The sequence below is a fragment of the Streptomyces sp. NPDC053432 genome, assembly GCF_055585365.1.
In genome coordinates, this window is record NZ_JBVJKF010000017.1 from 1 (window position 1) to 55,017 (window position 55,017).

Consider the following 55,017-nt stretch of genomic DNA (forward strand, 5'->3'; position numbering starts at 1 on the left):
GCGTTTCAGACTCTATCAGAGTCTTTCTCGCTCGCTTTCCGGGTCTTCGCTTTCGCGTTTTCCCTTCCGGCGTTTCCGACTCTATCAGACTCTTTCGGGCCTGACTCCCAGTCAGAGGGGCTTGCCTTCGGGGCTGTTGGGCCCTTCCGGCGAGTGAGACAGTAGCGGATTCCCCGCCCCCGAACCTAATCGGCGGCGGCGTCCTCGGACGCGGATTCCTCATTCGCAAATACGCATGAAAACGAGACGACGAAGTGCGTCGTTTCGTTCGAGTGTGTAGTGCGGGATGGCTGTCCGGGGACCGACCGGGGTCGGCGCTCACGTCGGACAACTCGAAGAACCTTACGGACCTGGGACACCTGTGTCAACCCCCGGCTGGGCGGGTCACACGGGCCGGTGAAACCTCACGACGAACTGACCTCCCGCCGTCTACCCTCGACGCATGACTACGCATGCGCTCACGCTCAGCCTTCGCTGGTGGGCCGCCTGACGGCGGCCGACCTTCCACGCGAGCACGCATGCGCTCACGGCCGCCGCCTCGGCGGCCGTTTCTGTTTCTCCCCTCCCGGGAGTGGCTCGGTCGCCCGGCGCGACGGCTTCGGCGTCACCACTCACACACGACAGGGAGAGCAGGACATGACGAGGATCTTCAGCGGGATCACGCCGTCGGGGCATCTGACGCTGGGCAACTACCTGGGGGCCATCCGGCAGTGGGTCGCCGCCGAGCAGCCCGCCGGGGGCGCGCTGTTCTGCGTGGTGGACCTGCACGCGCTGACCACCGAGCACGATCCGGCGCGCGTGGGGCGGCTGAGCAGGCAGGCCGCGACGCTGTTCCTCGCCGCCGGGCTGGATCCGCGGCGGTGCACCCTCTTCGTACAGAGCCATGTCGACGAGCACACCCGGCTCTCGTACCTGCTGGAGTGCACCGCAACCGACGGGGAGCTGCGGCGGATGATCCAGTACCGGGAGAAGGCGGCGAAGGCCGAGGCCGCCGGGCAGGGGGTACGGCTGTCCCTGCTGACGTATCCGGTGCTGATGGCCGCCGACATCCTGGCCTACGGGGCGGACGAGGTGCCGGTCGGCGAGGACCAGCGACAGCACGTGGAGCTGACGCGGGACCTGGCCGTCCGGTTCAACCAGCGGTACGGACACACCTTCACCGTGCCGAAGGCGACGGTCCCGATGGTCGCCGCGCGGGTCATGGACCTCCAGCAGCCCACCGCGAAGATGGGGAAGTCCGCCGAGAGCGGCGCCGGGATCGTCTACCTGCTCGACGAGCCGGCGGTGATCACCAAGAAGGTGATGCGGGCCGTGACGGACAGCGGGGACGACGGGGTGGTCTACGACCGGGCCACCCGGCCCGGGGTGGCGAACCTGCTGGACGTGCTGGCCGCCTGCACGGGTGGGGAACCGGAGAAGCTCGCCGCGCAGTACGGCCAGTACGGGCCGCTGAAGCGGGACGTCGCCGAGGCGGTGGTGGAGCTGCTGCGTCCACTGCAGGAGCGGCACGCGGAGCTGGCGGCCGATCCGGGCGAGGTGGAGCGGGTGCTGCGGGAGGGGGCCGGGCGGGCCCGGGCCATCGCGCGGCCGGTGGTGGACCGGGCCTACCGGGCCATCGGGCTGCTGGCGCCCTGACGGCGGGACGGGAATGCGGCAGGGCCCGGCATCGCCGGGCCCTGCCGCAAGGTCGCCGTAGGGTCCCCTTCGGGTGCCCCTCGGGTGGCCTTCGGGTCAGTTGCTGCCGCCGGCGAGTTCGCGGCTGCGGTCGCGGGCGGCTTCGAGGGCGGCGATCAGGGCGGCTCGTACGCCGTGCTTCTCCAGCTCGACGATGGCGTTGATGGTCGTGCCGGCCGGGGAGGTGACGGCCTCGCGGAGCTTGACCGGGTGCTCGCCGCTGTCGCGGAGCATCACGGCGGCGCCGATCGCGGCCTGGACGATCAGGTCGTGGGCCTGGGCGCGGGGCAGGCCGAGGAGGATGCCGGCATCGGTCATCGCCTCGACGAGGTAGTAGAAGTACGCGGGTCCGGAGCCGGAGAGGGCGGTGGCCGCGTCCTGCTGGGACTCGGGGACGCGCAGGGTCTTGCCGACGCCGCCGAAGATCTCCTCGGTGTGGGCGAGGTGCTCCGCGGTGGCGTGGCTGCCGGCCGAGATGACGGACATGGCCTCGTCGACGAGGGCGGGGGTGTTCGTCATGACGCGGACGACGGGGGTGCCGGGGGCGAGCCGTTCCTCGAAGAAGGAGGTGGGGATGCCCGCGGCGCCGCTGATGACCAGGCGGTCGGCGGGGACGTGCGGGGCGAGCTCTTCGAGGAGCTTGCCCATGTCCTGCGGCTTGACGGTGAGGATGAGGGTGTCGGCGCGCTTGGCGGCCTCGGCGTTGGAGACCGCCTCGACGCCGTAGCGGCGGCTGAGTTCCTCGGCGCGTTCGGCGCGGCGGGCAGTGACGAGGAGTTTCGAGGCGGGCCGCCCGCCGCGGATCATTCCGCTGAGCAGGGCCTCGCCGATCTTGCCGGTACCGAGGACTGCCACTGTCTGGGTCATGCCCGATTCACCTCGCCGAACTGTTCTGGCTGCTCTGACTGTTCCGACTGCTCTGACTCTCGTCCACATCCTTGCACCCGGGCCGGGCAGCGGGCGGGAGTGTCCGGAGTGCGGTCAGCCCCTCCGGGTGGTCACGGGGTGCGGCGGCGGAGGGTGGCCGCGCCGAGGGCGAGTACGAGCAGGGCGCAGGCGGCGACGATCACGGCGTCGCGGACGAAGTCGGCGGTCATGTCGGTGTGGGTGAGGACCTGGGTCATGCCGTCGACGGCGTAGGACATGGGCAGAACGTCCGAGATGCCCTCGAGGACCGGGTGCATGGTGCTGCGGGCCGCGAAGAGGCCGCAGAGGAGCAGCTGGGGGAAGATCACGGCCGGCATGAACTGGACGGCCTGGAACTCGGAGGCGGCGAAGGCGGAGACGAAGAGGCCGAGGGCCGTGCCGAGGAGGGCGTCGAGCAGGGCGACGAGCAGGAGCAGCCAGGGCGAGCCGATGACGTCGAGACCGAGCAGCCAGAGGGCGAGGGCGGTGGCGAGGAGGGACTGGACGACGGCGACGGCCCCGAAGGCGAGGGCGTAGCCGGCGATGAGGTCGCCCTTGCCCAGCGGCATGGCGAGGAGCCGTTCGAGGGTGCCGGAGGTCCGCTCGCGGAGGGTCGCGATGGAGGTCACCAGGAACATGGTGATGAGGGGGAAGATCCCGAGGAGTGACGCGCCGATGCTGTCGAAGGTGCGGGGGCTGCCGTCGAAGACGAAGCGCAGCAGGGTCAGCATCAGGACGGGGACCAGCAGCATCAGCGCGATGGAACGCGGGTCGTGGCGGAGCTGGCGCAGGACGCGGCCGGCGGTGGCGAGGGTACGGGCGCCGTTCATCGCTGGTTCTCCCTTGCGAGGGCGTTGGCTTCGTCGACCAGGCGGAGGAAGCCCTCTTCGACGGTGGCGGAGGCGGTACGGGTGCGCAGTGCGTCGGGGGTGTCCTGCGCGAGGATGCGGCCCTCGCGCATGAGGAGCAGGTCGTGGCAGCGCTCGGCCTCGTCCATGACGTGGGAGGAGACAAGGATCGTGGCGCCGCGGGCGGCGGCGATGTCGTGGAAGAGGTTCCACAGGTCGCGGCGCAGGACGGGGTCGAGGCCGACGGTGGGTTCGTCGAGGACGAGCAGCTCGGGGGTGCCGAGCAGGGCGACGGCGAGGGAGACGCGGCTGCGCTGGCCGCCTGAGAGGTTGCCGGCGAGGGCTCCGGCGCGGGTGGTGAGGTCGACGTCTTCGATCGCGCGGGCCACGGCGTCGGCGCGGCGGTCCGCCGCCGGCCGGCCGGGGTCGAGGATCGCGGCGAAGTAGTCGAGGTTCTGCCGGACGGTGAGGTCGTCGTAGACGGAGGGGGCCTGGGTGACGTAGCCGATGCGGGAGCGGAGCTCGGGGTGGCCGGCGGGGCGGCCGAGGACGTCGAGGGTGCCGGTGACGTGGGCCTGGGTGCCGACGACGGCGCGCATGAGGGTGGACTTCCCGCAGCCGGAGGGGCCGAGGAGGCCGGTGATGCGGCCGCGGGGGACGTCGAAGGCGATGCCGTCGAGGACGGTGCGCGGGGTGCGGCCGGTGCCGCGGCGGACGGTGAGGTCTTCGGCGTGGACGGCGGGGGCGGCGAGTGCGGCGGCCGGGGCCGCCGGGACGGCGGGATCCGGGTCCGCGGCGGCCCGGTCGCGCGGGTTATTCATCATGTGATGAATAATGCTCCTGGGGGTGCCAGGGCGTCAATCGGCCGGGGGTGGACGCTCGGACGCGCTACTTCTTGCGCTTGGGGCGGCGCGCTGCGGGGTTGCCCGTACGGGCACTGCGGCGGCGCTCGAACTCGGTCCTGGCCCGCTCGTACTCGGTGCGGCGGAGCTTCTCGCCGGGGGCCTCGGTGAGGGAGCGCAGGAAGTACGCGACGAGGGAGCCGATGAAACCGATCGTCTTGAGGCCCTTGAGGGCGGCCTCGTCGGAGGACGGGGCGGGGCGGCGGCCGAAGGACTCCCAGGTCTTGGCGAAGGCGATGGCGCTGGCGATCGCGAAGAGGACGACGACGGAGATGCTGAGGAACGGGCCGACGTCGCCGATCTCCAGACCCTCGTAGGCGAGGCGGAGCAGGTACGCGGCGACGACGGCGGCGAGGAGCGAGCCGACGGCCAGGCCGACGCGGCGCAGCGCGTAGCCGCCGTCGTGGTTCACCCAGGTGGTGCCGAAGAACCGGATCGCCTCGGGCTCGGGGCCGGTGGGCGCGGTGGGCGCCGAGGCCGAGGCCGGGGCCGGGGCCTGCGCGGCCGGCTCGGCGGGGGTGCTCTGGTCTCGCTGGTCGTCGCTCACACCAGCGATTATCCCTCGCCGTGCCGGTCCGGCCGGGTGCGTCTCACGTGTCAGACGGGACGGGGCGGGGCCGGGGCCCCGGGTCCGTCAGCCGCAGCGGCCCGCGACGTAGCCGTCACTGCCCGTCTTCACATAGGCGTCCGAGACGAACCGGCCGTTGCCGATGCAGTCCCAGAGATCGGTGGTGCCGTACGGGCCGGTCACCGTCGTGCCGGGACCCTGGCAGCGGATCGTGACGTAGCCGCCGGCCGGCAGCACGTCGACGATCGAGTAGTTGGTCCCGGGACCGCTGCGGACGTTGACCCGGTAGCCGGGCGCCAGCGGGTACGTCGTCAGCCCCGCGTCGGCGGTCTGTATCTGGCTTGAATCGTTCTCGGTGGACATGCGAAATCTCCCCCCTCAGGTGTTGCACTGCGCAACGCGCGCAGGGTAGCAAGCCCTTGGGTGCTCGCACGGGCCATCGACTAGGCTCCGGCAGGGGTGGTGAGCGGTGCAGTCGCTGTGCGCGGACTACGCGGGGTTTCCGGAATACGCCGGGCAGTACCGGCTCGAGTCCGTGCTCGGCTCCGGCGGCATGGGGGTCGTCCACCTGGCCACCTCCAGTTCGGGGCTGAAACTCGCCGTCAAGGTGGTGCACGCCCAGCACGCGGTGGATCCCGAGTTCCGGGCGCGGTTCCGGCAGGAGGTCGCGGCCGCCCGGCAGGTGAGCGGGGCCTTCACCGCGCCCGTGGTGGATGCCGACCCCGACGCCGAACGGCCGTGGATGGCCACCCTGTTCATCGACGCCCCGACGCTTTCCGAGCGGGTACGGGAGCGGGTGCTGGACCCCGTCGAACTGACCCGGCTCGCGGCCGGGCTGGCGGAAGCCCTGCGGGACATCCACCGCGCCGGGGTCGTGCACCGGGACCTCAAGCCCAGCAACGTGCTCATGGCCCCGGACGGGGTGCGCGTCATCGACTTCGGCATCTCGCGCCCGGCCGACAGCGACCTGCGGACCGAGACGGGGAAGCTGATCGGCACACCGCCGTTCATGGCGCCGGAGCAGTTCCAGCGGCCCCGGGAGGTGGGGACGGCCGCCGACGTGTTCGCGCTGGGCGCGGTGCTCGTGCACGCGGCGACGGGGCGCGGGCCGTTCGACTCCGACAGCCACTACCTCGTGGCGTACCAGGTCGTGCACGCCGAACCCGACCTGACGGGGCTGCCCGCGCGGCTCGTCCCGATCGTGGCCCGCTGCCTGGCGAAGGACCCCGCCGAGCGGCCGACCGCCGCCGCGCTGATCTCGGAGATGCGCGCCATCGCGTATCCGACGGGCGAGGACACCCAGGCCTTCATACCCCGGCCGCGCCGGCCCGTGGTGGAAGAGGAGATCACGCACCTGCGGGATGAGCGGATCACCCCGGATACGGAGGGCGCCGGAAAGCGACGCAGGCCGGCACTGCTGGCGGCGGGACTGGCACTGCTGCTCACGGCCGGAGCCGTCGGGGGCTGTCTGCGGTTCGGGCCGGACGCCGGGGAATCGGGCCGGGGCGCGGGCCCGCGTTCCGGGGCGTCCGCGGTTCCGGGAAAGAGCTTCGCGCCGTGGGCCGTGTCCCTGGTCGGCCGCCCCGTGGCGTGCTCGGCCGAGGCCGGATCGCTGTACTGCTCCGGGCAGGGGCTGGCCGCCGCGCGGCTCGACCCGGCGGACGGCTCGCTGCTGTGGTCCGTACGCACGACCGCACCGGATCCCGGCACGGCGACGACGGCCGGCGTCCCCCTGCACGCGGGCGGGGTGGTCCTGGTCCCGGCGCCGGGCAGCGAGCTGCTGCAGGCGCTGGACCCGGGGACGGGTGCCGAGCGCTGGCGGCGGAAGCTGCCCGGCGGCACCGGCGTGGTGACCGCGGGCCCGCACGTCCTCACGGTGTCGGCCGGCGGAAGCGTCACCGCCCTCGATCCGGCGACCGGCGCCCAGCGCTGGACCAAGCAGATCGGCGGCTCGGGTTCCGTCTGGTGGGGCGGTCAGGGGCAGGCCGGACCGCCCGTGCTCCACGTGTCGACGCCGGAGGCCGACGGCAGGTCGTCCCGGGTCGCCGAGGTGGACCCGGCGACCGGGGCCACCCGCTGGCAGGTCCGGACCGCCGGACGACTGCGCCCCGTCGGCACGGCGAACGGCGCCCTCTGCCTGCTGGAGAACGACGCCGGTACCAGGACGGACGGCGTCGTACGGGTGGAGACCGGCGGGGCCCACGCGGTCCACCGGGTGCGGCTGCCGGCCCCGCTGGACGAGGTGGACGCCTCGGTGGGCCCGGACGGCACCCTGTACGTCTTCGAGGCGCGGGGCGCCCTCGTCGCGATGGGAGCGGACAAGGAGCTGTGGCGCCTGGAGACCGGCGTCGCCGCCGCCTCCCGGCCGGTGTTCGCGAACGGGCTGCTGTACCTGACCGCGTCGGACGGAAGGCTGCTGGCCGTCGACGCGAAGGCCGGTCGGCTGGTGGGGCAGACCAAGCCCCGGATGGGCTCCGGCGCGGGTGTCGTCAGCGCGACCCTCCCCGCCCCCGTCGTCGCCGGCGGCCGGGTGTACGGGTCGGCGCCCGATGGGACCGTGTTCGCCGTGGACGCGGCGAACCCCGCCGGCTGGTGATGCGGCCGGCGGGGTTCGCAAGGGGTGGGCGGGTCAGCCCAGGCGGCTGACGTCGCGGACCGCGCCCTTGTCGGCGCTGGTGGCCATCGCGGCGTACGCGCGCAGGGCCGCCGAGACCGTACGGTCGCGGTCCTTCGGGGCGTAGACGCCGCCCAGGGCCTCGTGGCGGGCCGCCAGCGTGGCCTCGTCCACCAGGAGCTCGATCGAGCGGTTCGGGATGTCGATGCGGATCCGGTCGCCGTCCTCCACGACCGCGATGTTGCCGCCCGAGGCCGCCTCCGGGGAGGCGTGGCCGATGGAGAGGCCCGAGGTGCCGCCGGAGAAGCGGCCGTCCGTCACCAGGGCGCAGACCTTGCCGAGGCCGCGGCCCTTGAGGAAGGAGGTCGGGTAGAGCATCTCCTGCATGCCGGGGCCGCCGCGCGGGCCCTCGTAGCGGATGACGACGACGTCGCCCGCCTTGATCTCCTTGCGGAGGATCTTGTCGACGGCTTCGTCCTGCGACTCGCAGACGACCGCCGGACCCTCGAAGGTCCAGATCGACTCGTCGACACCGGCCGTCTTGACGACGCAGCCGTCGACGGCGAGGTTGCCCTTGAGGACGGCCAGGCCGCCGTCCTTGGAGTACGCGTGCTGGACGGAGCGGATGCAGCCGCCCTCTGCGTCGAGGTCGAGGCTCTCCCAGCGCTCGGACTGGGAGAACGCGGTGGCGGAGCGGACGCAGCCGGGGGCCGCGTGCCACAGCTCCATGGCCTCCTCGGAGGCGGTGCCGGAGCGGGCGTCCCACTTCGCCAGCCAGTCCTCCAGGTTGGCGGAGTGGACCGAGGTGACGTCCTTGTTCAGGAGGCCGCCGCGGTGCAGCTCGCCGAGGATGGCGGGGATGCCGCCGGCCCGGTGGATGTCCTCCATGTAGTACGTGCCGCCGGGCGCCACGTTGGGCGCGACCTTCGCCAGGCAGGGGACGCGGCGCGAGACGGCGTCGATGTCCTTGAGGTCGTAGTCCAGACCGGCTTCCTGGGCCGCGGCCAGCAGGTGCAGGATCGTGTTCGTGGAGCCGCCCATGGCGATGTCGAGCGCCATGGCGTTCTCGAAGGCCTCGCGGGAGGCGATGTTGCGGGGCAGGACGGAGGCGTCGTCCTGCTCGTAGTACCGCTTGGTGATCTCGACGACCGTACGGCCGGCCTCCTCGTACAGGGCGCGGCGGGCGGTGTGCGTGGCGAGCGTCGAGCCGTTGCCGGGCAGGGCCAGGCCGATGGCCTCGGCGAGGCAGTTCATCGAGTTGGCGGTGAACATGCCGGAACAGCTGCCGCAGGTGGGACAGGCGTTCTCCTCGATGCGCAGCACGTCCTCGTCGGAGACGTTCTCGTTCGCCGCGTCGACCATGGCGTCGATCAGGTCGAGCTTGCGGACGGTGCCGTCCACCAGCGTCGCCTGGCCGGCCTCCATCGGGCCGCCGGAGACGAAGACGACCGGGATGTTGAGGCGCATGGCGGCCATCAGCATGCCGGGGGTGATCTTGTCGCAGTTCGAGATGCAGATCAGGGCGTCGGCGCAGTGCGCCTCGACCATGTACTCCACGCTGTCCGCGATCAGGTCGCGCGAGGGCAGGGAGTAGAGCATGCCGGCGTGGCCCATGGCGATGCCGTCGTCGACCGCGATCGTGTTGAACTCGCGCGGGATGGCACCGGCGGCACGGATCGCGTCGGAGACGATGCGGCCGACCGGCGCGAGGTGCGTGTGCCCGGGGACGAACTCGGTGAACGAGTTGGCGACCGCGATGATCGGCTTGCCGATGTCCTCGCTCGCTACGCCCGAGGCACGCATTAGGGCGCGTGCGCCCGCCATGTTGCGGCCGTGGGTGACGGTGCGGGACCTCAGCTCGGGCATGGTTCACTCCCCATGAGTGCGGCTGTACGGTCAGCCGCGACTGCGGATATGGCTCAGCTACGAGGCTACGCCCATGGCCCGGGATACGGACAGCTCGTCCGGATCCCGGGACGAGAGGGTCACTCTTCGGGCAGGTCGCGGCGTGGAAGCGGGTCGGCTTCGGGCCCGGGGTCAGGCCGCGGTCAGGCCGCGGTCACACCTCCGCCGTGCCTCCGTCGGGCCTCCGTCACGCCTCGGTCAGGTACCGCTGCAGGGTGGGCGCCACGAGGGTCACGATGGCCTCCGGATCCGCCGAGGCCATCGGCTCGACCCGGACCACGTACCGCAGGATCGCGATACCGACCATGTGCGAGGCGGCCAGCTCCGCCCGGAACGTCGGATCGGGCACGTCGAGCTCGACGGCGACCCGCTCCAGCACCCGGCGCAGCACCAGCCCGCGCAACACCTTCGCGGCGGCTTCGTGGGTCAGCGCGGAGCGGATGACGGCGAGCAGCGGGACCCGGGTGACCGGGTTCTCCCACACCCCCAGGAAGTAGCGGGCGAGCCGCTCCCCGATCCCGTCCGGACCCTCGCCGAGGATCGCCGGGACCACCAGGGCGGGCTCCATGCTCACCTCGATGGCGGCGGCGAAGAGATCCTCCTTGCTGCCGAAATAGTGGTGCACCAGGGCCGGGTCCACCCCGGCCACCTTCGCGATGCCGCGCACGGACGTCTTGTCGTACCCGCGTTCCGCGAACACCTCCCGGGCGGCGAGCCGGATGCGCTCCTGGGTGCCGGGACCGTCCTCGGCCTCGTCCTGCCGCGGCCGGCCCGGACCGCGCCGCCGCTTCACGGGCTCGCTCACGGGCGCCGGGCCTCGTGCGGGCGGGGCGTCCGGGCCGCCGGGGTGGCTGCGAGGTGCAGCCTCGTGAACGCCAGCGCCTCGGCGAGATCGGCCTCCCGCTCCGCCGAGGACATGGCCCGCCGCGTGTTCACCTCGATCACGACGTGCCCGTCGAACGACGTCCCGGCCAGCCGTTCGAGCAGCTCGGCGCAGGGCTGCGTACCGCGCCCCGGGACCAGGTGCTCGTCCTTCGCCGAACCGTTTCCGTCGGCCAGGTGCACGTGGGCCAGCCGGTCGCCCATCCGGTCGATCATCGCGGTGGCGTCGGTCCGCGCCGTCGCCGTGTGGGAGAGATCGACGGTGAAATGCCGGTAGTCGTCCTTGGTCACGTCCCACTCGGGCGCGTAGGCGAGCATCTCGCGGTCCCGGTACCGCCACGGGTACATGTTCTCGACGGCGAACCGCACGTCCGTCTCGTCGGCCATCCGCCAGATCCCGGCCACGAACTCCCGCGCGTACTGCCGCTGCCACCGGAACGGCGGATGCACGACCACGGTGCTCGCCCCCAGCCGCTCGGCGGCGGCCTGCGCGCGCTGCAGCTTCGTCCACGGATCCGTCGACCACACGCGCTGGGTGATCAGCAGGCAGGGCGCGTGCACGGCCAGGATCGGAACCTGGTGCTGCTCCGACAGCCGCCGCAGGGCGTCCACGTCCTGGCTGACCGGGTCCGTCCAGACCATGACCTCGACGCCGTCGTAGCCGAGGCGCGCGGCGATCTCGAAGGCCGTCGCCGTGGACTCCGGATAGACGGAGGCCGTGGAGAGGGCGACTTTCGCGGTCGGGACACGGACTGGTTCTGCCACGGAGACAGCGTACGGGGCTCAGCGGGCCCGGGCGGGATGGCTTTGCTCACCCGAGGCCGGCCGCTTGCCGCGCGCGTACGGTGGAAATGCGGCCGAACGGGCAAGCCTCGGCGGGCTTGCTCCCGCACAGGAGGGAAAGGCCATGCCCGAGCACAGGGTCGGCACACCGGAGGAATTCGAGGCAGCCCGCCGGGAACTGCTCGTGGAGGAGAAGGAACTCACCCGCCGCGGCGACGAGCTCGCCCGCAAGCGCCGCGAGCTCCCCTGGGTGGAAGTCCCGGAGGACTACCTCTTCGAAACCGAGCGGGGCACCGAACCCCTGGCGGCCCTCTTCGACGGCCGGTCCCAACTCCTCGTCTACCACTTCATGTTCGGGCCGCCGTACGAGGCCGGCTGCCCGGTCTGCTCCTCGATCGCGGACACCCTGGACCCCAACGCGGTCCACCTCAGGGCCCGCGACGTCACACTGATCTGCTCCTCGCGTGCCCCCCTCGGCAAACTCCTCGCCTACCGCGCCCGGATGGGCTGGAGCTTCGACTGGGTCTCCTCGGGCGGCAGCGACTTCCACCGCGACCTCGGGTTCCAGTACACGGAGGAGGAACTGGCCCCCTTCCTCGGGGGCGAGATCCCCCCGACGGTGATCCAGATGGCGAACGCGACCGGCACGGACGTCCTCGGCTACGTCACCGAGGGCCCCGGGATGAGCTGCTACGCCCTCTCGGAGGGCACCGTCTACCGCACGTACGTCACCACGGCCCGCGGCCTCGAACCGGCCATGGCCTACTACGGCCTCCTGGACCGCACCCCACGGGGCCGCCACGAGGAGGCCGACCAGCCCCACTGGCTGCGCCGCCACGACGAGTACGGCGGGGGCGGCGGGGGCGGAGACGGCGGGGGTGGTGCAAGCGCCGAGTAGCGGCGGAGGGCTGAGGGGGTGATGGCCCGATCGCGCGTGGACCCGTACGTGCGCCCGCCCGCGCCCGTGCGTACGCCCCTAGCCCACCGGCTCCCCCGGTGTGGGCAGGTGGTCCAGGCGGCGCAGGATGACGCCCTCCCGGAGGGCCCACGGGCAGATTTCCAGGACGTCCACGCCGAAAAGGTCCATCGCGCCCTCCGCGACCAGCGCGCCCGCAAGGAGCTGGTGCGCGCGGCCCTCCGAGACTCCCGGGAGGGCCGAGCGCTGGGCCGTGGTCATCGCGGCGAGGCGGGGGACCCACTCCTCCAGGGACTTGCGGGTCAGGTCGCGCTGGACGTACAGGCCCTCCGCCGAGCGGGCCGCGCCCGTGATCCGCGCCAGCTGCTTGAAGGTCTTCGAGGTCGCCACGACGTGGTCCGGCACGCCGAAGCGGTTGAACTCGCCGACCGTGCGGGCGATCTCCGCCCGTACGTGCCTGCGCAGGGAGCGGATGTCCAGCGGGTCGGGCGGGTCGCCGGGGAGCCAGCCCGCCGTGAGGCGGCCGGCGCCCAGCGGGAGGGAGACGGCCGCGTCCGGGTCCTCGTCGATACCGAACGCGATCTCCAGGGAGCCGCCGCCGATGTCGAGGACCAGCAGCTTCCCCGCCGACCAGCCGAACCACCGCCGCGCCGCCAGGAAGGTCAGCCGGGCCTCGTCGTCGCCGCTGAGCACGGGCAGGTCGATACCGACCTCGGCCTTGACCCGCGACAGGACCTCGTCCGCGTTCGTCGCCTCGCGCACGGCGCTCGTCGCGAACGGGAGGACGTCCTCGCAGCCCTTGTCCTCGGCGGCCTGCACCGCGTCCGCGAGTACGGAGATCAGCCGCTCTATGCCCTCGGGGGTGACGGCGCCGCCCTCGTCGAGCAGCTCCGCCAGCCGCATCTCCACCTTGTGCGAATGTGCGGGCTGCGGGCGCGCACCGGGGTGCGCATCCACCACCAGCAGGTGGACCGTATTCGAACCCACATCCAGGACACCGAGTCTCATAGGGGGAAACGCTACTGCGGCGAACACGCGGGGGTCGCGTAAGGGGCGTTTACGCTTGGGTTTGTGCCACATATGAAGAAGGCCGACAAGACCCGGTCGAAGAAGGACTCGGGCAAGGGCAAGGCCAAGAGCAGCCCCAGCAGCACGCAGAAGCCGGCGGACTCCGACGAGAAGGGCCTGGACTTCCCCCGGGCCTGGGTGGAGTTCCCCGACCCCGCCGACGCCGAACAGGTCTTCCGCTGCGACCTGACCTGGCTCACCTCCCGCTGGACCTGCATCTTCGGCAGCGGCTGCCAGGGCATCCAGGCGGGCCGGGCCGCCGACGGCTGCTGCACGCTGGGCGCGCACTTCTCCGACGAGGACGACGAGAAGCGCGTCGCCGAGCACGTGGCACGGCTGACGCCGGAGCTGTGGCAGTTCCACGACGTCGGCAGCGAGACCGGCTGGACGCAGTTCGACGACGACGGGGAGAAGCAGACCCGCCGCTGGGACGGCGCCTGCATCTTCCTGAACCGGCCCGGTTTCGCGGCCGGGGCCGGCTGCTCGCTGCACATCCTCGCCCTGCGGGAGGGCAAGGAGCCGCTGGAGACGAAGCCGGACGTGTGCTGGCAGCTGCCGATCCGCCGGACGTACGACTGGATCGACCGGCCGGACGACACCCGCGTGCTGCAGGTGTCCATCGGGGAGTACGACCGCCGCGGCTGGGGCCCCGGCGGGCACGACCTGCACTGGTGGTGCACGTCGGCCACGTCCGCGCACGGCGCGGGCAAGCCGGTGTACGAGTCGTACAAGGCGGAGCTCACCGAGCTGATGGGCAAGGAGGGCTACGCGGCCCTCGTGGAGCTGTGCGAGGCGCGGCTGGCGTCGCTGCTGCCGATGGCTCCGCACCCGGCGGACCCGGTCTAGTGCTGTGACCGGCAAGGTGCACCGGGTCACGGCGCAGCACTAGGCGGCACCCGGGGCCCGGCGGCAGCGCCCCGGGCCCGGCGGCCACGCCGCCGCTCACGGCCACGCCGCCCCACGGCCCCACCGCCGCTCACGGCCCCGGCGTGCCCCCCGGCCCCGGGGAAGCCGATCCGCCCGGCTCCGGGCCCGGGCCCGGCTCGCTCGCCGCGGGTGTCGGCGTCGGGGACCCGGGCGGGGTCTCGGACGGCGTCGGGGCGGGGGTCTGCGCCGGGGTCGCGGTGGGGGTCGGCTGCGGGTTCTCGGACTGGCCGGGGGTCGGGGTCGGAGCCGGGGTCGGCGTCGAGGGCGGCTGCGGTGCCGGGCGTCCCCGGCCCTGGATGGAGACCACGGTGCCGCCCGGGTCCACGCCCACCCGGGCCCTCCAGGCGCCCACGGGCTGGGCCTCGGGGTCGACGGCGACGGTCAGGGTGACCGATTCTCCTGGGGCCAGGGTCCCCGCCGTACGGCTCGTCCGCAGCCAGGGGGCGTCGGACCACAGCCGCCAGTCCACCGGGGCGCCGCCGGAGGCGGTGAGGGTGAGCACGGTGGTGCTGCCGTACGAGGACGCGGCCACCGTGAGCCGGCCGGCGGCCCCGGCGCGGTCCGTCACCGGGGGGCCGCTGCTGATCACCTCGACGGAGACGTCGGGTTCCCCGCTGTCCGGGGCGAAGCCGGGGGTGCCGGTGGTGGCGGTTGTGTTCCCGGTGTTCTCGTACGCGGCCAGCGGGTGGCCGTCGGTACGGGCCGTCGGGAGCTCCGACTCGCTGGCGGAGATACGGGCGGACGCGCCGCCGGCGGGCTCGGCCGTGCTGGGGGCGCCGCGGTACGCCGCCCACAGCGCCAGGACCGGGGCCGCGACGACGGTGGCGACGACGGTGGTGGTCACGGCGCGGGCGCGCAGCCGGTCGCGGCGGGCGACGCGGTCCTTGGGGTCCATCGGGAAGCCGGTGCGGTCGAAGCGCGGGCCCGGGCCGCGTCCCCGGCCGGCGCGGCCGGAGCGGAGCATCGCGGCGTGGACGGCGGTACGGGGTGCCGGGACGAGCGGGAGGCCGACCGGGTCGATGCCGCCGGAGCCTGGCCACGGGGCCGCGGCGCCCACGCGTTCGGCGACGCGGCGGCAGCGCGGGCAGTCGTCGACGTGGCGGACGAGCTCGGCGCGCAGGCTGCTGGAGAGGAGGACGCCCCCGCCCGCGAACCCGCCCGCGCCGCCGGGTGTTCCGCCCGTCCCGTCGTCCCCGGTGAGCCGGGAGACCGCCGGGCAATTGCCGGTCTCGACGACGGCGAGGGCGGCGCGGGTGCGTTCCACCTCGCAGGCGGCGCCGGTCAGCAGTTCGCGGGCGGCGGCGGCGGACGTGCCGAGGACGGCGGCGAGTTCGCCGACGCCGAGGCGGTGGCGGACGGCGAGTTCGAGGGCCTCGCGCTGTTCGGGCGTGGTGCCGGCGGCCTCGGGCCACGCGAGGCGGGCAAGCTCGGTGCGGCGGTAGGCGCTGACGTCAAGCGGGCGGTGCGCGGGCGACGCGGGTCTCGTGGGCGTCCCGGTGGGGTCCGGGGTTCCGTCACCACCCGGCGCACGACCGTGGCCGGTGTGCTCCGGCGCACGCCGGGCGGAATGCGCGCCCTGTCTCGCGCGCCGCTGCTCCGCGAGCCTGCGCAGGCAGCCCCAGCGGGCCAGGGCGTACAGCCAGGCCCGCCGCTCCCCCTCGTGCGGGCAGCGGCCGGGGTACCGCTCGGCCACGGCGAGGACGTCGCCGAGCACGTCGGTGGCGGTGTCGTGGTCGCACAGGACCGACAGGCAGTACGTGAACAGGCCGTCCAGGTAGGGCTCGTGCCGGAAGGCGGGCGGCTGCTCCGCGTCGAGGGGGCCGCGCCCGTGCGCCCGGTGTGCGCCGGTGCGCGGTGAGGGGTGTGCCTGGTGGCTGCTGTTCACCTGGCGACCGTAGGCGGCTCGCCGGTGACGCCTCGGAAGCCTTCAGCACATTTAGCCCTTACGGGTGAACAGATCGGTACAGCACTGACAGCGGCCCTGACGGCTTCCGGCGCACCCCCGTGCCCGGACGGAATCCTTCGCTGTCGGTGGCGGCGGCTACCGTTGCGGCATGGCTGCCCGTACATCTCGCTCATCCGCCAAGGACCGGCCGTCCTACCGCTGCTCCGAGTGCGGCTGGACGACCGCGAAATGGCTCGGCCGGTGCCCCGAATGCCAGGCGTGGGGCACCGTCGAGGAGATGGGCGCGCCCGCCGTGCGGACCACCGCCGCCGGGCGGGTGTCGGCGGCCGCGCTGCCGATCGCGCAGGTCGACGGGCGGACGGCGACCGCGCGCAGTACCGGCGTGGACGAGCTGGACCGGGTCCTCGGCGGCGGGCTCGTGCCCGGCGCCGTCGTGCTGCTCGCCGGGGAACCGGGCGTCGGGAAGTCGACGCTGCTGCTGGACGTCGCGGCGAAGGCGGCGAGCGACGAGCACCGCACGCTGTACGTCACGGGTGAGGAGTCGGCGAGCCAGGTGCGGCTGCGCGCCGACCGGATCAACGCGCTGAGCGACCACCTCTACCTGGCCGCCGAGACCGATCTGTCCGCCGTGCTGGGACACCTGGACGCGGTGAAGCCCTCCCTCCTGATCCTGGACTCCGTACAGACCGTCGCCTCGCCCGAGATCGACGGCGCGCCCGGCGGGATGGCGCAGGTCCGCGAGGTGGCCGGCGCGCTGATCCGGGCGTCGAAGGAGCGCGGCATGTCCACGCTCCTCGTCGGTCACGTGACGAAGGAGGGGGCCATCGCCGGTCCCCGGCTGCTGGAGCACCTGGTGGACGTGGTGCTGAGCTTCGAGGGCGACCGGCACGCCCGGCTGCGGCTCGTGCGGGGGGTCAAGAACCGGTACGGCGCGACCGACGAGGTCGGCTGCTTCGAGCTGCACGACGAGGGGATCACCGGGCTCGCCGACCCCAGCGGGCTGTTCCTGACCCGCCGCGCCGAGGCCGTTCCCGGCACCTGCCTGACCGTGACCCTGGAGGGCAAGCGCCCGCTGGTCGCCGAGGTGCAGGCGCTGACGGTGGATTCGCAGATCCCCTCCCCGCGGCGCACCACCTCGGGTCTGGAGACCTCGCGCGTCTCGATGATGCTGGCGGTGCTGGAGCAGCGCGGCCGGATCACGGCGCTGGGCAAGCGCGACATCTACAGCGCGACGGTGGGCGGGGTGAAGCTCACCGAGCCCGCCGCCGACCTGGCGATCGCGCTCGCCCTGGCCTCCGCCGCCAGTGACGTGCCGCTCCCGAAGAACCTGGTGGCCATCGGGGAGGTCGGGCTGGCGGGCGAGGTGCGGCGCGTGACGGGCGTACAGCGGCGGCTCGCGGAGGCGCACCGGCTCGGGTTCACGCACGCGCTGGTGCCGTCCGACCCCGGGAAGGTGCCGGCCGGGATGAAGGTCATCGAGGTCGCGGACATGGGTGACGCGCTGCGGGTCCTGCCGCGCGGCCGGTCCCGTACGCCGGCGAGGGAGCGGGCCGCGGACTGAGGCTCGGCGCCCCGGCCGGGGCGCCCGTGCGGGGCCCTGCCGGGCCCCTCCTGGCCGAGCCACGGTGGGCCCGCAGCGCGCGCCGGTAGACTTCTGGGTGGTCCGCCCGGCCGGAGGCAGGCGGCGCAACCCGCGACCGGAGGAGTGCAGTGGCAGCCAAGGACGGGGCAGCAGCATCCGGGAAGTCCGGCGCGAGCTCCAAGCACGAGGCGTTGATGCGCGCCTCGCTGAGCGCGGTCGCCCCTGGTCAGCCGCTGCGTGACGGTCTCGAACGGATCGTTCGCGGCAACACCGGCGGGCTCATCGTCCTCGGCATGGACAAGACCGTCGACGCGATGTGCACCGGCGGTTTCGTGCTGGACGTGGAGTTCACCGCGACCCGGCTGCGCGAGCTGTGCAAGCTCGACGGCGCGCTCATCCTCGACAAGGACCTCACCAAGATCCTGCGGGCCGGCGTGCAGCTGGTGCCGGACGCCTCGATCCCGACGGAGGAGACGGGCACCCGTCACCGGACCGCGGACCGCGTCTCGAAGCAGTGCGGCTTCCCGGTGGTGTCGGTCTCCCAGTCCATGCGTCTGATCGCGCTGTACGTGGACGGTGAACGGCGCGTCCTGGAGGAGTCCGGGGCGATCCTGTCCCGCGCGAACCAGGCGCTGGCCACGCTGGAGCGGTACAAGCTGCGCCTCGACGAGGTCGCGGGCACGCTGTCGGCGCTGGAGATCGAGGACCTGGTCACGGTGCGCGACGTGACGGCGGTCGCGCAGCGGCTGGAAATGGTCCGCCGGATCGCGACCGAGATCGCCGAGTACGTGGTCGAACTGGGCACGGACGGGCGACTGCTGTCGCTCCAGCTGGACGAGCTGACGGTCGGGATCGAGCAGGAGCGGGAGCTGGTCATCCGGGACTACGTGCCGGAGCCGACGGCGAAGCGTTCCCGCACGGTGGACGAGGCGCTGGCCGAGCTGGACGCGCTGACCCACGCGGAGCTGCTGGAACTGCCGATCGTGGCCCGGGCGCTGGGGTACACCGGCTCGCCGGAGACCCTGGACTCGGCGGTGTCCCCGCGGGGCTACCGGCTGCTTGCGAAGATCCCCCGGCTGCCGGGGGCCATCATCGAGCGGCTGGTCGAGCACTTCGGCGGGCTGCAGAAGCTGCTGGCGGCCTCGGTGGACGACCTGCAGGCGGTGGACGGGGTCGGCGAGGCCCGGGCGCGCAGCGTCCGCGAGGGACTGTCCCGCCTGGCGGAGTCGTCCATCCTGGAACGCTACGTCTAGGGCGCGCCGTTGCCGGGGGCTCCGCCCCCGAACCCCCGCTCGGGCGGAGACCCGGGGTCAGTCCTGTTTCAGGACGAAGGAGGTCCGGGCCACCGGCATGCCCGGGGCCTTCACCTCGACCACGTACGTGTCCGGCCCCGCGGACCCCGCCGGGGGCGACTGGCACTGGTCGGGGGCGCTGAACCGCCGGTCCCAGTCCAGCGGCTGCCTCGTCTCGCCGCCCGCCGGGATGCGGAAGAAGGCGTTGCCCGGGCCCGTCGGGCAGTCCGCCGAGGACCAGACGGCCTTGCTGGTGGTCGCCTGGAGGATCGTCAGGACCGCCTGTTTCGGGCCGAGGTCGACCTTGCAGGTGCTGCCGGAGGTGTTGCGGGCGACAAGTTCGAGGCGGGGCTTCTCGTTCGCCTCGTACTCGTTCTTCACGCTCTTGATCTCCCACTGCAGCGCACCGGGCGCGCACGTGATCAGCGGTGAGTCCGCCGGGACCGCAGCCGAGCCGCCGGAGCTGCCCGAACCGCCGGAACCGGAGCCTCCGGACGCGCCCTTGCCGGCACCCGTGTCCCCGTTCTTGCCGCCGTCGCCCGAGCCGCCGCCGGAGCCCGTGGAGCCGCCGCCCGAGGACTCCGCGCGGCCGCCCGGGGCGGTGCCGATCGCGGGTCCCGTGCCGGAGGGGCCGGGGGTGATGGCGGTGACGGTGTCGGGGCCCTTCTGGCCCTTGCCGTTCGTACTCGTCCGGCCCCCACCGGAACTGACGGTCCATACGGCGAGGAGCGCGAGGAGCGCGACGACGGACGCCAGCACGGCCCTCCGTCGCCAGTAGATGGAGGAGGGGAGCGGCCCGACCGGATTGCGCAGAGATCCCACGAACGGAACCTTACGAGAATTCGCGGCGTGATCAGTGCCCCACATGCCGCGCAGCGGGCTCGATTTGCCGATGATCGGCTTGCGGGCGCGATCGGGCGCACGCCTGACGGATCGAATCCGGCCACGCACCTGACGTCCCGCTCACCTGCCCGTCAGTACCGTCGGTCACCATGGACAGCTCGGCTCTCTACCGCGACATCACCGGCTTCGCCCACTCCACCCCCGCCTGGACGCGGTCGGCGTTCGAGCTCTGGACCGAGTACGGGCTCCTTCTCTTCGGCCTGCTCTTCACAGCCGTCTGGTGGCGCTCGCGCGGGCGGGCCCCGGGGGCCGTGGGCGGCGCCCGCCCGGTGGCGCTCGCCGTCCTCGCGCCGCTCGCCACCGCGGCCGCCTACGTCGTGTCCGAGATCCTGAAGTCGGCCGTGGACGAGGAGCGGCCCTGCCGCGCCGTCGCCGGGGCCCCGGCCTCCCTCATCGCCTGCCCCGCGCCCGGGGACTGGTCCTTCCCGAGCAACCACGCCGCCATAGCGGGCGCCGCCGCCGTCGCGCTGGCCCTCGCCGTGCCCCGCCTGGCGCTCCTGACCGTGCCGCTCGCGCTGCTGATGGCCTTCTCCCGCGTCTACGTCGGCGTGCACTACCCGTACGACGTGGCGGCCGGCCTGCTGCTGGGCGGCTCCCTGGCCGCCGTCCTCGTCCTCGCTCTCACCCGCCCGGCCTGCGCGGTCATCACCGCCATGCGGGCGAGCGGCCTCCGCCCCGCCGTCTGGTTCACCGGCCCGGGCCCGACGACCTGACCCGAAACGTGCCAGGATGCCGTCTGCCATGACTGCTTCCGCTTCCGCATCCGCCGCCGCGTCCCCCGCCGCCCCGCACGCGCTGCACTCCCCCGTCATCGCGTGGTTCGACGAGCACGCCCGCGACCTGCCCTGGCGCCGCCCCGAGGCCGGCCCCTGGGGGGTCATGGTCAGCGAGTTCATGCTCCAGCAGACCCCCGTCAGCCGGGTCCTGCCGGTCTACGAGCAGTGGATCGCCCGCTGGCCGCGCCCCGCCGACCTGGCCGCCGAGGCCCCCGGGGAGGCCGTACGGGCCTGGGGGCGGCTCGGCTACCCGCGCCGGGCCCTGCGTCTGCACGGCGCGGCCGCGGCGATAACGGAGCGGCACGGGGGCGACGTACCGAGCGAGCACGCGCAGCTCCTCGCGCTGCCCGGGATCGGCGAGTACACGGCGGCCGCCGTGGCCTCCTTCGCCTACGGCCAACGGCACGCCGTGCTCGACACGAACGTGCGACGGGTCTTCGCCCGGGCCGCCACCGGGATCGAGTACCCGCCGAACGCCACCACGGCCGCCGAGCGGCGCCTGGCGAGGGAGCTGCTCCCGGAGGACGAGGAGACCGCAGCCCGCTGGGCGGCGGCCTCGATGGAGCTCGGCGCGCTCGTGTGCACGGCCAAGAACCCGGACTGCGCCCGCTGCCCGGTGGCCCGGCTGTGCGCCTGGCGGCTCGCCGGGAAGCCGGCCCACGAGGGACCGCCGCGGCGCGGGCAGACCTACGCGGGCACGGACCGGCAGGTGCGCGGCAGGCTGCTGGCCGTGCTCCGGGAGGCGGTGGGGCCCGTACCGCAGTCCGTGCTCGACACCGTCTGGGACGAGCCGGTGCAGCGGGCCCGGGCGCTGGACGGGCTGGTCTCGGACGGACTGGTGGAGCCGCTCGCGGGGTCCCTGTACCGGCTTCCGATGACGTGAGGGCGGTGCGTGGATGACCACCGGATGACTGCCGGGTGACCGCCGGGTGACGCGACGACGGGATCCGAAGGGGCGTCAGCAGCCTTGGCTGACGCAGTAGTAGTCGACTCAACCATTCCGCTTCCGCCGGGAAACCCCAGCTCACAGCCGCTGTTACACAACCTATGGGTGTCCGTGCGCCCACCGAGGTCTGGACCGCACAGTGCCGTGACAACCCCTCCGTACCTTCGGATCCGTAAGACAGCGGAGGAGCGGGCGGATGACAGCGGAGGCGGTTGAGATGGCGCACGGCGAGGTGCTCGGATTCGAGGAGTACGTACGCACCCGGCAGGACGCCCTCCTGCGCAGTGCCCGGCGCCTCGTCCCGGACCCCACGGACGCGCAGGACCTCCTGCAGACCGCACTCGTGCGCACCTACGGCCGCTGGGACGGCATCGCGGACAAGTCCCTCGCCGACGCCTACCTCCGCCGCGTCATGATCAACACCCGTACCGAGTGGTGGCGCGCCCGCAAGCTCGAAGAGGTCCCCACCGAGCAGCTGCCCGACGCCTCCGTCGAGGACGGCTCCGACCAGCGCGCCGACCGCGCGCTGCTGATGGACATCCTCAAGGTGCTGGCGCCCAAGCAGCGCAGTGTGGTCGTGCTGCGACACTGGGAGCAGATGAGCACCGAGGAGACCGCTGCCGCGCTCGGGATGTCTGCGGGTACGGTGAAGAGCACACTGCATCGCGCACTGGCCCGCCTCCGGCAGGAACTGGAGAGCCGGGACCTGGACATGCGCGCGCTGGAACGCGGTGACCACACCATCCGGTACGAGGGGCGTGAGCGGTGCGCGGCCTGAACGGCCACAACAGGGGTTCGACGGGCTTGCCCGGCAGTTCCCTGATCCTGATGTCGGCGGGGGCGATCGTCCTCGTCGGCACTGCCGTGTTCGCGGTCGGCTGCTCCACCGGCGGCACCGGCCTGCGCGACGGCGGCCCCGCCCGCAGCGATGCCGTGGCCAAGGCCGGTACGGCGGCACCGGCGGCGTCCACCTCGCCCACGGAGCCCGGGACCCCCTCCTCGTCCGGGGACGCGGAGGACCCCTCCTCGCCGTCCACCGCCCCCTTCGGGCAGGCCGTGCGGAAGGTCGACCCCGTCAAGCTCCTGATGGCGGACCCCAGGGTCAGCCCCGCGGTCAAGCGGGACCTCAAGCCCTGCTCGGGCAACGAGTACCCGGTGGACGTGAGCTACGGGAAGGTCACCGGCAACTCGGTCGCCGACCTCGTCGTCAACGTCCTGTCCTGCGCGGACGCGCTCGGCCGCGGCTCGTACGTGTACCGCTCGGAGGGCGGCAAGTACGAGAATGTGTTCTCGGACGAGCAGCCACCCCTGTACGCGGAGATCGACCGGGGCGATCTGGTGGTCACCAAGCAGGTCTACGCGAAGAGCGACGCGCTCGCGTATCCGTCGGGGGAGGACGTGATCACGTACCACTGGAACGGGGAGAAGTTCACCGAGCGGGACCGGGTCCACTCGGAGTACAGCAACGTGGTCGACGGCGGGGCCCAGCCGGCCCCGGCCATGACCCAGAAGAACTGAGGCGAGGCTTCCGCATGGCCGAGACCCATGTCCTGTTCGTCGAGGACGACGACGTCATCCGTGAGGCCACGACCCTGGCGCTGGAGCGCGACGGGTTCGTGGTCACCGCCATGCCCGACGGGCTGTCCGGTCTGGAGTCCTTCCGGGCGGACCGGCCCGACATCGCCCTGCTCGACGTGATGGTCCCCGGCATGGACGGCGTGAGCCTGTGCCGCCGCATCCGCGACGAGTCCACCGTCCCCGTGATCATGCTGTCGGCGCGCGCCGACTCCATCGACGTGGTGCTGGGCCTGGAGGCGGGCGCCGACGACTACGTCACCAAGCCCTTCGACGGCTCCGTGCTCGTCGCCCGCATCCGCGCGGTGCTGCGCCGCTTCGACCACTCCGGCGGCGACCGGAACGGCGGCCCGGCCGCCGACGGCGACGGCCGGGACGGGGAGCGCGGGGTGCTGTCCTTCGGTGACCTGGAGGTCGACACCGAAGGCATGGAGGTACGGAAGGCGGGCGCCCCGGTGGCCCTGACGCCGACCGAGATGCGGCTGCTGCTGGAGTTCTCCTCCGCGCCCGGCACCGTGCTCTCGCGCGACCGCCTGCTGGAGCGGGTCTGGGACTACGACTGGGGCGGCGACACCCGCGTCGTCGACGTCCACGTGCAGCGGCTGCGGACCAAGATCGGGCAGGACCGGATCGAAACGGTCCGGGGCTTCGGATACAAGCTGAAGGCATGAGACGGTTCACCCTCCGGACGGGGATCCGCTGGAAGATCACCCTCGCCATCGCTGCCGTCGGCGCGCTCACCGCCGTCGCACTGAGCCTGGTGGTGCACAGCGCTGCCCGGGTGTCGATGCTGGAGAGCGCCCGTGAGGTGCAGCTGGACCGCGTCCAGTTCATCTCCCGCAACACCGACTCGGGACGCCGTCCCATGATGGGCGCCAAGGTCAACGACCCCGAACTGCCCGCGCAGTTGCGCGAGAAGGCCCGTTCGGGGCGGCGGGGCACCTTCGTGCAGGAGAACCCGCACGGGCTGCCGGAGGTGTGGGCCGCCGTACCGCTCGGCAACGGGCAGGTGCTGTCGCTGCACACGCAGTTCCGGGAGAGCGCCAACATGGTGCGCGACCTGGACCGGGCCCTGGTCATCGGCTCCCTCGCCGTGGTCATCGGCGGCTCCGCGCTCGGCGTGCTCATCGGCGGGCAGATCTCGCGGCGGCTGCGCAAGGCGGCGGCCGCCGCCCAGCGGGTGGCGCACGGGGACCCGGAGGTGCGGGTGCGGGACGCGGTCGGGGGCGTCGTACGCGACGAGACCGACGATCTCGCACGGGCCGTGGACGCCATGGCCGACGCGCTGCAGCAGCGGCTGGAGGCGGAGCGGCGGGTCACCGCGGACATCGCGCACGAGCTGCGGACCCCGGTGACGGGGCTGCTCACGGCGGCGGAACTGCTGCCCCCGGGGCGTCCGACGGAGCTGGTGCGGGACCGGGCGCAGGCGCTGCGCGCGCTGGTCGAGGACGTACTGGAGGTGGCCCGGCTGGACAGCGCGTCCGAGCGGGCCGAGCTGCAGGACGTGGCGCTGGGCGAGTTCGTGACCCGGCGGGTGAAGGCGCTGATGCCGGAGGCCTCGGTACGGGTGGTCGCGGACGAGATCGTCAGCACCGACCCGCGGCGGCTGGAGCGGATCCTGGGGAACCTGCTGGCGAACGCGGCGCGGTACGGGCAGCCGCCGATCCAGGTCGACGTGGAGGGGCGGGTCGTCCGGGTCCGCGACCACGGCCCCGGCTTCCCGGAGGCCCTGTTGCGCGAAGGCCCGAGCCGCTTCCGTACGGGGTCCACGGACCGGGCGGGCGTGGGGCACGGGCTCGGGCTGACCATCGCGGAGGGGCAGGCACGGGTGCTGGGCGCACGGCTGACGTTCCGCAACGTGGCGGCTCCGGCGGTGGCCGGCGGGGCCGGGGCCGGCGGGGCGGCGGGCGCGGTGGCGGTCCTGTGGCTCCCGGAACACGCCCCCACGGCAACGGGCAGCTTCCCGGTGATCCAGATCCCGTGAGGCGCCACCCACGGCGCTCCGCGCCCCCGCCTCAAACGCTGGCGAGGCTGGAGTTCCCCAGCCCTGCCGACGCCTGAGGCACGAGCTCCGGGGCGGAGCCCCCGACCCAGCCCCGCCGGCGCTTGAGGCGCGGGGTCCGGGGCGGAGCCCCGGGGAACGGTGGAAGGGCGGGTAGGGGACCAGCCCCGCGCAGCGGCACCGTGCGGGGCGTTCGGCGCCCTGCCGGGGGGGACCCCAACGGCGCGGCGGCAGCAGGAGGCGGCCCGGGTTCGTGCCGCGCAGGCGTGTGGCGGCACCGGGCCTACGACCGTACGGGGCAGTGACTTAGCATCCCTGGCATGACCGACGGTACGAATCCTCCCAGCAGCCCGCAGCCCGAACCCGCCCCGGGGAGCGGCGGTTACGGGTTCCCGCCCCCGCAGGGCGGCGGTTACGGGTTCCCGCCCCCGCAGGGCGGTGGTTACGGCTACCCGCAGGGCGGTGGTTACGGCTACCCGCCGAACGAGCCCACAGCCGGTGGTTTCGGCCCGCCGCAGCCGTTCGCGCAGGGCCCGGACCAGGGGTTGCCGGTCATGCCCTCCGCCGATCAGCCGGACTGGGAGGCCATGGCAGACCGGTCGGCAGCCGAGCGGCGCAAGAAGCGGCTCTGGATGATCGGCGGCGGCGTGACCGTGCTGCTGCTGCTCGCCGGCGGCGGAACGTTCCTGCTGCTCAACGGCGACAAGTCCGGCGGCGACGACCCGAAGGACGTCGCCACCAACCCGCCCGCCTCGTCCGCGCCCGCCTCGCCCGACGCCGGTGAAGGTACGCCGAAGGCCTACTCCCCCACCGTCGCCAGCGACCCGTCGCTGCTCCGTGACAGCATCGGCAAGACCAGCATCCGCATGGGCCCCGAGGCCACCGTGCCCAAGGTGGGCGAACACTACGAACTCCGCCTCAAGGGCAACGCGAACTCGTACGCCCAGGCCACCGAGGCGGCCGTGGACACGACCAAGAGCTTCTCCCTCTCGGCCCGCGTCAACAACTACTCCGCCGCGAAGGGCGCGCACATCGCCTTCAGCCAGGGCACCGGAGAGTCGTTCTCGTTCGAGGTGGGCGCCGACGAGGTGAACGACAAGCCGGCGTGGGTGTTCCGCGTACGGACCACGGAGAAGGGCGCGAAGCCCACCATCGTGACCGTCGCCGCCGAGGGCGCCAAGACGCTCAAGACGACGACCGTGCTGACGGCCGTCCACGACGCCGAGAAGAAGACGATCGCCCTCTACGTGGAGGGAAAGAAGGCCGGCGAGGCCCAGATCCCGGGGATCTGGCAGAACGCCGGTCCGTTCCAGCTGGGCCGGGCCCGCCATGACAACACCTGGGTCGGCGCCTGGCAGGGCTCGATGAACTACATCCGGTTCTACGGAATGGCCTTCTCCCCGGAGCAGGCCGAGGCCTACCGCAAGGGCGAGCTCGACGCCGGGGCGAAGGCCACCGCGACCCATTTCTGGGTGATCGGCTGAATCAGACCGTGACGCCCGCGTTGCGCAGGAAGGCGACCGGGTTCACGGCCGAGCCGTAGTTCGGCGTGGTGCGGATCTCGAAGTGCAGGTGCGGGCCGCTGGAGTTGCCGGTGTTGCCGGACAGGGCGATCCGCTGGCCCTTGGCGACCTTCTGGCCGATCTTGACCTGGATCTTCGAGAGGTGCGCGTACTGGGAGTACGTGCTGTTGCCGTGCTTGATCACGATGGCGTTGCCGTAGGCCGGGCCGTCGCCGCCGCCGTTGGGGCCGGCCTTGACGACGACGCCCGCCGCGGCGGCGTCGACCGGGGTGCCGGACGGGACGGCGAAGTCCTGGCCGGAGTGCTTGTGGGCCCACATGCCGCCGGCCTGGGCGAAGGACGCGGACAGCGTGTACTTGGCGACGGGCTTCTCCCACGCGGCCTTGCCGGTCTGCGTCGTGTCGGCGAACGCGGCGGTCGTCCCGGCTCCCACGGCCAGCACGGCGCCGAGAGCGGTGGCGGTGACGGCGATACGGGTACGACGGGTGCTGACGCGCTTCGCGAACATGAACGGACCTCCGGGGCCGGGGACAAGGGCGGTGTCATGCCCGTCAGGGGCATGAAGTGACCCGGCACGATGAAGCGCATGCCGGGCTGGCCTCACCTTGGTAACCCGAGCTCCCGAACTTTCCCAAACATCCCTTTTACTACCCGGTGTCGTAGGAGGGGTCGGGCTCTGCGGCCTGTTGACTCGGCCCCGACCTGCGACAAAGGGCATCGGCCGAGGCGCATTGGATCTACGAATACGACTAGTACGTCCGATTTGTTCTGTGCGGCTTGTCACCGCAGGGGGACCTTCGGCAGGCCGGTCCGGGCCCTTCGGAGGGCAACGGAAAAGGGGCGGCCCCGGAACCGAAAGGTTCCGGGGCCGCCCCTTCTACCGCTCTCGCGTTACGCGCCCTTCGACAGGTCCGGGCCGGAGCCCGTGGCCTCGATCGGGGGGAGGTCGGGCAGGGCCGACTTCTCCTCGCCGCGGAAGGTGAACTTGGCTTCCTCGCCCTCACCCTCCTTGCCGACGACCACGATGTGACCGGGGCGCAGCTCGCCGAAGAGGATCTTCTCCGACAGCACGTCCTCGATCTCACGCTGGATGGTCCGGCGCAGCGGACGGGCACCCAGGATCGGGTCGTAGCCGCGCTTGGCGAGCAGGAGCTTGGCGTCGCCGCTCAGCTCGATGCCCATGTCGCGGTCCTTGAGGCGCTCGTCGACCTTGGCGATCATCAGGTCGACGATCTGGATGATGTCTTCCTCGGTGAGCTGGTGGAAGACGACCGTGTCGTCGACACGGTTGAGGAACTCGGGCCGGAAGTGCTGCTTGAGCTCTTCGTTGACCTTCGCCTTCATCCGCTCGTAGCCGGTCTTCGTGTCGCCCTGGGCCGCGAAGCCCAGGTTGAAGCCCTTCGAGATGTCCCTGGTACCCAGGTTGGTCGTCATGATGATGACCGTGTTCTTGAAGTCCACGACCCGGCCCTGGGAGTCGGTCAGACGACCGTCCTCCAGGATCTGGAGAAGGGAATTGAAGATATCCGGGTGGGCCTTCTCGACCTCGTCGAAGAGGACGACGGAGAACGGCTTCCGGCGCACCTTCTCGGTGAGCTGGCCACCCTCTTCGTAGCCCACGTAACCGGGGGGCGAGCCGAAGAGACGGGAAACCGTGTGCTTCTCGCTGAACTCCGACATGTCGAGGGAGATCAGCGCGTCCTCGTCGCCGAAGAGGAATTCGGCGAGCGTCTTGGAGAGCTCGGTCTTACCGACACCGGACGGACCGGCGAAGATGAACGAGCCACCCGGGCGCTTCGGGTCCTTCAGACCCGCACGGGTACGCCGGATCGCCTGGGAGAGCGCCTTGATGGCGTCCTTCTGGCCGATGACGCGGCGGTGGAGCTCGTCCTCCATGCGGAGCAGTCGCGAGGACTCCTCCTCGGTGAGCTTGAAGACGGGAATGCCGGTCGCGGTCGCGAGGACCTCGGCGATGAGCTCGCCGTCGACCTCGGCGACGACGTCCATGTCGCCGGCCTTCCATTCCTTCTCGCGCTTGGTCTTCGCCGCCAGCAGCTGCTTCTCCTTGTCACGGAGAGAAGCCGCCTTCTCGAAGTCCTGGGAGTCGATGGCCGACTCCTTGTCCCGGCGGACGGCCGCGATCTTCTCGTCGAACTCACGGAGGTCCGGCGGCGCGGTCATCCGGCGGATGCGCATCCGGGAGCCGGCCTCGTCGATCAGGTCGATCGCCTTGTCCGGGAGGAAGCGGTCCGAGATGTACCGGTCGGCCAGCGTCGCCGCCTGGACGAGGGCCTCGTCCGTGATGGAGACGCGGTGGTGGGCCTCGTAGCGGTCGCGCAGGCCCTTGAGGATCTCGATCGTGTGGGGGAGGGAAGGCTCCGCCACCTGAATCGGCTGGAAGCGGCGCTCGAGGGCCGCGTCCTTCTCGAGGTGCTTGCGGTACTCGTCGAGCGTCGTGGCACCGATGGTCTGCAGCTCACCACGGGCCAGCATGGGCTTGAGGATGCTGGCGGCGTCGATCGCGCCCTCGGCGGCACCCGCACCCACCAGGGTGTGGAGCTCGTCGATGAACAGGATGATGTCGCCGCGGGTGCGGATCTCCTTGAGCACCTTCTTCAGGCGCTCCTCGAAGTCACCGCGGTAGCGGGAACCGGCGACGAGGGCACCCAGGTCGAGCGTGTAGAGGTGCTTGTCCTTGAGGGTCTCGGGGACCTCACCCTTGACGATCGCCTGCGCCAGGCCCTCCACGACGGCGGTCTTGCCGACGCCGGGCTCGCCGATGAGGACCGGGTTGTTCTTCGTCCGGCGGGACAGCACCTGCATGACCCGCTCGATCTCCTTCTCGCGCCCGATGACCGGGTCGAGCTTGGATTCACGGGCAGCCTGGGTGAGGTTGCGGCCGAACTGGTCGAGGACCAGCGAGGTCGAGGGCGTGCCCTCGGCCGGGCCGCCGGCCGTGGCCGACTCCTTGCCGCCCCCGGTGTAACCGGAGAGCAGCTGGATGACCTGCTGCCGGACTCGGTTGAGATCGGCGCCCAGCTTCACGAGGACCTGGGCGGCGACGCCCTCGCCCTCGCGGATCAGGCCGAGCAGGATGTGCTCGGTGCCGATGTAGTTGTGGCCGAGCTGGAGGGCCTCGCGGAGCGACAGCTCCAGGACCTTCTTCGCCCGCGGGGTGAAGGGGATGTGGCCGGACGGGGCCTGCTGGCCCTGACCGATGATCTCCTCGACCTGCTGGCGAACAGCCTCGAGCGAAATCCCGAGGCTCTCCAGGGCCTTAGCGGCGACACCCTCACCCTCGTGGATCAGACCCAGAAGGATGTGCTCGGTGCCGATGTAGTTGTGGTTGAGCATCCGGGCTTCTTCCTGAGCCAGGACGACAACCCGCCGCGCGCGGTCGGTGAACCTCTCGAACATCGTTTATCGCTCCTCAGAGCGGTCGGGCAGTTCGGGGTCGGTCCCCGCCCTGTCCTTCCGCATGCTAGTCCCGCGGGGCGGGACAGCTCATTCCAACTGCCGACATCCGTCCACGGCTCACCCCCACGTCGGTGAGGAAAACCGGCTGTTAGAGCCGACTACTGCTCCAACTCGATGGTGCGAGACGATGTTCCCGCAGGCCAGGCAGATACCCGTCATGCGTGTACGCCGATGGCGAACGGAAGCCGTTCAAATCAGCGTGTCGCCCCGATCCACTAGGAATGTCTTACCCGTAAGGGCTGACACTCCATGCCGGTGGCACCGGTTCCCTCCGCTAAGGGCGAACACGGTTCCCTCCCGAATGCGGGACCCCGGCCGCACGGATGTTTACGTTCCGCATCGAAGTGAGTGCGGTGTGTCACCCCGACCGTAACCCGGGGCCGATTCGGGAGTTGCTCCGGACATGGCCGCAACCTCCGCCGGACCCCGTCCGGGGGGACCCCCTCCGCAGACGCCCGTGCCGACCGCCCCGCAGCCCGCCGGGGCCGTCCCCGCGCCGCGCGCGCCGTCCGGGCGGGAGACGTGCGCGGGCTGGTACGAGCGGGTTCTCGGGTGGACCGTGCTGGGCGCGGCGCCCGGCCGGCTCGCCACGGGGACCCGGTTCGACGTGCTGGAGCTGCCGTCCGACGCGGGGGCGGCGCTGCTGCGCAGGCCGGTCCCCACGGGCCCCGTCGCGCTGGCGGGAAGCCGGATGCACTTCCTGGTGGCCGCAGGGGGCGCGGAGGAGCTGGACGGGCTGCTCGACTGGCTGGAGTGGGGCGGGGTCGCCCTGGACCTGGCGGCCCTGGGCGCCGGCGGCCTGATCACCGCCCCGGCTCCGCCGGGGACGCCCCCCGGGAAAAGCCCTCGGGGGGCCGCCGTGTGGCTGCGACCCCCCGAGCAGGGGTGTGAGGCACTGCTGCCGGCCCTGCCCGGTCCCGGGCGGGCCGCCGGGCCCCCTCGGGGGCCCGATCTCGTACGCCTGGTGGCCGCGGCGGCGACGGAATGCCACCGGGCGCGCCTGCGGCGGCGTACGCCCCTACGGGAAGCCGCGGGTCAGCGGTTCTCGTAGGCCTCGCGGATGTCGGCCGGGACGCGGCCGCGGTCGTTGACGTTCAGCCCCTGGGCCTTGGCCCAGGCGCGGATCTCGGCGGTGTCCGTGCTGCCGGCCGTGGAGGCGGCGCGGGCCTTGGCGCCACGGGCGGCGGTGGCCCGGCCACCGGTACGGCGGCCGCCCTTGGTGTACGGGTCGAGCAGGCCGCGGAGCTTTTCAGCGTTGGCGGTGGTGAGGTCGATCTCGTAGGTCTTGCCATCCAGAGCGAACGTCACCGTCTCGTCCGCCTCGCCACCGTCGAGGTCGTCGACAAGAAGGACCTGAACCTTCTGTGCCACCGGGATTTCCTTTCATCGAAAAGCAGTACGCGGAAAGGAAACCGCTTTTGCCTGAAAAACACAAACCCCCGGGGAGAGGTTCAGGACCGCAAGGAGGCGGGAAACGTGCGCGATTCGGACATAGGCCACAGGCGGGCGGCGCACGGGAAAAACCACGGTGATCGATCAGAGGTGCAGAAGCATCCGACTGTTGCCCAAGGTGTTCGGCTTCACTCGTTCGAGACCGAGGAACTCGGCGACGCCCTCGTCATAGGAACGGAGCAGCTCCATGTAGACATCCGTCTCGACCGGCGTCTCGCCGATCTCGACGAACCCGTGCTTGCGGAAGAACTCGACTTCGAAGGTCAGGCAGAAAACCCGGCTCACGCCGACGTCGCGGGCCGTGCGCAACAACTGCTCCAGTACGCGATGGCCGACGCCGGCGCCCTTCAACTCGCGGTCGACGGCGAGAGTGCGCACTTCGGCGAGGTCTTCCCACATCACGTGGAGTGCGCCGCAGCCGACCACCTGTCCGTCCTCGACGCGTTCCGCGACCCAGAACTCCTGGATGTCCTCGTAAAGGACGACGGGCGCTTTGTCGAGCAGGATCCGCTGCTGCACGTACTGATCGAGCAGACGGCGCACCGCGCGGACATCACCGGTGCGGGCGCGGCGGATCGTCACTGTTTCTGCGGGCGCGGCGGATGCGGCGGAAAACTCTCCCATGCGACGGGACGCTATCGTCCCGGCTCCTCCGGCCGCTCGCCGGAGTCCCCTTCGGCTTCGGGCGCGGCGGGGGCCGTCTCGTCGTCGTGCTGGACGATGCGCACGGCGTCGCGGAGGGCTTCGCGCTGTTCCGCGGACATCATGCCGAAGAAGGCCACGAGAGCGGCGGCCGGGTTGTCGCTCGTCGACCACGCTTCGTTCATCAGTGCGGCCGAGTAGGCGGCGCGGGTGGAGACCGCCGTATATCGATAGGCGCGGCCTTCGGCTTCCCGGCGGACCCAGCCCTTCTGATGAAGATTGTCCATAACGGTCATGACCGTGGTGTAGGCGATGGACCGTTCCTGCTGGAGGTCTTCCAGTACTTCGCGAACGGTGACCGGGCGGTTCCACTGCCACACCCGCGTCATGACCGCGTCTTCGAGTTCTCCCAGGGGGCGAGGCACAACAGCACGATAGTGCGGATTGTGTGGAATTGCCCGGCTATTCGGGGAGCAACGCGCAGGAAAATCGGGCGCACGGCGGGTGTGGCCGTGCGCCGTCGCCCCTCGCGGGGAGCTGCCTAGGGGGTGTTGCGGAAGTCCTGTGCGGTGCCCGCGGTGTCCGGTGCGTGCTCTCGGCGTGCCGGGCGAAGGTCCTCGTACTGGGCGTACTCGGGGCTTCGGCCGGTGCGGCGAGAGTGCGTGCCGGGCGCCGTGGGCGCCGTGGGCGCCGTGCGGGACTTTCGCAACACCCCCTAGTTCTGCTGCTGGGTGGCGGCGGCCCGGGAGACCACGGCGTCGACCGCCGCGTCCTCCTTGGCCTTGTTCGCGCCGCCCTGGGTCTTCACGATCGTCCTGACCAGGGCGATGAAGAACGCGGCCATCACGGCGGGGGGCACGAGCGCGGAGACGTAGTCCATGCCGACAGCGTAGCTAGCCGGCGGCGCGGCCGGGGGCCGGGGGCGGCGGGGTGGGCTTGCGGCGGGGTGGGAAGACCTCGCCGGGGGTCGGGACCGGCTTCTGCGGCCGCGGCGGCTCCTTGGGCCGGGGCTCGGTGGAAGGCTTCGGCTCCTGGCCCCCGGCGAGCGCCAGCAGCCGCGTACGGGGGGCCGTCGACAGCCGGCGCCGTACGGAGCGCTCCGCGATCCCCTGGGCCCGGGCCAGCAGTGCGGCGGCGGCCGGGTTCGCCCGCAGGGCGCGCAGGGCGGCGAGGTCGTCGGGGCCTGGCTCGTAGCCGCCCGCGAGGGCGTCCTGGAGCAGTTCCAGGTACCCGGGGAGGCTGCCGGGCAGAGCGCCCCGGTAGCGGGCGAGGTCCGCCAGGAGGAACGCTCTGAGCCGGTCCGCCTCCTGGACCGCGTCGTCCAGCGACTGCGCGAGGCGCAGGCAGTCCTGGACCTCCGGGGCCGTGAGGGGGGCCGTGGCGGGCTGGAGGGCGTGGGCGAGGGAGCGCCGCAGCACGAGCAGTTCGGCAGCGCTGAACGCCATGCCGCCGCGGGATCCGTAGGGCGTGGGCATGGCCCGAAGATACGCGCTAATCGGACAAAATCCCCTCAGCGCGAAGGGTGCGGCGCGGCGGTTGGGCTATCCGGCTTCCTTCACGGCGCGGAGGAAATCGGCCCAGGCGGCCTGGGTCGTGGCGAGCACGAGGTGGGCCGGATCCGCGCGGTCCGCGACGCGCACGAGGGAGCCGGGGGTGGCGGAGACGTAGACGCACGTGTCTCCCTCGCCGCAGAACGAGGACTTCTGCCAGACGCTTGCCGCGGGCTGGACGGTCATGGTGTCTCCTCCGGTCCCAGGAATTCCCATCGGAGGGACGGTAACCCCGTGGCCGGAGTTCGCCGGTCGTTTTCGCGGAATTCGGTGATTCGCGAGCCGGTTCCGGGGGCGGTGGGCGGGGGTGGCGCTGCCCGGATCCGGCCCCGGCCCGCCCTTTCCCGTTTCCCGGGGCTCCGCCTTCCCGGGGCTCCTCCCCGGACCCCGGTCCTCGAACGCCGGACGGGCCGGATTCGCTACAGCCTCGCCGTGAAGTCCGCGACCGCGTCCGTCACGTCCGCCGCGGTCCAGGACAGGCCCGGGCCCGTAACCGTCACCTCCGTCATGGACACGCCCGGCACGACCGTCGGGGCCCACTGGCGGAACAGGACCCGGCCCGTCTCCCGCGCCGTGCGCAGCCCCGTCTCCGTCAGGTGGTCCGCCTCGAAGGGCAGCCAGACCTGGAACTGGTGGGTGTGCGGGACCTCCGGGTGGACCCGGGACCAGGCGGTGCCCGAGGCGGCGAGGGCCGCGCGCAGGGCGTCCGCGACCAGGCGGGCGTGGTCCACGTACGCCGGCAGGCGGGGCAGCTCGCGCTCCAGGCCCGCCAGGGCGGACAGCGCGGCGGGGAACTGGCGGAAGACGCGGCCGCCGTAGCGGTGGCGCCAGACCCTGGTCTCCTCGACGAAGTCGGCCGCTCCCGCCAGGCAGGCCCCGCTGAGCCCGCCGAGGGACTTGTAGAAGGACACGTACACGGAATCCGCCAGGGCGGCGATCTCGGGGAGCGGGCGGCCGAAGTGGACCGTGCTCTCCCACAGCCGGGCCCCGTCGAAGTGGACCGCCGCCTCCCGCTCGCGCGCCGCCTCCACCACCTCCTCCAGTTCCTCCCAGGTGGGCAGGAGGAAACCGGCGTCGCGCAGGGGCAGCTCCAGCATCAGCGTGCCGAAGGGTTCCGGGAGGGAGGCGACCTCCGCGGCCGTCGGCGGGCGGGGCTCCGTCGTCGGGTGCACCACCCGCAGCCCGGAGACGGCCGACAGCGCCTGCGCCTCCCACCGCTCGGGGTGGCTCATCGGATGCAGGGCGACGGCCGGGTTCCCGGTGCGGCCGGCCCAGCAGCGCAGGGCGATCTGCTGGGCCATGGTGCCGGAGGGGAAGAACGCGGCGTCCTCGGTGCCGAGCAGTTCCGCGACCCGGCGCTCCAGGGTGGCGACCACCCCGTCGCCGTACAGGTCGGCCTGTTCGTCCGGGTCGTGGGGGGCGTCCGCCAGCCCCGCCAGCAGCTCGCCCAGCGTGGCCTCCCACGGGCCGCGGCTCAGCGTCCGCTCCGCCCCCCGCCAGGCGGCCACCAGCCGCTGCTCGTACGCCTCGTCCTCGTTCTGATCGGCCATGGCCCCGATCATCGCCGACCGGGCGGCCGCGGCCCCAGGGGCTAGCATGGCGACGTATCGTCCGGTACCCCCCGCGGACTGGAACGGAAGGCCCTTCCCGCGTGAATCCATCACAGCAGCCGCGCCCCGCACGGCTCGCCGTCGGCGTCGTCGGAGCCGGTCGGGTCGGCCCCGCGCTGGCCCGTGCGCTCCAGCAGGCCGGGCACCGGCCCGTCGCCGTGTCCGGGGTCTCCGACGCGTCCGTGCGCCGGGCCGCCCGGATGCTGCCCGACGTGCCGCTCGTACCGCCCGCGCAGGTGCTGGAGCTGGCCGACCTGGTGCTGCTCACCGTGCCCGACGACGCGCTGCCGAAGCTCGTACAGGGGCTGGCCGAGACCGGCGCGGTCCGGCCCGGGCAGCTCCTCGTGCACACCTCCGGCCGGTACGGGACCTCCGTGCTCGACCCGGCCCGCCGGGCCGGGGCGCTGCCGCTGGCCCTGCACCCCGCGATGACCTTCACCGGCACCGAGGTCGACGTGCAGCGCCTGGCGGGCTGCTCCTTCGGCGTCACCGCTCCCGAGGAGCTGCGGCTCGCGGCCGAGGCGCTGGTCATCGAGATGGGCGGGGAGCCCGAGTGGATCGCGGAGGAGAACCGTCCGCTCTACCACGCCGGCCTGGCCCTGGGGGCGAACCACCTGGTCACCCTGGTCGCGCAGTCCATGGAGCTGCTGGGCAAGGCCGGGGTCGAACACCCCGACCGGATGCTCGGCCCGCTGCTCGGCGCGGCCCTGGACAACGCCCTGCGCTCCGGGGACGCCGCCCTGACCGGGCCGGTGGCCCGCGGTGACGCCGGTACGGTCGCCGCGCACGTCTCGGAGCTGCGCCGGCACGCACCGGGCACGGTCGCCGGTTACCTGGCGATGGCCCGTACGACCGCGGACCGGGCGCTCGCGCACGGTCTGCTCAAGCCCGAACTCGCCGAGGACCTGCTCGGCGTACTCGCCGACGCGGAGCCGGAAGGGGACAGCGCCCCATGAGCGAACTGCTGCTCGACACCGCCGAGGAGCTGCAGAAGCTCCCGCGGAACGGCCGCCGGGCCGTGGTGATGACCATGGGCGCCCTGCACGAGGGCCATGCCACCCTGATCCGCTCGGCGCGCGAGCTGGCCGGACCGGAGGGGCAGGTCGTCGTCACCGTTTTCGTCAATCCCCTGCAGTTCGGGGCGAACGAGGACCTGGACCGCTACCCCCGCACCCTCGACGCGGACCTCGTGATCGCCGAAGGGGCGGGCGCCGACGCGGTGTTCGCGCCCGCCGTCGACGAGGTCTACCCGGGCGGTGATCCGCAGGTGCGGATCACCGCGGGTCCGATGGGCGGGCGCCTCGAAGGGAGCACCCGTCCGGGGCACTTCGACGGGATGCTGACCGTCGTCGCGAAGCTGCTCCACCTGACCCGACCCGACGTGGCGCTCTTCGGCCAGAAGGACGCGCAGCAACTGGCGCTGATCCGGCGGATGGTGACGGACCTGAACTTCCCCGTCGAGGTGGTCGGCGTACCGACCGTCCGCGAGGAGGACGGGCTCGCGCTGTCGTCCCGCAACCGCTACCTCTCCCCCGCCGAGCGGCACACCGCCCTGGCCCTGTCGCGCGCCCTGTTCGCGGGGCAGGACCGGCTGGCCGCGCAGGCGGCGCTGCGGGCCCGCGCCGAGGCCGCCCCCGCCAGCGACGAACGGGCCACGGCCCTGGCCCGGCTGGGCGAGATCCGTGCCTCCGCCGACGCGCACGCCGTCTCGGCGGCGGGCGGCGGGCTGCCGGACGCGGTACGGGCCGCCGCGCGGCACGTGCTGGAGGAGGCGGGCCGGCACGAGCCTCCGCTCGTACTGGACTACCTGGCGCTGGTGGATCCGCGGGACTTCACCGACGTCGGCCCCGAGTTCACCGGGCAGGCCGTGCTGGCCGTCGCGGCGAAGGTGGGGGCGACCAGGCTGATCGACAACATTCCATTGGAGTTCGGAGCGCACACGTGAGCACCCCAGGCAGAGCCGTCCCGTCGGGCGGCGCAGAAGCGGGCGCGGGGACCGGCATACGGCTGCACGCGCCGGCCCCCGGCTGGGCCGTCGAAGCCGACGTCGTGGTCGTCGGTTCGGGCGTCGCGGGTCTGACCGCGGCGCTGCGCTGCGCCGCCGCCGGCCGCCGTACGGTCGTGGTCACCAAGGCCAGGCTCGACGACGGTTCCACCCGCTGGGCCCAGGGCGGCATCGCCGCGGCCCTCGGCGAGGGGGACACCCCCGAGCAGCACCTCGACGACACGCTGGTCGCGGGGGCGGGCCTGTGCGACGAGGAGGCCGTACGGCTGCTCGTCACCGAGGGCCCGGGCGCGGTGCGCCGGCTGATCGAGGCGGGCGCCGTCTTCGACACCTCCGCGCAGACCGGGGAGATAGAGCTGACCCGGGAGGGCGGCCACCACCGGCGCCGGATCGCGCACGCGGGCGGCGACGCCACCGGCGCGGAGATCTCGCGGGCGCTCGTCGAGGCCGTGCACGCGGCGGGCATAGAGACGGTGGAGAACGCCCTCGTACTGGACCTGCTCCAGGACGCGGAGGGCCGGACGGCCGGGGTGACCCTGCACGTCATGGGCGAGGGCCAGCACGACGGGGTCGGCGCCGTCCACGCACCGGCCGTGATCCTCGCGACGGGCGGCATGGGCCAGGTGTTCTCCGCGACGACCAACCCGTCGGTGTCCACGGGCGACGGGGTCGCGCTCGCCCTGCGGGCCGGGGCCGAGGTCTCCGACCTGGAGTTCGTGCAGTTCCACCCGACGGTGCTGTTCCTGGGTCCCGACGCCGAGGGCCAGCAGCCCCTCGTCTCGGAGGCGGTCCGCGGCGAGGGCGCGTACCTCGTCGACGCGGACGGGGTGCGCTTCATGGTGGGCCAGCACGAACTGGCCGAGCTGGCGCCGCGCGACATCGTCGCCAAGGGGATCACGCGCCGCATGCTGGAGCAGGGCGCCCAGCACATGTACCTGGACGCCCGGCACTTCGGCGCCGAGATGTGGGAGCAGCGCTTCCCCACCATCCTGGCCGCCTGCCGCTCGCACGGCATCGACCCGGTGACCGAGCCGATCCCGGTCGCGCCCGCCGCGCACTACGCGTCGGGCGGCGTACGGACGGACCTGCACGGCCGGACCACCGTCCCCGGCCTGTACGCCTGCGGTGAGGTCGCCTGCACGGGCGTGCACGGCGCGAACCGGCTGGCCTCCAACTCCCTGCTGGAGGGGCTGGTCTTCGCCGAGCGCATCGCCGAGGACATCGCCCGCAACGCGCCCTCGGGCAGCGGCCCGGGCGTGCCGGTCCCCGCGACCGGCCCGCTGCAGCCGGCGGTGGCCCGGTACGAGATCCAGCGGATCATGACGGAGGGCGCGGGCGTGCTGCGCTCGGCCGAGTCGCTGCGCACGGCGGCCGAGTCCCTCGAAGCGCTGTACGCGACCGCCCTCGGCGAGCTGGAGGCGCACGGCAAGACCGCCGAGCCGGGTGTGGACACCTGGGAGGCGACGAACCTGCTGTGCGTGGCGCGGGTGCTGGTCGCCGCCGCCGAGCGGCGGGTGGAGACCCGCGGCTGCCACTGGCGCGAGGACCACCCGGACCGGGACGACGCCGCCTGGCGCCGCCACCTCGTGGTGCGGCTGTCCCGGGCCGAGCGGCGGGCCCTGGTCGTGACCCCCACCGAATCCGCGGACTTCCCGTCCGTGACCCACCCCCTGAGCCTGGAGCAGTGACCGTGAGCACCCCCGAACTTCCCCTGATCGACCAGAACGACGGCGGCTGCGGCGACGACTGCGCCTGCGGCGACGGCGAGGAGACCGGCCTGGACCCGGCGCTGGCCCAGCTGCTGGTGGACGCGGGCCTCGACCCGATCGAGGTCGAGGACATCGCCCACATGGCGCTCTCCGAGGACCTCGACGGCGGGGTCGACGTGACCACCGTGGCCACCGTCCCCGAGGACGCCGAGGCCGTCGCCGACTTCGTCGCGCGCGAGAACGGCGTCGTGGCGGGCCTGCGCATCGCCGAGGCCGTGTTCTCCGTGGTCTGCACGGAGGCCTTCGAGGTGGAGCGGCACGCGGAGGACGGCGACACCGTCGAGGCCGGCCAGCTGCTGCTGTCCGTGCGCTCCCGCACCCGCGACCTGCTGACGGCCGAGCGCAGCGCGCTGAACATCCTGTGCCGCCTGTCCGGCATCGCGACGGCCACCCGCCGCTGGGCCGACGTCCTCGACGGCACGTCGGCGAAGGTCCGCGACACCCGCAAGACCACCCCCGGGCTGCGCGCCCTGGAGAAGTACGCGGTGCGCTGCGGCGGCGGCGTCAACCACCGCATGTCGCTGTCGGACGCGGCGCTGGTGAAGGACAACCACGTGGTGGCCGCGGGCGGCGTGGCGCAGGCCTTCAAGGCCGTACGGGAGGCCTTCCCGGAGGTCCCGATCGAGGTCGAGGTCGACAACCTGGAGCAGATCGGCGAGGTCCTGGAGGCGGGCGCGGACCTGATCCTGCTGGACAACTTCACGGTGGAGCAGACCGCCGAGGCCGTGGCCCTGGTCGCGGGCCGCGCGGTGCTGGAGTCCTCGGGCCGCCTGACGCTGGACACCGCCCGGGCGTACGCCGAGACGGGCGTTGACTACCTGGCCGTCGGCGGGCTGACCCACTCCTCGCCGATCCTGGACATCGGCCTCGACCTGCGCGAGGCGGTGTAACCGGTGCTCCTCACCATCGACGTAGGCAACACCCACACGGTCCTGGGCCTGTTCGACGGTGACGAGATCGTCGAGCACTGGCGCATCTCGACCGACCCGCGGCGCACGGCCGACGAGATGGCCGTGCTGATGCAGGGCCTGATGGGCATGCACCCGATGCTCGGCAGCGAGCTGGGGGACGGGATCCACGGCATCGCGATCTGCTCGACGGTGCCGGCGGTCCTGCACGAGCTCCGCGAGGTGACCCGCCGCTACTACGGCGACGTGCCCGCGGTGATCGTGGAGCCCGGCACGAAGACGGGCGTGCCGATCCTGATGGACAACCCGAAGGAGGTCGGCGCGGACCGCATCGTGAACGCGGTCGCGGTGGTCGAGCTGTACGGGGGTCCGGCGATCGTGGTCGACCTGGGTACGGCGACCACGTTCGACGCGGTGTCCGCGAAGGGCGAGTACGTGGGCGGGGTGATCTCCCCCGGCATCGAGATCTCGATGGAGGCGCTCGGGGTCCGCGGCGCGCAGCTGCGGAAGATCGAACTGGCCCGGCCGCGGAACGTGGTCGGCAAGTCGACGGTCGAGGCGATGCAGTCGGGCGTGGTCTACGGCTTCGCCGGGCAGGTCGACGGGATCGTGACCCGGATGGCCAGGGAACTGGCCGGGCCGTCGGGGAACCCGGAGGACGTGCGGGTGATCGCGACGGGTGGTCTGGCGCCGATCGTCCTCGGGGAGTCCTCGGTGATCGACGACCACGAGCCGTGGCTGACGCTGATCGGGCTCCGCCTGGTCTACGAACGCAACGCGCCGAGCTTCGCCTGAGCCGGTGCCGCCGGTGCCGGTGCCGGTGCTCCGGGCGGGCCGGCCCGCTGCGGGGTCAGGCCGTGGGCCGGGGCCGGGTCAGGAGTCTGCGGACCGCCGCCCGCCAGGGGTGACCTGCCGGGCGGCCGTCCAGGACGGCCTGGAACTGCTCGTACGTGCGGGCCGCGCGGAGGGTGGCGACGTCGTCGCGGCCGGGTGGGGGCGGCGGGGGGTCGCCGTGCTGTGACGCCCGGTAGGTGTCGATGAGGTACTGCTCGATGGCGGTCATCCCTCCACCCTGCGCCTGCCAGTGCCGGGCCGCACGACGATTGACGGGCCCCGTCAATCGGGCGGCCGTGCCGGGTCCGCTGCGCGGGGCCTGTCCCCCACCCCGCCCCTTCCCGAAACCGTGGGCTCCGCCCCCGGACCCCCGCTCCTCGGGAGGGGCCGGACTTCGGCTGCTGCCGTCTGCGAACTCAGCCCCGCCGGCGTTTGAGCCGCCGGGCCTGCCGCGACGCGGGCGACACCACCCGGCCGGACCCCGCCGCGCTGCGGCCGGGCGCCCGGGCCTCCGGGGAGAATGGGGCGATGAGCGTCACCATCGACATCGCCGGGCTCCCCGCAGGGCGGATCTCCTTCTCGCCCTCGCCCCTCGCAGAGCTCTGCATGGCGCTGCACGCGCTCTCCCAGCCCGCCCATCACCCCGCGCTCGCCTCCTGGACCGCCGCCACCACCGCCGCGCTCGATCCGGGTCTCGCGGACCGGCTGCTGGAGGCGGACTTCATGTGGCGGAGTTCCTTCTCGGACATCTTCATGCCCTTCGCCGGCGTCCCGGGAGGGACCGGGCTGCCCGCCGCGACCCTCGCCGGGGAGCTCGACGTACTCGACCGGCTCGACGACGAGCGGTTCGTGCGGGCCGCCCTGGAGCACTGCTGGCTCGCCCTCTACAACGAGGGGCTGCCCTCCCCGCTCACGGATTCCCGGGCCCGGGCCAAGGCACTGGAGACGGCCGCCGCACGCGGTCCGCGCCAGCTGGACTTCTCGCTGCGCCTGCTGGAGGACCCGGCCGGGGTCCGGGTGTGGATGCGCCGGCTCCTGGAGGACTGCGACGAGGCCTTCTTCGCCGAGACCTGGCGGCGGATCGAGCCCGGCCAGAGCGCGGACGCCCGGCACAAGACGGAGGTGCTGCGCCACAAGGGGCTGCCGGCGGCGCTGCAGGAGGTCTCCTCGGCGCTGAGCGTGGACGAGCGCCTCACCACCATCACCGCCGACAAGATGGTCAACGGTTCGGCCACCGCCACCGATCCGCGAATAGGCACCGGTCTGGTGTTCGTGCCGACCAACTTCGGCTGGCCGCATCTGCTCGTGCTGCACGCGCCGGGCTGGCGTCCGGTGGTCCACTATCCGCTCGGCACCCCCGGACCGGTCTCCGCGCCGGGCTCGGTGGAGCTGCTCCAGCGGCGGATGGAGGCCCTCGCCCATCCGATGCGGATGATGCTGTGCCGGAGCCTGGCGCGGGCCTCGTACACGACCAGCGAGTTGGCGGCCGTGTACGGCATCACCGCGCCGGAGGTGTCGCGCCACCTCTCCGTCCTGAAGAAGGCCGGTCTGCTGCACACGCGCCGTCAAGGACGGTACGCCCAGCACCAGTTGGATCTCGCCGCCGTGGCGCGCATCGGTTCGGACTTCATCGAGGGGATCCTCCGCTAGTGGGGGAAACTGCCTCCGAGCTGCCGCCGAGTCGCCGATATACGGAATTCACAAACCGGAATCAGTGAAAAGTCTGGCCAGAGTGACCCGTTGCTGCTTAACGTGCGTCCACCGCTCCTCCCTGCTCGCACTTATGCCGTGGAAGGACCCTGCATGCCCTCACGCCGTATAGCCGCAGCAACCGCCGCCCTGGCGGCCGCGGCCCTCGTCTCCCCGCTGATGCTCGCCGGTCCGGCCGGTGCCACGAGCCCCGCGAGCGATGCCGCCAGGGGTGACGCACTGGCCAGGAAACTGGTGAAGGACTCGACGGGCAAGGGTGCCTACAACCACCTGAAGGTGCTCCAGTCGATCGCCGACTACAACAACGGGACGCGGGTCGCCGGCTCCAAGGGCCACGACCAGTCCGCCAAGTACGTCGAGGCCGTGATGAAGGCGGCCGGCTACAAGGTCACGAAGAACGAGTTCGACTTCGTGTACGTCGAGGCCATCGCCGAGAAGCTCACGGTGAACGGCCCGAACGCGCACGACGTCCCGATCCACCTGATGACGTACACCACGAGCACCCCGGCGGGCGGTGTCACCGCCCAGGTCGCCGCCGCCCCGGTCGACGCGGACGGGACGAACGGCTGCGAGCCGGGCGACTTCGCCGCCGGTGCCTTCACCGGCAAGATCGCCCTGATCAAGCGCGGCGGCTGCACCTTCGCGGCGAAGCAGGCCAACGCGGCGGCCGCGGGCGCGGTCGGCGCGATCATATGGAACAACACCGACGGCGCCCTGAACGGCACCCTCGGCGACCCGAACGTGGGCAAGGTCCCGACCGGCGGCATCACCATGGCAGAGGGCCAGAAGCTCGCGGCCGAGGTCGCGGCCGGGCCGGTGGAGGTCACCCTCGACATCCGGCAGCTGCGCGAGAACCGCAAGACGTACAACGTCATCGCGGAGACCCAGGGCGGCGACGCGGACAACACCGTCTTCCTCGGCGCGCACCTCGACTCGGTCGCGGCCGGCCCGGGCATCAACGACAACGGTTCCGGCTCGGCCGGCATCCTCCAGGTCGCGCAGCGGCTCGCGAGCAGCCAGAACAAGATCAAGAACAAGGTCAAGTTCGCCTGGTGGTCGGCGGAGGAGTTCGGCCTGCTCGGCTCGGAGGCGTACGTCGACGGGCTGACGGAGGCACAGAAGAAGCAGATCAAGCTCTACCTGAACTTCGACATGATCGCCTCGCCGAACTCCGCGTACTTCGTCTACGACGGCGACGACTCGGACAAGACGGGCGCGGGCCCCGGCCCGGAGGGCTCCGCCCAGCTGGAGAAGGGGATCACCGACTTCCTCGACTCCAAGAACGTCCCGCACGAGGGCACGGACTTCTCCGGGCGCTCGGACTACGGCCCGTTCATCGCGGTGGGCATCCCGTCCGGTGGTACGTTCACCGGGGCCGAGGGCATCATGACCGCCGAGCAGGCCGCCAAGTTCGGCGGCAAGGCGGGCGTCGCCTACGACGAGAACTACCACGCCAAGGGCGACACCCTGGCGAACATCGACCAGAAGGCGCTCGACATCAACGTCGACGTCATCGCGGACGCGGTCGGCCACTACGCCTTCGACCTGGCACCCCTGTCGAAGCCGGTCGTCTCCGTGCCGACCACCGGCACGGGCAGCGGCGGCGGGCTGCACGCCGGCCACGACGACGTCGTGGAGTAAGGACCGGTAAGGGCTCCGAGGAGGGGGCCGGTATCCCGTTCGGGGTACCGGCCCCTTCCGCGTCAGCCGGGCGCGGTGTCCGGCCACGGGCGGATGCCCTTCGCCCGGACCAGCCAGCCGAAGTCCCCCAGCCCGCCGCGGGCCGTCAGCTCCGCCGCTTCCCCCGCGGAGGCGAGCCGGCGGACGTAGCCGGCCGGGTCCGTGGAGGCCAGGGCCAGCGGGGGGCGGGCCCCCGAGACGCCGAGGGCGGTCAGCGCCTCGCGCTGGGTCAGCAGCACCGCCCCGGGACCCGCGCAGGAGTCCAGGGCCACGTGGGCGGTGATGTCGCAGCTGCCGTCCGGGACGGGCCGGACCTCCCGGCCCGCGCGGAAGCCCGCCAGGGTGCCGTACGGGGGCCGCGCCCCGCGGGTGTGGGCGTAGTCCACCGCCACCGCCAGGCCCCGCTCCACGGTCGCCTCGGCGGCCGCCCAGGCCTCGTCCCGGGCCCGCCCGATCTCCGCCCGGCCGCCCTGCTCCGCGCCCGGCCACCAGCGCTCCAGCCAGGCCCGGTCGGCTGCGTCGAGGTGGTCGCCCGGGGACTCCGTACCGTCGCGCGCGACCAGGACGTACCGGCCGTCCTCGGCGATCTCCAGCGGTACGTTGTCCAGCCATTCGTTGGCGAAGAGGAGACCGGTCGTCCGCCCGGGCGGCTGCGCCACCCACTCGACCCGCGGGTCGAGCCCGGCCGGCCGCTCCGCGCGCTCGACCGCGTACGGCCGCACCCGGGCGGCCACCCCGGCGGGCAGCGCGGCGAGCACACCGGCCACCAGCTCGCCCCGGCCGGCCGCCATGTCGACCAGGTCCAGCTCACCGGGCTGCCCCAGCTGCTCGTCCACCCACAGCAGGAGCCGGGCCACGGCGCCCGCGTACAGCCCCGACGCGTGCACCGAGGTGCGGAAGTGCCCGGCGGGCCCTGGGCCGCCCGGGCGCACGTAGAAGCCTCCGGGTCCGTACAGTGCGGTCTCCATCGCGGTCCGCCACCGGACCGGACGCTCGACTCCTGGCTGAGTGCTCATCGGGCAAAGGTTAAGTTCACCGTCCACCTTGGGGAGTACGGCCCCTCCGCGAGGTTGGCACCTCTGGTTGACTCCAGCACCTGTCGCGGTTCCCTACTCTGGGTTACGTGCAGCGCCTCTACGACTTCCTCCGCAGACACCCCACGGGCGTCGACAGCTTCTGGGCTGTCCTCCTCTTCGGGGCCTCGATGCTGGACGTGGCGGTCGACGGCTCCCTGAGCACCCTCATGAGGCTCGCTACGGTCCCCGCCGTGCTCGCCCTGAGCACCGCCGTGGCACTGCGCCGCAAGTGGACGCAGGCGATGTTCTGGCTCGCCCTCGGCGCGGGGATCTACCAGCTGGCCCTGGGGATCACCGCGGGGCTCTGGGACCTCGCCATGTTCGTCGTCCTCTTCACCGTCGCCGCGAGCGAGGTCCCCCGGTGGGTCTCGCGCACCGCGCTGGGCTGGGGGGTGGCGGCGGCCCCGCTCTACTTCGTGCGGTTCGGGGTGGACAAGGGATCGAACGACGTCGACAACGTCCTGTTCGCCGTCTTCATGATCGTCCCGTTCGTCCTGGCGTGGGTGCTGGGCGACTCGCTGCGCACCCGCCGGGCCTACTACGCCCAGCTCATCGAGCGCAACCAGCGGCTGGAGAAGGAGCGCGAGGCCCAGTCGAAGGTGGCCGTGGCCGCAGAGCGCGCCCGGATCGCCCGCGAACTGCACGACGTGGTCGCGCACAACGTCTCGGTGATGGTGGTCCAGGCCGACGGCGCCGCGTACGTCATGGACGTGGCCCCCGAGCAGGCCAAGGAGGCCCTCCAGACGATCTCCGGGACGGGCCGCCAGGCCCTGGCGGAGATGCGCCGGCTGCTGGGCGTCCTGCGCACGGGCGAGCCGCAGGAGTCCGAGGACTACGTGCCGCAGCCGGACGTCGAGCAGATCGAGGTCCTGGTCGAGCAGGTACGGGCGGCCGGGCTCGCCGTGGACTTCGAGGTCGAGGGCGCGCCGCGGCGGCTGCCGAGCGGCGTGGAGCTGACGGCGTACCGGATCGTGCAGGAGGCGCTGACGAACACCCGCAAGCACGGCGGTCCGGACGCGAAGGCGAGCGTGCGGCTGGTCTACTTCGACGACGGGCTCGGGCTGCTCGTCGAGGACGACGGGCGGGGCGCGGCGCACGAGTTGTACGAGGACGGCGGCGCGGACGGCGCCGGGCACGGGCTGATCGGCATGCGCGAGCGGATCGGTATGGTCGGCGGAACCCTGGAGGCGGGGCCGCGGCCGGGCGGCGGCTTCCGGATCAGCGCGCTGCTCCCACTCAAGAAGCAATGAAGCGATGAAGCGATGACGAGGACGAGGTAACCGATGTCCATCCGCGTGATGCTGGTAGACGACCAGGTGCTGCTGCGCACCGGTTTCCGGATGGTGCTGGCCGCACAGCCGGACATGGAGGTCGTCGCCGAGGCCGGCGACGGCCTGGAGGCCCTGGAGGTGCTGCGGTCCACGAAGGTGGACGTGGTGCTGATGGACGTCCGCATGCCCAGGCTCGACGGGGTCGAGGCGACGCGGCGGATCTGCGAGCCGCAGGAGCACCCGAAGGTCATCATCCTGACCACCTTCGACCTGGACGAGTACGCCTTCTCCGGGCTGAAGGCGGGGGCGAGCGGCTTCATGCTGAAGGACGTCCCGCCGGCCGAGTTGCTCGCGGCGATCCGCTCGGTGCACAGCGGCGACGCGGTGGTCGCCCCGTCGACGACGCGGCGGCTGCTGGACCGGTTCGCGCCGATGCTGCCGACGACCACGCAGGAGCCGCAGAACAAGGAGGTCGAGCGGCTGACGGAGCGCGAGCGCGAGGTCATGCTGCTGGTGGCGCAGGGGCTGTCGAACGGTGAGATCGCGGGCCGCCTCGTCCTGTCGGAGGCCACGGTGAAGACGCACGTGGGGCGGATCCTGACGAAGCTGAACCTGCGGGACCGGGTGCAGGTGGTGGTCCTGGCGTACGAGACGGGCCTGGTCCGCGCGGGCGGCGGCCCTTCGGTCTAGTGCCGTGGCACGGGGCTCCCCGCCCGGCCGTCCTGGCGCCGGGCGGGGAGGACGGGGACGGGGGTCAGCGGGTGATGAACTCGCAGCCGCCGACGACGACGTCGAGCGCGGCGCTGTCGGCCACCAGGAGGTCGGAGCCGGTGCCGCATTCGATCCGGTCGTAGCCGCCGTTGCGGCTGACGATGGTGTCGTTGCCGCCCCTGCCGTTGAAGGTGGTGGCCGGAGGCGCGGAGTTCCAGCCGTCGCGGTCGGTGAGCCGGTCGTTGCCGTCCCCGCCGATGATCGTGTCCTGGCCCTCCCCGCCGTCGATGTCGCTCGGGATCGAGGTCTTGTTCTCGGCCCTGTCGTCCCGGTCGCCGAGAGCCGCCTGGATCCGGGTCACGCCGGTGCCGCAGCGCACGGAGTGGCTCGTCACCTGCTGGCACCCGGCGCCGGCGGTGAGCGTGCTCGCCGAATCGGTGACGAGCAGGTAGCCGGGCGAGGTGTCGAAGGTGACGTTGTTGACCTCCCCCGCGAGGGCGGAGAAGAGCACGGTGCCGCCGCTGCGGATCACGTACGAGGGGGACGCGGACGCCGGGCCGGCGAGCGCCACCGACAGGGCGAACGCGGTCAGGGCGGGAGCGGCGATGCGGAGGTACGGGTTCATGGGTGTGCAGTCCCTTTGGGTTGCGGGTCGCCGGATCGGGTCGAGGATCCGTCGCCCCCTTCGCTACCCGGAGTCACCGATGAGCCCATGTGATCATCGGAGAGTTACCTCCTGTGCCACGCCCAACCCCCCGTCCGGCCCTGGGCGCGCTACGTCATCCAGCGGTCGGGGCGGGCCGAGGCCCGGGAGGTGCGGGCGCGGGCGGCCTGGGCGGCCAGCAGCGCGGCGGCCTGGTCCGCCGCCCGCAGCCGGGCCGTGACCGTGCCGTTCGCGCCGGTGTCCACGTGGACGTCGGCGAGGCCGCGGAGGCGTTCCCAGGGGCCCTGGGTCAACCGGACGCTCTGTACCTTGGCGTGCGGGACGATCTCCGTACGCCGGCACAGCCGGCCGCGCCGGGCGGCGAACACGTCCGGGGAGACGGCGAGGGCGTACCCCTTCCACCACACCGGCACCACCCAGCGCGCGGCCGCCCGGGGCGAGCCGTCGAAGGCCAGCTCCGCCGGGTCCACGCCCGGCAGGATGCGCGCGATCAGCGCGTGGGCGGCGGCCTTCGGGGCCACGGGCACCAGCAGCCCGTTCTTCGAACCGGCCACGGCCAGCTCCACCCGTACCCAGCCGCGCCGGCGCCACAGCAGCGGCTCCACGACCGTCACGCTCTGGACGCGCCCGGGAGGGACCGTCTCGTGGGCCCGGTCCAGCAGCCCGTGGTCCAGGCGCAGCCCGTCGGGGGACTCGGCGACGGTCCAGTCGTACTCGGCGAGGAAACGGCCCGCGCTGCCCTGCCAGACCGCGCCGGCCAACGGGAGCAGCACGACGAGGGCCGCCCACGGACTGGGGCTGAACGTGAACACGAGCACCAGCGCGGTGAGCGCGCCCGCCAGCGTCGCCGAGAAGCCGAGGCTCAGGACGAGGGACAGCACGAGCTCGCGCGGCCGGACCCGCAGCAGCTCCCGCTCCGGCGCCTCGCCGAGGCGCACCGCCTCCTCGGGGGCGAAGCCGGCGGCCCGAGCGAGGAGCTCGGCGCGCAGCGCCACGGCCTCCCTCTCCCCGAGGAAGGCCAGCTCGTCCTTGTCCTCGGTGCCGATCACGTCGAGCCGCAGGGAGGCGACCCCGGTCAGCCGGGCCAGCAGCGGGCGGGTGACGTCGACGGCCTGGATCCGGTCGAGCCGGATGTGCGCGGTGCGGCGGAAGAGCAGGCCGCTGCGGATGCGGAGTTCGGTGTCGGTGATGGCGTAGTGGGTGAACCACCAGCTCAGCAGCCCGTACACGCCGAAGACGAGGACCAGCCCGAGTACGCCGGTCACCCGGAGCGGGGCGGACAGCTCCCCGATCCACTCCCGCGCCCGCTCGCCCTGCTGGGCCATCACACCGACGGTCGCCGCGATCGGCACCCAGGCCCGCCGCAGGGGCGTGAAGGGATGCAGCCGCCGCCCGCCGGGACCGCCCCCGGCGAGCCCGGAGCCGGGGCCACGGGCCCCCGGAGCGGCAGGGGCGGGCCCCGCGGCGGCGGGGCCCACACCGGCAGGACCCGCGAAGCCGTGGCCATCAGCGGCGGGGCCCACGGAGCCGGGGGCCGCAGGGGCCGGGACCGCCGAGCCAGGAGCCGCAGGGCCCGGGGCGGCAGAGCCCGGGGCCGCAGAGCCAGGAGCCGCAGAGCCAGGGCCCGCAGAGCCAGGGGCGGGGTTGGCGGGAGTCCCAGGGGAAGGGAGCGGGTTGCCGGTTGCCGAGGGGGCTCCGTCGGCCGGTTCGGGGGTCACAGGCCCGCCGACCTTGCCTCGCCGAGTTCCGTCAGGCGGTCGCGCAGGCGTTCCGCCTCGGCGGGGGCCAGGCCCGGGATCTTGGCGTCGGTGGCCGCGGCCGCCGTGTGCAGCTGCACGGAGGCCAGTCCGAACCGCCGCTCCAGCGGGCCCGAGGTGACCTCGACGAGCTGCATCCGCCCGTACGGGACCACGGTCTCCTCCCGCCACAGCACGCCCCGGCTGATCAGCAGGTCGTCCGCGCGCTCCGCGTATCGCCAGGACCGCCAGTTCCGGCCCAGCAGCACCCAGCCCCAGACCGCGACCGCCGCCCACACCAGCGCGAGGCCCGCCCAGGCCGGCCCCACCAGCAGCCCCAGCAGCACCCCGGTCACCACCGCGAAGAGCACGGTCCATATCGCCAGCAGCACCCGCCGCATCACCAGCAGCCCGCCCGGCAGCCCCACCCACCCGGGCGACGCCGTCTCACCCACTGTCCCCGTATCCATTCCCCCACCCTAGGGCTGAGACAATGCCCGCATGACGGAGACCACGGTCGGTATCGGCGGCGCGGCGGAAAGCACCGACATGGTGCTCAACATCGGCCCCCAGCACCCCTCCACGCACGGCGTGCTGCGCCTGCGCCTCGTCCTGGACGGGGAGCGGATCGTCAGCGCCGACCCGGTGGTCGGCTACATGCACCGCGGCGCCGAGAAGCTCTTCGAGGCCCGCGACTACCGGCAGATCGTGATGCTCGCGAACCGCCACGACTGGCTGTCCGCGTTCTCCAACGAGCTCGGCGTGGTCATGGCCGTCGAGCGGATGCTGGGCATGGAGGTCCCCGAGCGCGCCGTGTGGATGCGCACGCTGCTCGCCGAGCTGAACCGGGTGCTGAACCACCTTATGTTCCTCGGGTCGTACCCCCTGGAGCTGGGCGGGATCACCCCGATCTTCCACGCGTTCCGCGAGCGCGAGGAGCTCCAGGCCGTGATGGAGGAGATCTCCGGCGGCCGCATGCACTACATGTTCAACCGCGTCGGCGGCCTCAAGGAGGACCTGCCGGCCGGCTGGCTGGGCCGCGCCCGCGAGGCCATCGCCGACGTCCGCACCCGTATGGACGTCTACGACAAGCTGGTCCACGGCAACGAGATCTTCCGCGGCCGCACCCGCGGCGTCGGCGTCCTGTCCCGGGAGGCGGTGCACGCGTACGGGGTCTCCGGCCCGATCGCCCGCGCCTCCGGCGTCGACTTCGACCTGCGCCGCGACGAGCCGTACCTGGCCTACGGCGAGCTCCAGGACGTCCTGAAGGTGGTCACCCGCACCGAGGGCGACTGCCTGGCCCGCTTCGAGGTGCTGCTGGAGCAGACCCACAACGCCCTCGACCTGGCCGTGGCCTGCCTGGACCGGCTGGCCGACCTGCCGCCCGGCCCGATCAGCCAGCGCCTGCCGAAGGTGCTGAAGGCGCCCGAGGGCGAGACGTACGCCTGGACCGAGAACCCGCTCGGGATCAACGGCTACTACCTGGTCTCGAAGGGCGAGAAGACCCCGTACCGGCTGAAGCTGCGCAGCGCCTCCTACAACAACATCCAGGCCCTGTCGGTACTGCTGCCCGGGCAGCTCGTCGCCGACATGGTGTCGATCCTCGGCTCGCTGTTCTTCGTCGTCGGCGACATCGACAAGTAGACCCGAAACAGGGGAAGTCGGTCATGCCGCCGCCTAGGGTGGCGGCATGACCTCTGGCATATTCACGGACTATCTGGGGCGGCTCGGCATCACCGGGCCCCACGTCCCGTCCGTCGCGGGGCTGTTCGCCCTCCAGCGCGCCCATCTCGAGCGCGTCGCGTACGAGAACATCGACATCCAGCTGGGCCGGCCGCCCGGCATCGACCCCGAGCTGTCGGCGGCCCGCTTCGGCGCCGGGCGCGGCGGGTACTGCTTCCACCTCAACGGCGGTTTCGCGGCCCTGCTGGAGTCGCTCGGCTACGACGTCACCCTGCACGTCGGCGGCGTGAACGAGGACCCCTCGGTACGGGAGCCCAACGGGAACCACCTCGCGCTGACCGTGCGCGTCGACGGCGAGGCCTTCTTCGTCGACGCCGGGCTGGGCGACGGCCCGCACGAGCCGCTGCCGCTGCGCGAGGGCACGTACGAACAGGGCGGGTTCGGCTACCGCATGGAGCCGCTCGACGGGCCCGAGCCGGGCTGGACCTACCACAACCCCGGGGGCCCCTTCCCGGTCATGACCTTCCTGTCCGCCCCGGCGGACATGGACGACTTCCGGGCCGAGCACCTGCGGCTCTCGACCGCCCCGGATTCCCCCTTCGTACGGACCTTCGCCGCGCTGCGCCGCGACGCCACGGGCATCGACCTGCTCAGGGGGCGTGTGCTGACGCGCATCGACCCGGAGAAGGGGCCGGTCGAGCGGGAACTGGGCAGCGCCGAGGAGCTCTTCGACGCGTTGTCGGGCGTCTTCGGGCTGGAACTCGGCGGTCTGTCCGAGACCGACCGGGAGGAGCTGTGGGCGCGGGTGCAGCAGGCCCACGAGGAGTGGCTGGCCTCCCGGGAGGGCTGAGGCCCCCCGGGAGCCGGGGCCGGTCCGCAGGGAGGGCGCGGTAAGCCCGGTCCGACGGGGCCGGTACGGCGGGCCCGGTACGGCGGGGGGCGGTACGGCGGGCCCGGTACGGCGGGCCCGGTACGGCGGGCCCGGTACGGCGGGGGGCGGTACGGCGGGGGGCGGTACGGCGGGGGCCGGTACGGCGGGGGGCGGCGTCGTGAAGCCGGTGCGGCCCGGCCGATGTCGGTGCGGCAGGGCAGACTTGGGTCCATGTCCCACTCTCCCCGCCGGGCCTGCCCCTCCTGCGGCCGCGACTGCGCCGTGACCGCCGGACGGATCGCCCGCCACGACCCGCCGGCCGGGCGGAACCGCGGCGACATGGTGTCCTGCCCGGGATCACGGGCCCGGGTGGTGCTGGGCGCCTCGGCGCCGGTGCTGGACGGCTTCGTCCTGCCCGACGTCCCGGGACAGCTCCCGCTGTTCTGAGGGGGCGGGCGGCGATGCTGACGTGCCGATCGCGAGGGCCCGGACGCGGACCGCTTCACGACGTCGATGCGTCCGGCCCCGCAGGTGTCGCGGTGGGGGCCGGGCCGTCTAGGAGATGGCGGTGCGGAGGCGGGCCACGTCGATCGGCTCCGTCTCGTCGTGCGCCGTCAGGTCGATGACCTCGCCCGCCGTGGGCCCGGGCCGGTCGGCGGGCTGCTCCGCGGGGGCCCCGGCGGGAGCCCCGGCGGAGGGCTGTGCGGCTTCCGCCTCGTGGACCGCGAGGGCCTCGGCGCCGACCACGTCGGCGAGGTCCTCGTTCTGGACCGCCTCGATGGCGGCGCGGGCCTGCGCCGCGCTCTTCGTGCCGAAGAAGTCGAAGCCGCCCTCGGCCCGGGAGGCCGGGCGCTGCTGCCGGGAGGCGTACGGGGCCACCGGCGCCGCCGGGCGGCGGGCGGGCAGGGAGGCCGGGCGGGCGTGGGTCTCGGCCGCGGGAAGCTCCGGGCGGGTCTGCTTGCGCGGCTCGGGGTCCGGCTCCGGCTCGGGACCGGAGGGCTTCTTGCGGGCCAGCGCGAGCATCGCGGCGTGGGCCCGGGCGTAGCCGACCGCCGTGGGCGCGCCCGCAGAGGTGCGCTCCTCGGTGACCGCCGGCAGTTCCTTCGGCGCCGGGGCCGGGGCCGCTTCGGCGGCCTCGATAGCGAGCAGCCGGCGGCCCTCCAGGGCGCTGGCGCGCTCGGTCTCGGCGGTCGCGTACCGGCGCAGCAGCGCGGCGTGCTCCCCGCGCAGTCCCGCCAGTTCGACCCGCTTGGCGCGCAGCTTCGCTTCGAGCCTGGCGCGCAGCACCCGTGCCTCTTCGAGGTCGGATTCGAGCTCGGCTATCCGCTCTTCCGTCTTCCACTCGTCCTTGACCCGCTCGCGGGCGAGCTCCGCGACGCGGCGGCCGGCGGCGCGGTCCCAGGCCCGCATGACGACGGCGCCGGTGACTCCGGCGCCGGCCGTGAGGGCCACGAGGAGTCTGAGCGCCAGCGGTTCCGCGAGGAGCCAGGCGACTCCGGCGCTGGTGAGGGACACACCGGCGACGGACGTCGGCGTGAGCAGCCGGTGCAGGGGTTCGGGATTGCGGTGACGTCCACGGGGCATGGCCTGAAATTTACAGGGCGTGGCTCTGGATGGGAGTACCCGCCCGGGAATCTGTTCCCAGGCGGTTACCCGTCATTTCCGTCGCAAACCGTGTGACTGTTGCTTGTTCCGCTACTTCACGAGGCCCTTGGACCGCAGATAGGCCTTCGCCACGTCCGCCGGCTTGGCGCGCTCCGCGTCGACCTTGCGGTTCAGGTCGACGAGGTCGGCGGTCGTGAGGACCTTGGTCAGCTTGTCGAGCGCGGCGGCGATCTCCGGGGCCCCGGCGTCCTTGGCGTTGACGACCGGAAGCACGTTGTCGGCGTTCTGGAGCTTCTTGTCGTCCTCCAGCAGGACCAGTCCGAAGGAGTCGAGGGTGGCGTCGGTGGTCGTGGTGAGCACCAGCTGGTCGGCGCCGTCCTTGACGGCCTGCTTGGCCTGGGGGGTGCCGACACCCTTCGGGTCAATACCGGAAACCTGAATTCCGTATGTCTTGGTCAGCCCGGGTGCGCAGAAGGGCCGGACGGCGCATTCGTCGCCCGCGGCGATCTTCACCTTGAGGCCCGACTTACCAAGATCGGAAAGGGACTTGAGGTTGTTCTTCTGGGCGAATTCCTTGGTCACCGCGAAGGCGTTCTGGTCGACCGCGGAGCCCGCCGGGAGCGCCTTCAGTCCGAGGGGGCCGGCGAGCCCGTCCAGGCCCGCCACGGTCGCCGCCACGTCACTGGAGGCGACGGGCTTCTCCTCCGGCGCCTTGGGGCCGTTCACCTTGGCGTTGAGGAACTCGGCGAGGGTGGCCGCGTACTCCGGTACGACGTCGATCTCGCCCTTCTCCAGCGACGGCTCGTACAGCTCGCGGTTGTTGACCGTCTTGACCGAGGTGCCGTAGCCGGCGTCCCCCAGGACCTGCGCGTACAGCTCGGCCAGCACGTTGGACTCGGTGAACCCGGCGGCGCCGATCACCAGGGCGCCCTTGCCGCCGCCGCCGGCCGGGGCGGAGGAGGAACCGCCGGCGTCCTTGCTCTTCTCCAGGCTGTCGCCGCCGCACGCGGCCAGCGACACCGCCAGCGCGAGGGCGCCCAGGGACGCGCCGGCGACGCGTGTGGTCTTGCTCATGGGGAACTCCGTTCGAGGCGTGGGAAAGGGACGTGGTTGTGTACGGGGCTCCGCCCGGGCCCGCGGGAGCCGTACGGGCCGTGCCGGGATCAGCGTGGGCCCGTACGCGGCAGCAGCCGCTCCGCGGCCACGAGGACCCCCTCCACCAGCAGGGCGAGCGCCGCCACCAGCAGGGCGCCCGCGACGACCTG

At 72.8% G+C, this 55,017-nt stretch carries 54 protein-coding genes (1 of these 54 only partly in view); 26 read left to right on the forward strand and 28 right to left on the reverse strand.

Annotation, left to right across the window (positions count from 1 at the left end):
• Positions 1-636: 636 nt before the first annotated feature.
• Positions 637-1,635: a tryptophan--tRNA ligase gene (gene trpS / locus ACZ6Y1_RS25445; protein WP_469634083.1), complete on the forward strand. Its 999-nt coding sequence runs from the start codon at positions 637-639 to the stop codon at positions 1,633-1,635.
• Positions 1,636-1,731: 96 nt separating this feature from the next.
• Here the strand turns inward: trpS and proC are convergent, their stop codons facing one another.
• From proC to ACZ6Y1_RS25470, 5 genes are all read right to left on the reverse strand, one after another.
• The gene (gene proC, locus ACZ6Y1_RS25450; RefSeq protein WP_469634086.1) at positions 1,732-2,541 is read right to left on the reverse strand and encodes a pyrroline-5-carboxylate reductase; all 810 of its coding nucleotides are present in this window, start codon (positions 2,539-2,541) and stop codon (positions 1,732-1,734) included.
• A 131-nt stretch (positions 2,542-2,672) separates the two neighbouring features.
• Positions 2,673-3,410: an ABC transporter permease gene (locus ACZ6Y1_RS25455; protein WP_469634089.1), complete on the reverse strand. Its 738-nt coding sequence runs from the start codon at positions 3,408-3,410 to the stop codon at positions 2,673-2,675.
• Positions 3,407-4,252 carry an ABC transporter ATP-binding protein gene (locus ACZ6Y1_RS25460; protein WP_469634092.1) on the reverse strand — a complete coding sequence of 282 codons (846 nt, stop codon included), beginning with the start codon at positions 4,250-4,252 and terminating at the stop codon, positions 3,407-3,409. Before ACZ6Y1_RS25460 ends, ACZ6Y1_RS25455 begins: the two co-directional genes overlap by 4 nt.
• 64 nt (positions 4,253-4,316) lie before the next feature.
• On the reverse strand, positions 4,317-4,877 hold the full coding sequence (locus ACZ6Y1_RS25465; RefSeq protein WP_469634095.1) for a hypothetical protein: 561 nt from the start codon (positions 4,875-4,877) through the stop codon (positions 4,317-4,319).
• Positions 4,878-4,964: 87 nt separating this feature from the next.
• A complete protein-coding gene (locus ACZ6Y1_RS25470) occupies positions 4,965-5,261 on the reverse strand; it encodes a peptidase (RefSeq protein WP_469634099.1) in 297 nt (98 codons plus the stop codon).
• A 106-nt stretch (positions 5,262-5,367) separates the two neighbouring features.
• Between ACZ6Y1_RS25470 and ACZ6Y1_RS25475 the strand changes: the two genes are divergently transcribed.
• Positions 5,368-7,494 carry a protein kinase domain-containing protein gene (locus ACZ6Y1_RS25475; protein WP_469634103.1) on the forward strand — a complete coding sequence of 709 codons (2,127 nt, stop codon included), beginning with the start codon at positions 5,368-5,370 and terminating at the stop codon, positions 7,492-7,494.
• A gap of 33 nt (positions 7,495-7,527) precedes the next feature.
• Here ACZ6Y1_RS25475 and ilvD read toward each other — a convergent pair whose 3' ends face one another.
• The 3 genes from ilvD to ACZ6Y1_RS25490 all read right to left on the reverse strand — a co-directional run bounded on the left by ilvD (position 7,528) and on the right by ACZ6Y1_RS25490 (position 11,064).
• Complete coding sequence (ilvD, locus tag ACZ6Y1_RS25480; protein ID WP_469634106.1) at positions 7,528-9,378, reverse strand: dihydroxy-acid dehydratase; 1,851 nt, start codon at positions 9,376-9,378, stop codon at positions 7,528-7,530.
• Positions 9,379-9,604: 226 nt separating this feature from the next.
• Positions 9,605-10,222: a TetR/AcrR family transcriptional regulator gene (locus ACZ6Y1_RS25485; RefSeq protein ID WP_469634109.1), complete on the reverse strand. Its 618-nt coding sequence runs from the start codon at positions 10,220-10,222 to the stop codon at positions 9,605-9,607.
• A complete protein-coding gene (locus ACZ6Y1_RS25490) occupies positions 10,219-11,064 on the reverse strand; it encodes a sugar phosphate isomerase/epimerase family protein (protein WP_469634112.1) in 846 nt (281 codons plus the stop codon). The genes ACZ6Y1_RS25485 and ACZ6Y1_RS25490 overlap by 4 nt, the downstream gene beginning before the upstream one ends.
• Positions 11,065-11,206: 142 nt before the next feature.
• Here ACZ6Y1_RS25490 and ACZ6Y1_RS25495 point away from each other — a divergent pair, with 142 nt between their 5' ends.
• Positions 11,207-11,980 carry a DUF899 domain-containing protein gene (locus ACZ6Y1_RS25495; RefSeq protein ID WP_469634116.1) on the forward strand — a complete coding sequence of 258 codons (774 nt, stop codon included), beginning with the start codon at positions 11,207-11,209 and terminating at the stop codon, positions 11,978-11,980.
• A gap of 78 nt (positions 11,981-12,058) precedes the next feature.
• On the opposite strand, the gene ACZ6Y1_RS25500 is transcribed toward ACZ6Y1_RS25495, so the two are convergent.
• Entirely contained in the window at positions 12,059-13,006 is a 948-nt protein-coding gene (locus ACZ6Y1_RS25500; RefSeq protein WP_469634119.1) for a Ppx/GppA family phosphatase, read from the reverse strand.
• A gap of 63 nt (positions 13,007-13,069) precedes the next feature.
• Between ACZ6Y1_RS25500 and ACZ6Y1_RS25505 the strand changes: the two genes are divergently transcribed.
• Positions 13,070-13,912 carry a DUF3109 family protein gene (locus tag ACZ6Y1_RS25505; RefSeq protein ID WP_469634122.1) on the forward strand — a complete coding sequence of 281 codons (843 nt, stop codon included), beginning with the start codon at positions 13,070-13,072 and terminating at the stop codon, positions 13,910-13,912.
• A 130-nt stretch (positions 13,913-14,042) separates the two neighbouring features.
• Here the strand turns inward: ACZ6Y1_RS25505 and ACZ6Y1_RS25510 are convergent, their stop codons facing one another.
• Positions 14,043-15,878, reverse strand: coding sequence for a BACON domain-containing protein (locus ACZ6Y1_RS25510; protein ID WP_469634126.1), 1,836 nt, complete (start codon positions 15,876-15,878; stop codon positions 14,043-14,045).
• Positions 15,879-16,047: 169 nt separating this feature from the next.
• Here ACZ6Y1_RS25510 and radA point away from each other — a divergent pair, with 169 nt between their 5' ends.
• Together radA and disA are read left to right on the forward strand one after the other, a co-directional pair.
• Positions 16,048-17,460, forward strand: coding sequence for a DNA repair protein RadA (radA, locus tag ACZ6Y1_RS25515; RefSeq protein ID WP_469634128.1), 1,413 nt, complete (start codon positions 16,048-16,050; stop codon positions 17,458-17,460).
• Between the two features lie 149 nt (positions 17,461-17,609).
• Positions 17,610-18,734 (forward strand): DNA integrity scanning diadenylate cyclase DisA, encoded by a 1,125-nt coding sequence (gene disA / locus ACZ6Y1_RS25520; RefSeq protein WP_469634131.1) that lies wholly within the window; start codon positions 17,610-17,612, stop codon positions 18,732-18,734.
• Between the two features lie 57 nt (positions 18,735-18,791).
• On the opposite strand, the gene ACZ6Y1_RS25525 is transcribed toward disA, so the two are convergent.
• Positions 18,792-19,595: a hypothetical protein gene (locus ACZ6Y1_RS25525; RefSeq protein ID WP_469634134.1), complete on the reverse strand. Its 804-nt coding sequence runs from the start codon at positions 19,593-19,595 to the stop codon at positions 18,792-18,794.
• A gap of 170 nt (positions 19,596-19,765) precedes the next feature.
• On the opposite strand from ACZ6Y1_RS25525, the gene ACZ6Y1_RS25530 reads away from it, so the two are divergent.
• From ACZ6Y1_RS25530 to ACZ6Y1_RS25560, 7 genes are all read left to right on the forward strand, one after another.
• Positions 19,766-20,389 carry a phosphatase PAP2 family protein gene (locus ACZ6Y1_RS25530; protein WP_469634137.1) on the forward strand — a complete coding sequence of 208 codons (624 nt, stop codon included), beginning with the start codon at positions 19,766-19,768 and terminating at the stop codon, positions 20,387-20,389.
• Between the two features lie 28 nt (positions 20,390-20,417).
• Positions 20,418-21,335 (forward strand): HhH-GPD family protein, encoded by a 918-nt coding sequence (locus ACZ6Y1_RS25535; RefSeq protein ID WP_469634140.1) that lies wholly within the window; start codon positions 20,418-20,420, stop codon positions 21,333-21,335.
• Positions 21,336-21,615: 280 nt separating this feature from the next.
• Positions 21,616-22,176, forward strand: a complete 561-nt coding sequence (locus ACZ6Y1_RS25540) for a SigE family RNA polymerase sigma factor (RefSeq protein ID WP_385331266.1) — start codon at positions 21,616-21,618, stop codon at positions 22,174-22,176.
• A 50-nt stretch (positions 22,177-22,226) separates the two neighbouring features.
• Positions 22,227-22,916 carry a hypothetical protein gene (locus ACZ6Y1_RS25545; RefSeq protein ID WP_469634520.1) on the forward strand — a complete coding sequence of 230 codons (690 nt, stop codon included), beginning with the start codon at positions 22,227-22,229 and terminating at the stop codon, positions 22,914-22,916.
• A 14-nt stretch (positions 22,917-22,930) separates the two neighbouring features.
• Positions 22,931-23,644, forward strand: coding sequence for a two-component system response regulator CseB (gene cseB, locus ACZ6Y1_RS25550; protein ID WP_469634143.1), 714 nt, complete (start codon positions 22,931-22,933; stop codon positions 23,642-23,644).
• Positions 23,641-24,957 (forward strand): two-component system sensor histidine kinase CseC, encoded by a 1,317-nt coding sequence (gene cseC, locus ACZ6Y1_RS25555; protein WP_469634146.1) that lies wholly within the window; start codon positions 23,641-23,643, stop codon positions 24,955-24,957. The genes cseB and cseC overlap by 4 nt, the downstream gene beginning before the upstream one ends.
• Before the next feature lie 338 nt (positions 24,958-25,295).
• Positions 25,296-26,459: a LamG-like jellyroll fold domain-containing protein gene (locus tag ACZ6Y1_RS25560; RefSeq protein ID WP_469634149.1), complete on the forward strand. Its 1,164-nt coding sequence runs from the start codon at positions 25,296-25,298 to the stop codon at positions 26,457-26,459.
• Between the two features lies 1 nt (position 26,460).
• Here ACZ6Y1_RS25560 and ACZ6Y1_RS25565 read toward each other — a convergent pair whose 3' ends face one another.
• Together ACZ6Y1_RS25565 and ACZ6Y1_RS25570 are read right to left on the reverse strand one after the other, a co-directional pair.
• Positions 26,461-27,006, reverse strand: coding sequence for a M23 family metallopeptidase (locus tag ACZ6Y1_RS25565; RefSeq protein WP_469634152.1), 546 nt, complete (start codon positions 27,004-27,006; stop codon positions 26,461-26,463).
• Positions 27,007-27,389: 383 nt separating this feature from the next.
• Complete coding sequence (locus tag ACZ6Y1_RS25570; RefSeq protein WP_183066669.1) at positions 27,390-29,915, reverse strand: ATP-dependent Clp protease ATP-binding subunit; 2,526 nt, start codon at positions 29,913-29,915, stop codon at positions 27,390-27,392.
• Between the two features lie 463 nt (positions 29,916-30,378).
• Here ACZ6Y1_RS25570 and ACZ6Y1_RS25575 point away from each other — a divergent pair, with 463 nt between their 5' ends.
• Complete coding sequence (locus ACZ6Y1_RS25575) at positions 30,379-31,026, forward strand: SCO3374 family protein (protein WP_469634155.1); 648 nt, start codon at positions 30,379-30,381, stop codon at positions 31,024-31,026.
• Here the strand turns inward: ACZ6Y1_RS25575 and ACZ6Y1_RS25580 are convergent.
• The 7 genes from ACZ6Y1_RS25580 to ACZ6Y1_RS25610 form a co-directional block, all read right to left on the reverse strand.
• Entirely contained in the window at positions 31,011-31,346 is a 336-nt protein-coding gene (locus ACZ6Y1_RS25580; protein ID WP_469634158.1) for a histone-like nucleoid-structuring protein Lsr2, read from the reverse strand. The genes ACZ6Y1_RS25575 and ACZ6Y1_RS25580 overlap by 16 nt on opposite strands.
• A 165-nt stretch (positions 31,347-31,511) precedes the next feature.
• On the reverse strand, positions 31,512-32,051 hold the full coding sequence (locus tag ACZ6Y1_RS25585) for an amino-acid N-acetyltransferase (protein WP_469634161.1): 540 nt from the start codon (positions 32,049-32,051) through the stop codon (positions 31,512-31,514).
• An 11-nt stretch (positions 32,052-32,062) separates the two neighbouring features.
• Complete coding sequence (locus ACZ6Y1_RS25590; protein ID WP_384582212.1) at positions 32,063-32,494, reverse strand: BlaI/MecI/CopY family transcriptional regulator; 432 nt, start codon at positions 32,492-32,494, stop codon at positions 32,063-32,065.
• 290 nt (positions 32,495-32,784) lie between these two features.
• A complete protein-coding gene (locus tag ACZ6Y1_RS25595; protein WP_469634165.1) occupies positions 32,785-32,949 on the reverse strand; it encodes a hypothetical protein in 165 nt (54 codons plus the stop codon).
• Between the two features lie 13 nt (positions 32,950-32,962).
• A complete protein-coding gene (locus tag ACZ6Y1_RS25600; protein ID WP_469634168.1) occupies positions 32,963-33,544 on the reverse strand; it encodes a hypothetical protein in 582 nt (193 codons plus the stop codon).
• A gap of 66 nt (positions 33,545-33,610) precedes the next feature.
• Positions 33,611-33,805 carry a DUF397 domain-containing protein gene (locus tag ACZ6Y1_RS25605; protein ID WP_469634171.1) on the reverse strand — a complete coding sequence of 65 codons (195 nt, stop codon included), beginning with the start codon at positions 33,803-33,805 and terminating at the stop codon, positions 33,611-33,613.
• Between the two features lie 233 nt (positions 33,806-34,038).
• Positions 34,039-35,169, reverse strand: a complete 1,131-nt coding sequence (locus tag ACZ6Y1_RS25610) for a threonine aldolase family protein (protein ID WP_469634174.1) — start codon at positions 35,167-35,169, stop codon at positions 34,039-34,041.
• A 101-nt stretch (positions 35,170-35,270) separates the two neighbouring features.
• Between ACZ6Y1_RS25610 and ACZ6Y1_RS25615 the strand changes: the two genes are divergently transcribed.
• The 5 genes from ACZ6Y1_RS25615 to ACZ6Y1_RS25635 are packed head-to-tail and all read left to right on the forward strand — an operon-like array spanning position 35,271 to position 40,706.
• Positions 35,271-36,185: a Rossmann-like and DUF2520 domain-containing protein gene (locus ACZ6Y1_RS25615; RefSeq protein WP_469634177.1), complete on the forward strand. Its 915-nt coding sequence runs from the start codon at positions 35,271-35,273 to the stop codon at positions 36,183-36,185.
• Entirely contained in the window at positions 36,182-37,174 is a 993-nt protein-coding gene (panC, locus tag ACZ6Y1_RS25620; RefSeq protein WP_469634180.1) for a pantoate--beta-alanine ligase, read from the forward strand. Before ACZ6Y1_RS25615 ends, panC begins: the two co-directional genes overlap by 4 nt.
• Positions 37,171-38,922 carry an L-aspartate oxidase gene (locus tag ACZ6Y1_RS25625; protein ID WP_469634183.1) on the forward strand — a complete coding sequence of 584 codons (1,752 nt, stop codon included), beginning with the start codon at positions 37,171-37,173 and terminating at the stop codon, positions 38,920-38,922. The genes panC and ACZ6Y1_RS25625 overlap by 4 nt, the downstream gene beginning before the upstream one ends.
• A gap of 2 nt (positions 38,923-38,924) precedes the next feature.
• Positions 38,925-39,893: a carboxylating nicotinate-nucleotide diphosphorylase gene (gene nadC / locus ACZ6Y1_RS25630; RefSeq protein WP_469634523.1), complete on the forward strand. Its 969-nt coding sequence runs from the start codon at positions 38,925-38,927 to the stop codon at positions 39,891-39,893.
• Between the two features lie 3 nt (positions 39,894-39,896).
• Positions 39,897-40,706: a type III pantothenate kinase gene (locus ACZ6Y1_RS25635; protein ID WP_469634185.1), complete on the forward strand. Its 810-nt coding sequence runs from the start codon at positions 39,897-39,899 to the stop codon at positions 40,704-40,706.
• Positions 40,707-40,761: 55 nt separating this feature from the next.
• Here the strand turns inward: ACZ6Y1_RS25635 and ACZ6Y1_RS25640 are convergent, their stop codons facing one another.
• A complete protein-coding gene (locus ACZ6Y1_RS25640; protein WP_469634188.1) occupies positions 40,762-40,974 on the reverse strand; it encodes a hypothetical protein in 213 nt (70 codons plus the stop codon).
• Positions 40,975-41,273: 299 nt separating this feature from the next.
• On the opposite strand from ACZ6Y1_RS25640, the gene ACZ6Y1_RS25645 reads away from it, so the two are divergent.
• Together ACZ6Y1_RS25645 and ACZ6Y1_RS25650 are read left to right on the forward strand one after the other, a co-directional pair.
• Complete coding sequence (locus ACZ6Y1_RS25645) at positions 41,274-42,395, forward strand: DUF5937 family protein (RefSeq protein WP_469634191.1); 1,122 nt, start codon at positions 41,274-41,276, stop codon at positions 42,393-42,395.
• A gap of 153 nt (positions 42,396-42,548) precedes the next feature.
• Positions 42,549-44,096 (forward strand): M28 family metallopeptidase, encoded by a 1,548-nt coding sequence (locus ACZ6Y1_RS25650; RefSeq protein ID WP_469634193.1) that lies wholly within the window; start codon positions 42,549-42,551, stop codon positions 44,094-44,096.
• Positions 44,097-44,158: 62 nt separating this feature from the next.
• On the opposite strand, the gene ACZ6Y1_RS25655 is transcribed toward ACZ6Y1_RS25650, so the two are convergent.
• Positions 44,159-45,151, reverse strand: a complete 993-nt coding sequence (locus ACZ6Y1_RS25655) for an SAM-dependent methyltransferase (protein WP_469634196.1) — start codon at positions 45,149-45,151, stop codon at positions 44,159-44,161.
• 107 nt (positions 45,152-45,258) lie between these two features.
• Between ACZ6Y1_RS25655 and ACZ6Y1_RS25660 the strand changes: the two genes are divergently transcribed.
• Both ACZ6Y1_RS25660 and ACZ6Y1_RS25665 read left to right on the forward strand, forming a co-directional pair.
• Positions 45,259-46,461: a sensor histidine kinase gene (locus tag ACZ6Y1_RS25660; RefSeq protein ID WP_469634199.1), complete on the forward strand. Its 1,203-nt coding sequence runs from the start codon at positions 45,259-45,261 to the stop codon at positions 46,459-46,461.
• A 33-nt stretch (positions 46,462-46,494) separates the two neighbouring features.
• The gene (locus ACZ6Y1_RS25665) at positions 46,495-47,172 is read left to right on the forward strand and encodes a response regulator transcription factor (RefSeq protein ID WP_469634202.1); all 678 of its coding nucleotides are present in this window, start codon (positions 46,495-46,497) and stop codon (positions 47,170-47,172) included.
• A gap of 64 nt (positions 47,173-47,236) precedes the next feature.
• Here ACZ6Y1_RS25665 and ACZ6Y1_RS25670 read toward each other — a convergent pair whose 3' ends face one another.
• The 3 genes from ACZ6Y1_RS25670 to ACZ6Y1_RS25680 all read right to left on the reverse strand — a co-directional run bounded on the left by ACZ6Y1_RS25670 (position 47,237) and on the right by ACZ6Y1_RS25680 (position 50,063).
• Positions 47,237-47,818: a hypothetical protein gene (locus ACZ6Y1_RS25670; RefSeq protein ID WP_469634205.1), complete on the reverse strand. Its 582-nt coding sequence runs from the start codon at positions 47,816-47,818 to the stop codon at positions 47,237-47,239.
• 149 nt (positions 47,819-47,967) lie between these two features.
• Positions 47,968-49,335: a PH domain-containing protein gene (locus ACZ6Y1_RS25675; RefSeq protein WP_469634208.1), complete on the reverse strand. Its 1,368-nt coding sequence runs from the start codon at positions 49,333-49,335 to the stop codon at positions 47,968-47,970.
• A 236-nt stretch (positions 49,336-49,571) separates the two neighbouring features.
• Positions 49,572-50,063 (reverse strand): PH domain-containing protein, encoded by a 492-nt coding sequence (locus tag ACZ6Y1_RS25680; RefSeq protein ID WP_469634211.1) that lies wholly within the window; start codon positions 50,061-50,063, stop codon positions 49,572-49,574.
• Between the two features lie 31 nt (positions 50,064-50,094).
• Here ACZ6Y1_RS25680 and ACZ6Y1_RS25685 point away from each other — a divergent pair, with 31 nt between their 5' ends.
• The 3 genes from ACZ6Y1_RS25685 to ACZ6Y1_RS25695 all read left to right on the forward strand — a co-directional run bounded on the left by ACZ6Y1_RS25685 (position 50,095) and on the right by ACZ6Y1_RS25695 (position 52,594).
• The gene (locus tag ACZ6Y1_RS25685) at positions 50,095-51,237 is read left to right on the forward strand and encodes an NADH-quinone oxidoreductase subunit D (RefSeq protein ID WP_469634214.1); all 1,143 of its coding nucleotides are present in this window, start codon (positions 50,095-50,097) and stop codon (positions 51,235-51,237) included.
• A gap of 46 nt (positions 51,238-51,283) precedes the next feature.
• Positions 51,284-52,126, forward strand: coding sequence for an arylamine N-acetyltransferase family protein (locus tag ACZ6Y1_RS25690; RefSeq protein ID WP_469634217.1), 843 nt, complete (start codon positions 51,284-51,286; stop codon positions 52,124-52,126).
• 252 nt (positions 52,127-52,378) lie between these two features.
• Positions 52,379-52,594, forward strand: a complete 216-nt coding sequence (locus tag ACZ6Y1_RS25695) for a hypothetical protein (protein ID WP_469634221.1) — start codon at positions 52,379-52,381, stop codon at positions 52,592-52,594.
• Between the two features lie 108 nt (positions 52,595-52,702).
• Here ACZ6Y1_RS25695 and ACZ6Y1_RS25700 read toward each other — a convergent pair whose 3' ends face one another.
• From ACZ6Y1_RS25700 to ACZ6Y1_RS25710, 3 genes are all read right to left on the reverse strand, one after another.
• On the reverse strand, positions 52,703-53,731 hold the full coding sequence (locus tag ACZ6Y1_RS25700; protein ID WP_469634223.1) for a hypothetical protein: 1,029 nt from the start codon (positions 53,729-53,731) through the stop codon (positions 52,703-52,705).
• 111 nt (positions 53,732-53,842) lie between these two features.
• A complete protein-coding gene (locus tag ACZ6Y1_RS25705; protein ID WP_469634227.1) occupies positions 53,843-54,826 on the reverse strand; it encodes an ABC transporter substrate-binding protein in 984 nt (327 codons plus the stop codon).
• An 89-nt stretch (positions 54,827-54,915) separates the two neighbouring features.
• On the reverse strand, positions 54,916-55,017 hold the 3' end of the coding sequence (locus tag ACZ6Y1_RS25710; RefSeq protein ID WP_469634526.1) for an ABC transporter permease. 564 nt of this gene lie beyond the right edge of the window; 102 of the gene's 666 nt are visible here — the last part of the coding sequence; its start codon lies beyond the right edge, outside the window — the gene reads right to left on this strand; its stop codon occupies positions 54,916-54,918.

Excerpts from the sequence above, each read along its gene's own strand:
- ACZ6Y1_RS25530 (WP_469634137.1), top strand. The coding sequence starts at position 19,766 with ATGGACAGCTCGGCTCTCTACCGCGACATCACCGGCTTCGCCCACTCC.
- ACZ6Y1_RS25455 (WP_469634089.1), bottom strand. The coding sequence starts at position 3,410 with ATGAACGGCGCCCGTACCCTCGCCACCGCCGGCCGCGTCCTGCGCCAG.
- ACZ6Y1_RS25545 (WP_469634520.1), top strand. The coding sequence starts at position 22,227 with ATGTCGGCGGGGGCGATCGTCCTCGTCGGCACTGCCGTGTTCGCGGTC.
- ACZ6Y1_RS25690 (WP_469634217.1), top strand. The coding sequence starts at position 51,284 with ATGACCTCTGGCATATTCACGGACTATCTGGGGCGGCTCGGCATCACC.
- ACZ6Y1_RS25685 (WP_469634214.1), top strand. The coding sequence starts at position 50,095 with ATGACGGAGACCACGGTCGGTATCGGCGGCGCGGCGGAAAGCACCGAC.
- cseB (WP_469634143.1), top strand. The coding sequence starts at position 22,931 with ATGGCCGAGACCCATGTCCTGTTCGTCGAGGACGACGACGTCATCCGT.
- ACZ6Y1_RS25575 (WP_469634155.1), top strand. The coding sequence starts at position 30,379 with ATGGCCGCAACCTCCGCCGGACCCCGTCCGGGGGGACCCCCTCCGCAG.
- ACZ6Y1_RS25600 (WP_469634168.1), bottom strand. The coding sequence starts at position 33,544 with ATGCCCACGCCCTACGGATCCCGCGGCGGCATGGCGTTCAGCGCTGCC.
- ACZ6Y1_RS25640 (WP_469634188.1), bottom strand. The coding sequence starts at position 40,974 with ATGACCGCCATCGAGCAGTACCTCATCGACACCTACCGGGCGTCACAG.
- ACZ6Y1_RS25705 (WP_469634227.1), bottom strand. The coding sequence starts at position 54,826 with ATGAGCAAGACCACACGCGTCGCCGGCGCGTCCCTGGGCGCCCTCGCG.
- ACZ6Y1_RS25595 (WP_469634165.1), bottom strand. The coding sequence starts at position 32,949 with ATGGACTACGTCTCCGCGCTCGTGCCCCCCGCCGTGATGGCCGCGTTC.
- ACZ6Y1_RS25540 (WP_385331266.1), top strand. The coding sequence starts at position 21,616 with ATGGCGCACGGCGAGGTGCTCGGATTCGAGGAGTACGTACGCACCCGG.
- ilvD (WP_469634106.1), bottom strand. The coding sequence starts at position 9,378 with ATGCCCGAGCTGAGGTCCCGCACCGTCACCCACGGCCGCAACATGGCG.
- trpS (WP_469634083.1), top strand. The coding sequence starts at position 637 with ATGACGAGGATCTTCAGCGGGATCACGCCGTCGGGGCATCTGACGCTG.
- panC (WP_469634180.1), top strand. The coding sequence starts at position 36,182 with ATGAGCGAACTGCTGCTCGACACCGCCGAGGAGCTGCAGAAGCTCCCG.
- ACZ6Y1_RS25535 (WP_469634140.1), top strand. The coding sequence starts at position 20,418 with ATGACTGCTTCCGCTTCCGCATCCGCCGCCGCGTCCCCCGCCGCCCCG.
- ACZ6Y1_RS25570 (WP_183066669.1), bottom strand. The coding sequence starts at position 29,915 with ATGTTCGAGAGGTTCACCGACCGCGCGCGGCGGGTTGTCGTCCTGGCT.
- ACZ6Y1_RS25650 (WP_469634193.1), top strand. The coding sequence starts at position 42,549 with ATGCCCTCACGCCGTATAGCCGCAGCAACCGCCGCCCTGGCGGCCGCG.
- radA (WP_469634128.1), top strand. The coding sequence starts at position 16,048 with ATGGCTGCCCGTACATCTCGCTCATCCGCCAAGGACCGGCCGTCCTAC.
- ACZ6Y1_RS25655 (WP_469634196.1), bottom strand. The coding sequence starts at position 45,151 with ATGAGCACTCAGCCAGGAGTCGAGCGTCCGGTCCGGTGGCGGACCGCG.
- ACZ6Y1_RS25695 (WP_469634221.1), top strand. The coding sequence starts at position 52,379 with ATGTCCCACTCTCCCCGCCGGGCCTGCCCCTCCTGCGGCCGCGACTGC.
- ACZ6Y1_RS25500 (WP_469634119.1), bottom strand. The coding sequence starts at position 13,006 with ATGAGACTCGGTGTCCTGGATGTGGGTTCGAATACGGTCCACCTGCTG.
- ACZ6Y1_RS25495 (WP_469634116.1), top strand. The coding sequence starts at position 11,207 with ATGCCCGAGCACAGGGTCGGCACACCGGAGGAATTCGAGGCAGCCCGC.
- ACZ6Y1_RS25585 (WP_469634161.1), bottom strand. The coding sequence starts at position 32,051 with ATGGGAGAGTTTTCCGCCGCATCCGCCGCGCCCGCAGAAACAGTGACG.
- ACZ6Y1_RS25700 (WP_469634223.1), bottom strand. The coding sequence starts at position 53,731 with ATGCCCCGTGGACGTCACCGCAATCCCGAACCCCTGCACCGGCTGCTC.
- cseC (WP_469634146.1), top strand. The coding sequence starts at position 23,641 with ATGAGACGGTTCACCCTCCGGACGGGGATCCGCTGGAAGATCACCCTC.
- ACZ6Y1_RS25460 (WP_469634092.1), bottom strand. The coding sequence starts at position 4,252 with ATGATGAATAACCCGCGCGACCGGGCCGCCGCGGACCCGGATCCCGCC.
- proC (WP_469634086.1), bottom strand. The coding sequence starts at position 2,541 with ATGACCCAGACAGTGGCAGTCCTCGGTACCGGCAAGATCGGCGAGGCC.
- ACZ6Y1_RS25560 (WP_469634149.1), top strand. The coding sequence starts at position 25,296 with ATGACCGACGGTACGAATCCTCCCAGCAGCCCGCAGCCCGAACCCGCC.
- ACZ6Y1_RS25665 (WP_469634202.1), top strand. The coding sequence starts at position 46,495 with ATGTCCATCCGCGTGATGCTGGTAGACGACCAGGTGCTGCTGCGCACC.
- ACZ6Y1_RS25645 (WP_469634191.1), top strand. The coding sequence starts at position 41,274 with ATGAGCGTCACCATCGACATCGCCGGGCTCCCCGCAGGGCGGATCTCC.
- ACZ6Y1_RS25680 (WP_469634211.1), bottom strand. The coding sequence starts at position 50,063 with ATGGATACGGGGACAGTGGGTGAGACGGCGTCGCCCGGGTGGGTGGGG.
- ACZ6Y1_RS25610 (WP_469634174.1), bottom strand. The coding sequence starts at position 35,169 with ATGGCCGATCAGAACGAGGACGAGGCGTACGAGCAGCGGCTGGTGGCC.
- ACZ6Y1_RS25565 (WP_469634152.1), bottom strand. The coding sequence starts at position 27,006 with ATGTTCGCGAAGCGCGTCAGCACCCGTCGTACCCGTATCGCCGTCACC.
- ACZ6Y1_RS25470 (WP_469634099.1), bottom strand. The coding sequence starts at position 5,261 with ATGTCCACCGAGAACGATTCAAGCCAGATACAGACCGCCGACGCGGGG.
- ACZ6Y1_RS25670 (WP_469634205.1), bottom strand. The coding sequence starts at position 47,818 with ATGAACCCGTACCTCCGCATCGCCGCTCCCGCCCTGACCGCGTTCGCC.
- ACZ6Y1_RS25605 (WP_469634171.1), bottom strand. The coding sequence starts at position 33,805 with ATGACCGTCCAGCCCGCGGCAAGCGTCTGGCAGAAGTCCTCGTTCTGC.